General features: G+C 64.5%; 52 protein-coding genes and 1 pseudogene (1 of these 53 running past the window's edge). 29 read left to right on the top strand and 24 right to left on the bottom strand.

Annotated features, from left to right (window positions below):
* A protein-coding gene (locus ACFWB0_RS11615) for an SDR family NAD(P)-dependent oxidoreductase (RefSeq protein ID WP_378490588.1) crosses the window boundary here: on the top strand, positions 1–424 show its 3' portion. 347 nt of this gene lie to the left of the window's left edge; only the last 424 of its 771 coding nucleotides appear in the window; its start codon lies beyond the left edge, outside the window; it ends in the stop codon at positions 422–424.
* Between the two features lie 72 nt (positions 425–496).
* On the opposite strand, the gene ACFWB0_RS11610 is transcribed toward ACFWB0_RS11615, so the two are convergent.
* Entirely contained in the window at positions 497–2,179 is a 1,683-nt protein-coding gene (locus tag ACFWB0_RS11610) for an acyl-CoA synthetase (RefSeq protein ID WP_378490587.1), read from the bottom strand.
* Positions 2,180–2,298: 119 nt separating this feature from the next.
* Between ACFWB0_RS11610 and ACFWB0_RS11605 the strand changes: the two genes are divergently transcribed.
* Together ACFWB0_RS11605 and ACFWB0_RS11600 are read left to right on the top strand one after the other, a co-directional pair.
* Complete coding sequence (locus tag ACFWB0_RS11605; RefSeq protein WP_378490586.1) at positions 2,299–3,789, top strand: aldehyde dehydrogenase family protein; 1,491 nt, start codon at positions 2,299–2,301, stop codon at positions 3,787–3,789.
* A 98-nt stretch (positions 3,790–3,887) separates the two neighbouring features.
* The gene (locus tag ACFWB0_RS11600) at positions 3,888–5,114 is read left to right on the top strand and encodes an amidohydrolase family protein (RefSeq protein ID WP_378490585.1); all 1,227 of its coding nucleotides are present in this window, start codon (positions 3,888–3,890) and stop codon (positions 5,112–5,114) included.
* A gap of 66 nt (positions 5,115–5,180) precedes the next feature.
* On the opposite strand, the gene ACFWB0_RS11595 is transcribed toward ACFWB0_RS11600, so the two are convergent.
* The 7 genes and pseudogenes from ACFWB0_RS11595 to ACFWB0_RS11565 form a co-directional block, all read right to left on the bottom strand.
* Positions 5,181–5,942 carry a TetR/AcrR family transcriptional regulator gene (locus ACFWB0_RS11595; RefSeq protein ID WP_378490584.1) on the bottom strand — a complete coding sequence of 254 codons (762 nt, stop codon included), beginning with the start codon at positions 5,940–5,942 and terminating at the stop codon, positions 5,181–5,183.
* Positions 5,943–6,094: 152 nt separating this feature from the next.
* Positions 6,095–6,286, bottom strand: coding sequence for a ferredoxin (locus ACFWB0_RS11590; RefSeq protein WP_378490583.1), 192 nt, complete (start codon positions 6,284–6,286; stop codon positions 6,095–6,097).
* A 50-nt stretch (positions 6,287–6,336) separates the two neighbouring features.
* Positions 6,337–6,483: a DUF1059 domain-containing protein gene (locus ACFWB0_RS11585; protein ID WP_132474238.1), complete on the bottom strand. Its 147-nt coding sequence runs from the start codon at positions 6,481–6,483 to the stop codon at positions 6,337–6,339.
* A gap of 30 nt (positions 6,484–6,513) precedes the next feature.
* A complete protein-coding gene (locus ACFWB0_RS11580) occupies positions 6,514–8,058 on the bottom strand; it encodes a class I adenylate-forming enzyme family protein (protein ID WP_378490631.1) in 1,545 nt (514 codons plus the stop codon).
* Positions 8,059–8,100: 42 nt separating this feature from the next.
* Positions 8,101–9,582, bottom strand: a pseudogene (locus tag ACFWB0_RS11575) (class I adenylate-forming enzyme family protein); the annotation flags it as partial.
* On the bottom strand, positions 9,579–10,394 hold the full coding sequence (locus tag ACFWB0_RS11570) for an enoyl-CoA hydratase/isomerase family protein (protein WP_378490582.1): 816 nt from the start codon (positions 10,392–10,394) through the stop codon (positions 9,579–9,581). The gene ACFWB0_RS11570 and the pseudogene ACFWB0_RS11575, both read right to left, overlap by 4 nt.
* A gap of 36 nt (positions 10,395–10,430) precedes the next feature.
* Positions 10,431–11,252, bottom strand: a complete 822-nt coding sequence (locus ACFWB0_RS11565; protein ID WP_378490581.1) for an enoyl-CoA hydratase/isomerase family protein — start codon at positions 11,250–11,252, stop codon at positions 10,431–10,433.
* A gap of 119 nt (positions 11,253–11,371) precedes the next feature.
* Between ACFWB0_RS11565 and ACFWB0_RS11560 the strand changes: the two genes are divergently transcribed.
* The 3 genes from ACFWB0_RS11560 to ACFWB0_RS11550 are packed head-to-tail and all read left to right on the top strand — an operon-like array spanning position 11,372 to position 14,254.
* Positions 11,372–12,058 (top strand): hypothetical protein, encoded by a 687-nt coding sequence (locus tag ACFWB0_RS11560; RefSeq protein ID WP_378490580.1) that lies wholly within the window; start codon positions 11,372–11,374, stop codon positions 12,056–12,058.
* Between the two features lie 55 nt (positions 12,059–12,113).
* Positions 12,114–13,019, top strand: coding sequence for an enoyl-CoA hydratase/isomerase family protein (locus ACFWB0_RS11555; protein ID WP_378490579.1), 906 nt, complete (start codon positions 12,114–12,116; stop codon positions 13,017–13,019).
* 20 nt (positions 13,020–13,039) lie between these two features.
* Positions 13,040–14,254, top strand: coding sequence for a cytochrome P450 (locus tag ACFWB0_RS11550; RefSeq protein ID WP_378490578.1), 1,215 nt, complete (start codon positions 13,040–13,042; stop codon positions 14,252–14,254).
* Positions 14,255–14,343: 89 nt separating this feature from the next.
* Here the strand turns inward: ACFWB0_RS11550 and ACFWB0_RS11545 are convergent, their stop codons facing one another.
* Together ACFWB0_RS11545 and ACFWB0_RS11540 are read right to left on the bottom strand one after the other, a co-directional pair.
* The gene (locus tag ACFWB0_RS11545) at positions 14,344–15,486 is read right to left on the bottom strand and encodes a thiolase family protein (RefSeq protein WP_378490577.1); all 1,143 of its coding nucleotides are present in this window, start codon (positions 15,484–15,486) and stop codon (positions 14,344–14,346) included.
* A complete protein-coding gene (locus ACFWB0_RS11540; protein WP_378490576.1) occupies positions 15,479–15,919 on the bottom strand; it encodes a Zn-ribbon domain-containing OB-fold protein in 441 nt (146 codons plus the stop codon). Before ACFWB0_RS11540 ends, ACFWB0_RS11545 begins: the two co-directional genes overlap by 8 nt.
* A gap of 137 nt (positions 15,920–16,056) precedes the next feature.
* Here ACFWB0_RS11540 and ACFWB0_RS11535 point away from each other — a divergent pair, with 137 nt between their 5' ends.
* Genes ACFWB0_RS11535 through ACFWB0_RS11525 form a run of 3 tightly spaced genes read left to right on the top strand, consistent with a single transcriptional unit; the run spans position 16,057 to position 19,221 of the window.
* Positions 16,057–16,896, top strand: a complete 840-nt coding sequence (locus ACFWB0_RS11535; RefSeq protein ID WP_378490575.1) for an amidohydrolase family protein — start codon at positions 16,057–16,059, stop codon at positions 16,894–16,896.
* A gap of 28 nt (positions 16,897–16,924) precedes the next feature.
* The gene (locus ACFWB0_RS11530) at positions 16,925–18,022 is read left to right on the top strand and encodes an acyl-CoA dehydrogenase family protein (RefSeq protein ID WP_378490574.1); all 1,098 of its coding nucleotides are present in this window, start codon (positions 16,925–16,927) and stop codon (positions 18,020–18,022) included.
* Positions 18,023–18,033: 11 nt separating this feature from the next.
* A complete protein-coding gene (locus tag ACFWB0_RS11525; RefSeq protein WP_378490573.1) occupies positions 18,034–19,221 on the top strand; it encodes an acyl-CoA dehydrogenase family protein in 1,188 nt (395 codons plus the stop codon).
* A 61-nt stretch (positions 19,222–19,282) separates the two neighbouring features.
* Here the strand turns inward: ACFWB0_RS11525 and ACFWB0_RS11520 are convergent, their stop codons facing one another.
* Positions 19,283–20,503, bottom strand: coding sequence for a CaiB/BaiF CoA transferase family protein (locus ACFWB0_RS11520; RefSeq protein ID WP_378490572.1), 1,221 nt, complete (start codon positions 20,501–20,503; stop codon positions 19,283–19,285).
* Between the two features lie 97 nt (positions 20,504–20,600).
* On the opposite strand from ACFWB0_RS11520, the gene ACFWB0_RS11515 reads away from it, so the two are divergent.
* From ACFWB0_RS11515 to ACFWB0_RS11505, 3 genes are read left to right on the top strand one after another with little or no spacing between them, the layout of a single operon-like run.
* A complete protein-coding gene (locus tag ACFWB0_RS11515; protein ID WP_378490571.1) occupies positions 20,601–22,142 on the top strand; it encodes an aldehyde dehydrogenase family protein in 1,542 nt (513 codons plus the stop codon).
* 35 nt (positions 22,143–22,177) lie between these two features.
* Entirely contained in the window at positions 22,178–23,026 is an 849-nt protein-coding gene (locus tag ACFWB0_RS11510; RefSeq protein ID WP_378490570.1) for a mycofactocin-coupled SDR family oxidoreductase, read from the top strand.
* Between the two features lie 8 nt (positions 23,027–23,034).
* On the top strand, positions 23,035–23,859 hold the full coding sequence (locus tag ACFWB0_RS11505) for an NAD(P)-dependent oxidoreductase (protein ID WP_378490630.1): 825 nt from the start codon (positions 23,035–23,037) through the stop codon (positions 23,857–23,859).
* 35 nt (positions 23,860–23,894) lie between these two features.
* On the opposite strand, the gene ACFWB0_RS11500 is transcribed toward ACFWB0_RS11505, so the two are convergent.
* Genes ACFWB0_RS11500 through ACFWB0_RS11490 form a run of 3 tightly spaced genes read right to left on the bottom strand, consistent with a single transcriptional unit; the run spans position 23,895 to position 27,520 of the window.
* Entirely contained in the window at positions 23,895–24,908 is a 1,014-nt protein-coding gene (locus ACFWB0_RS11500) for a Rieske 2Fe-2S domain-containing protein (protein WP_378490569.1), read from the bottom strand.
* A gap of 30 nt (positions 24,909–24,938) precedes the next feature.
* The gene (locus ACFWB0_RS11495; protein ID WP_378490568.1) at positions 24,939–26,240 is read right to left on the bottom strand and encodes an amidohydrolase family protein; all 1,302 of its coding nucleotides are present in this window, start codon (positions 26,238–26,240) and stop codon (positions 24,939–24,941) included.
* A 47-nt stretch (positions 26,241–26,287) separates the two neighbouring features.
* Positions 26,288–27,520 (bottom strand): amidohydrolase family protein, encoded by a 1,233-nt coding sequence (locus ACFWB0_RS11490; RefSeq protein WP_378490567.1) that lies wholly within the window; start codon positions 27,518–27,520, stop codon positions 26,288–26,290.
* A gap of 92 nt (positions 27,521–27,612) precedes the next feature.
* On the opposite strand from ACFWB0_RS11490, the gene ACFWB0_RS11485 reads away from it, so the two are divergent.
* Positions 27,613–28,005, top strand: a complete 393-nt coding sequence (locus ACFWB0_RS11485) for a pyridoxamine 5'-phosphate oxidase family protein (protein WP_378490566.1) — start codon at positions 27,613–27,615, stop codon at positions 28,003–28,005.
* A 33-nt stretch (positions 28,006–28,038) separates the two neighbouring features.
* On the opposite strand, the gene ACFWB0_RS11480 is transcribed toward ACFWB0_RS11485, so the two are convergent.
* On the bottom strand, positions 28,039–28,755 hold the full coding sequence (locus tag ACFWB0_RS11480; RefSeq protein WP_378490565.1) for a TetR/AcrR family transcriptional regulator: 717 nt from the start codon (positions 28,753–28,755) through the stop codon (positions 28,039–28,041).
* 135 nt (positions 28,756–28,890) lie between these two features.
* On the opposite strand from ACFWB0_RS11480, the gene ACFWB0_RS11475 reads away from it, so the two are divergent.
* Positions 28,891–29,688 carry an SDR family NAD(P)-dependent oxidoreductase gene (locus tag ACFWB0_RS11475; RefSeq protein WP_378490564.1) on the top strand — a complete coding sequence of 266 codons (798 nt, stop codon included), beginning with the start codon at positions 28,891–28,893 and terminating at the stop codon, positions 29,686–29,688.
* A gap of 39 nt (positions 29,689–29,727) precedes the next feature.
* Here the strand turns inward: ACFWB0_RS11475 and ACFWB0_RS11470 are convergent, their stop codons facing one another.
* Genes ACFWB0_RS11470 through ACFWB0_RS11460 form a run of 3 tightly spaced genes read right to left on the bottom strand, consistent with a single transcriptional unit; the run spans position 29,728 to position 32,166 of the window.
* Positions 29,728–30,531 carry an enoyl-CoA hydratase/isomerase family protein gene (locus tag ACFWB0_RS11470; RefSeq protein ID WP_378490563.1) on the bottom strand — a complete coding sequence of 268 codons (804 nt, stop codon included), beginning with the start codon at positions 30,529–30,531 and terminating at the stop codon, positions 29,728–29,730.
* Between the two features lie 17 nt (positions 30,532–30,548).
* Positions 30,549–31,355 (bottom strand): enoyl-CoA hydratase/isomerase family protein, encoded by an 807-nt coding sequence (locus ACFWB0_RS11465; RefSeq protein WP_378490562.1) that lies wholly within the window; start codon positions 31,353–31,355, stop codon positions 30,549–30,551.
* A gap of 25 nt (positions 31,356–31,380) precedes the next feature.
* Positions 31,381–32,166 (bottom strand): coniferyl-alcohol dehydrogenase, encoded by a 786-nt coding sequence (locus ACFWB0_RS11460; protein ID WP_378490561.1) that lies wholly within the window; start codon positions 32,164–32,166, stop codon positions 31,381–31,383.
* Between the two features lie 160 nt (positions 32,167–32,326).
* On the opposite strand from ACFWB0_RS11460, the gene ACFWB0_RS11455 reads away from it, so the two are divergent.
* From ACFWB0_RS11455 to ACFWB0_RS11435, 5 genes are all read left to right on the top strand, one after another.
* Entirely contained in the window at positions 32,327–33,565 is a 1,239-nt protein-coding gene (locus ACFWB0_RS11455; RefSeq protein WP_378490560.1) for a cytochrome P450, read from the top strand.
* A gap of 20 nt (positions 33,566–33,585) precedes the next feature.
* Entirely contained in the window at positions 33,586–35,082 is a 1,497-nt protein-coding gene (locus ACFWB0_RS11450; RefSeq protein WP_378490559.1) for an acyl-CoA carboxylase subunit beta, read from the top strand.
* 70 nt (positions 35,083–35,152) lie between these two features.
* Positions 35,153–36,790, top strand: a complete 1,638-nt coding sequence (locus ACFWB0_RS11445; RefSeq protein ID WP_378490558.1) for an AMP-binding protein — start codon at positions 35,153–35,155, stop codon at positions 36,788–36,790.
* Positions 36,787–38,442 (top strand): OB-fold domain-containing protein, encoded by a 1,656-nt coding sequence (locus ACFWB0_RS11440; RefSeq protein WP_378490557.1) that lies wholly within the window; start codon positions 36,787–36,789, stop codon positions 38,440–38,442. Before ACFWB0_RS11445 ends, ACFWB0_RS11440 begins: the two co-directional genes overlap by 4 nt.
* Positions 38,439–39,317: an alpha/beta hydrolase gene (locus ACFWB0_RS11435; protein WP_378490556.1), complete on the top strand. Its 879-nt coding sequence runs from the start codon at positions 38,439–38,441 to the stop codon at positions 39,315–39,317. Before ACFWB0_RS11440 ends, ACFWB0_RS11435 begins: the two co-directional genes overlap by 4 nt.
* Before the next feature lie 6 nt (positions 39,318–39,323).
* Here ACFWB0_RS11435 and ACFWB0_RS11430 read toward each other — a convergent pair whose 3' ends face one another.
* From ACFWB0_RS11430 to ACFWB0_RS11415, 4 genes are read right to left on the bottom strand one after another with little or no spacing between them, the layout of a single operon-like run.
* Entirely contained in the window at positions 39,324–40,058 is a 735-nt protein-coding gene (locus tag ACFWB0_RS11430) for an ESX secretion-associated protein EspG (RefSeq protein ID WP_378490555.1), read from the bottom strand.
* Complete coding sequence (locus ACFWB0_RS11425) at positions 40,055–41,383, bottom strand: hypothetical protein (protein ID WP_378490554.1); 1,329 nt, start codon at positions 41,381–41,383, stop codon at positions 40,055–40,057. The genes ACFWB0_RS11430 and ACFWB0_RS11425 overlap by 4 nt, the downstream gene beginning before the upstream one ends.
* A 2-nt stretch (positions 41,384–41,385) precedes the next feature.
* Positions 41,386–41,715 (bottom strand): hypothetical protein, encoded by a 330-nt coding sequence (locus tag ACFWB0_RS11420; protein ID WP_378490553.1) that lies wholly within the window; start codon positions 41,713–41,715, stop codon positions 41,386–41,388.
* A complete protein-coding gene (locus tag ACFWB0_RS11415) occupies positions 41,712–42,350 on the bottom strand; it encodes a DUF3558 domain-containing protein (RefSeq protein WP_378490552.1) in 639 nt (212 codons plus the stop codon). Before ACFWB0_RS11415 ends, ACFWB0_RS11420 begins: the two co-directional genes overlap by 4 nt.
* 269 nt (positions 42,351–42,619) lie before the next feature.
* Here ACFWB0_RS11415 and ACFWB0_RS11410 point away from each other — a divergent pair, with 269 nt between their 5' ends.
* Positions 42,620–43,948 carry a 3-hydroxyacyl-CoA dehydrogenase NAD-binding domain-containing protein gene (locus tag ACFWB0_RS11410; protein WP_378490551.1) on the top strand — a complete coding sequence of 443 codons (1,329 nt, stop codon included), beginning with the start codon at positions 42,620–42,622 and terminating at the stop codon, positions 43,946–43,948.
* A gap of 135 nt (positions 43,949–44,083) precedes the next feature.
* On the top strand, positions 44,084–46,969 hold the full coding sequence (locus tag ACFWB0_RS11405) for a UPF0182 family protein (RefSeq protein ID WP_378490550.1): 2,886 nt from the start codon (positions 44,084–44,086) through the stop codon (positions 46,967–46,969).
* Here ACFWB0_RS11405 and ACFWB0_RS11400 read toward each other — a convergent pair.
* Positions 46,963–47,514, bottom strand: coding sequence for a TetR/AcrR family transcriptional regulator (locus ACFWB0_RS11400; protein ID WP_378490629.1), 552 nt, complete (start codon positions 47,512–47,514; stop codon positions 46,963–46,965). The genes ACFWB0_RS11405 and ACFWB0_RS11400 overlap by 7 nt on opposite strands.
* Before the next feature lie 150 nt (positions 47,515–47,664).
* Between ACFWB0_RS11400 and ACFWB0_RS11395 the strand changes: the two genes are divergently transcribed.
* The 6 genes from ACFWB0_RS11395 to ACFWB0_RS11370 all read left to right on the top strand — a co-directional run bounded on the left by ACFWB0_RS11395 (position 47,665) and on the right by ACFWB0_RS11370 (position 54,071).
* On the top strand, positions 47,665–48,810 hold the full coding sequence (locus ACFWB0_RS11395; protein WP_378490549.1) for an acyl-CoA dehydrogenase family protein: 1,146 nt from the start codon (positions 47,665–47,667) through the stop codon (positions 48,808–48,810).
* Positions 48,811–48,841: 31 nt separating this feature from the next.
* Positions 48,842–50,059, top strand: coding sequence for an acetyl-CoA C-acetyltransferase (locus ACFWB0_RS11390; protein WP_378490548.1), 1,218 nt, complete (start codon positions 48,842–48,844; stop codon positions 50,057–50,059).
* 148 nt (positions 50,060–50,207) lie between these two features.
* On the top strand, positions 50,208–50,969 hold the full coding sequence (locus tag ACFWB0_RS11385) for an SDR family NAD(P)-dependent oxidoreductase (protein ID WP_378490547.1): 762 nt from the start codon (positions 50,208–50,210) through the stop codon (positions 50,967–50,969).
* A gap of 25 nt (positions 50,970–50,994) precedes the next feature.
* A complete protein-coding gene (gene fabG, locus ACFWB0_RS11380; RefSeq protein WP_378490546.1) occupies positions 50,995–51,753 on the top strand; it encodes a 3-oxoacyl-ACP reductase FabG in 759 nt (252 codons plus the stop codon).
* Positions 51,754–51,924: 171 nt separating this feature from the next.
* Positions 51,925–53,304, top strand: a complete 1,380-nt coding sequence (locus tag ACFWB0_RS11375) for a tyrosinase family protein (protein ID WP_378490545.1) — start codon at positions 51,925–51,927, stop codon at positions 53,302–53,304.
* Positions 53,301–54,071 (top strand): DUF2182 domain-containing protein, encoded by a 771-nt coding sequence (locus ACFWB0_RS11370; RefSeq protein ID WP_378490544.1) that lies wholly within the window; start codon positions 53,301–53,303, stop codon positions 54,069–54,071. Before ACFWB0_RS11375 ends, ACFWB0_RS11370 begins: the two co-directional genes overlap by 4 nt.
* Positions 54,072–54,168: 97 nt before the next feature.
* On the opposite strand, the gene ACFWB0_RS11365 is transcribed toward ACFWB0_RS11370, so the two are convergent.
* Positions 54,169–54,849 (bottom strand): IclR family transcriptional regulator, encoded by a 681-nt coding sequence (locus tag ACFWB0_RS11365; protein WP_378490543.1) that lies wholly within the window; start codon positions 54,847–54,849, stop codon positions 54,169–54,171.
* Positions 54,850–54,969: 120 nt separating this feature from the next.
* Here ACFWB0_RS11365 and ACFWB0_RS11360 point away from each other — a divergent pair, with 120 nt between their 5' ends.
* Together ACFWB0_RS11360 and ACFWB0_RS11355 are read left to right on the top strand one after the other, a co-directional pair.
* Positions 54,970–55,785: an SDR family NAD(P)-dependent oxidoreductase gene (locus tag ACFWB0_RS11360; RefSeq protein WP_378490542.1), complete on the top strand. Its 816-nt coding sequence runs from the start codon at positions 54,970–54,972 to the stop codon at positions 55,783–55,785.
* A gap of 26 nt (positions 55,786–55,811) precedes the next feature.
* Entirely contained in the window at positions 55,812–56,735 is a 924-nt protein-coding gene (locus tag ACFWB0_RS11355; RefSeq protein ID WP_378490541.1) for an NAD-dependent epimerase/dehydratase family protein, read from the top strand.
* Positions 56,736–57,113 lie beyond the last annotated feature (378 nt).

Genomic DNA, 57,113 nt, shown 5'->3' with positions numbered 1-57,113 from the left:
CACGGGCACGTACAACGTGCTTCGCCTGGCGGCAGCCAAGATCGCGAAGCTGGAGCCCAAACCGAACGGTGAACGGGGCGCCATTGTCATGACCAGCTCCATCGCCGGGTTCGAAGGGCAGATGGGGCAGTCCGCGTACTCGGCGGCGAAGGCCGGTGTCATCGGTCTGACCTTGACCGGTGCCCGTGATCTGAGCTCGGTCGGTATCCGCCTCAACTCCATCGCACCGGGCACCATGCGCACGCCGCTGCTCGAGCTGATCGGCGAAGAAGGGCTCGAGAAGTTCGCCAAGAACATCCCGTTCCCGAAGCGTCTCGGCACACCCGACGAGTACGCGTTCCTTGCCCAGCACCTGCTGGAGAACTCGTACATCAACGGTGAGGTCGTGCGTCTCGACGGAGCGCAGCGGTTCCAGACTCGCTGAGCCGAGATCTGCGAAAGGGAGTTTCCACCCGCCGGGCGGGGGGAAACTCCCTTCGACGTTCTGGAGCTATCGCTATTCGGTCCCGAGGGACGCGGCCTGTGCTCGCGCCCACCGGTAGTCGGCCTTGCCGACGGGGCTTCGCTGAATCGCTTCGGTGAAGATCACCGACTTCGGAAGTTTGTACCGTGCAACCGACTTCGCTGCATGGTCCACCAGCTCGTCTGCGTCCACTTCATGGCCCGGGAGTAGTTGAACGATCGCGACGACTGCCTCACCCCACGTGTCGCTCGGGCGTCCGGCGACGAGAACGTCGGCAACGGCGGGGTGCGAGCTGATCGCCATCTCCACTTCTTCGACGAAGATCTTCTCGCCACCGGAGTTGATGGTCACCGAGTCGCGGCCGAGCAGATGGATCGATCCATCGTCGAGTCGTTGCGCTCGATCTCCGGGCAGGACGAATCGCTCGCCACCGACCACGGGAAATGTTGCGGCGGTCTTCTTTGCGTCACCCTTGTAGCCGAGCGGGACGTGTCCGCGTTGTGCGAGCCACCCCAGGTCGTCGTGCCCAGGCGCGGCGAGTCCGTCGAGATCCTCGGTGAGGACGCAGGTGTTCGACCCGGGAGTGAATCGTCCGGTCGACACAGAACCTGCGCTCGAGACGTGGGTCATCTGCGTTCCGGACTCCGAGGAACCGACACCGTCGATCACCACGGAGCCTGGTACGAGGTCGAGGAGGCGCTGCTTGACCGTGGGTGACAGGATCGCACCGCCGTTCGCCAGGATCGACAGCGACGACAGGTCGGCATCGGTCTTTTCGAACTCGGCGGCGAGCGGCCGGGCGATGGCGTCGCCGACCATCATCAACGCGGTGGGACGCTCTGCCTCGATCGTCTGTGCCACTGCCGCCGGATCCAATCGGTCGACCACCGGTGAGTACACCAGGGTCTGCCCGGTGAGGATGCCGGTCAGTGACGCCCACTGAGCGGCGCCGTGGATCAGGGGGGGAAGCACGAACATCGTGAATCCGGAATTGTCGGCTGCGGTGGACGCGACTTGGTCGGGTGAGGCGATGCACTCGCCGGTGTAGACGTTTCGACCGCCGCAGGACGCCATGTAGATATCGTGCTGGCGCCACAGCACGCCCTTGGGCATACCGGTGGTTCCGCCGGTGTAGAGGATGTAGAGATCGTCCGGTGACTGTGCGGCAGGCGCTGGGTCCGGGGACGTTTCGGCCAGCACGGTTTCGTAGTCCACCGCGCCGGGAAGCAGAGCGTTGCCCGAATCGTCGGCGATCTGGATCAGCACTTCGACGTGGGGAAGCGCCGGCAGAACCTGCGCCAGCTGCGGTGCGAATGCCGCGTTGTAGACGATGGCGCTCGCCTCCGCGTCGGCGAGCAGGTATTCGAGTTCCTTCTCCACGTAGCGATAGTTGACGTTGAACGGCGCAACGCGAGCGCGGAAAGCACCGAGCATCGACTCGAGGTACTCGTTGCCGTTGTAGGCGTAGATCCCGAGGGTGTCCTGACCGATCTCGTGTCCGTCGAGCCGGTCGCGTTCGGTGTGGGCGCCGAGCCCACGGGAAGTCAGGTAGGCGGCGAGCCGGCGTGATCGATCTGCCAGCATGGCCTGCGTGATCCGCCGATCGCGGAAGACGACGACTTCTCTGTCTGGGATGGACGACGCGACAGCGTCCACGAGTTCCGGGATGGTGAACTCCCGGGTGACTGTCGGGGGCTGGGCGGTGAGATCGGTCAAGGTGACTCCTGTGGGATCAGCTAACCCGTCACATGAACTATTCGACAAACTGTAATGTATACGGCAACCCCTGCGATAGGGTTCGGGCCTGGCAATGCACAGTCGAATGGGGGATGACGATGAGCACGGTCGAGAACCTCGGCGTCACAACACCGAACGGAACCGGTGAGGAATTGTCGCGGATCCTCGAACTGCAGCGACGAGCGTTCCTCGCCGACGGATTCCCCTCAGTAGAGACGAGGCGTCACCGCATCGACCGACTCGTCGCGCTCATGCTCGACAACGCCGATGCACTCGTCGACGCACTGGTCCGGGATTTCGGCAGCAAATCCAGGACCGGCACGATGTCGATGGAATTCGTCGGCATCATCGACGCGATCGAGCACACCCGTGCACACGTGGCGAAGTGGATGAGAACCACGCCGCTGATGCGTGCGGGCAGACTGGCAGGGCTGCGGGCCGAGGTGGTGCCGTCGCCACTCGGGGTGGTCGGGATCATCGGTCCCTGGAACTTCCCGCTGCATCTGGTGATCATGCCCGCGGCGGCGGCGTTCGCGGCGGGAAATCGGGTGATGATCAAGATGTCCGAGATCACCCCTGCAACATCCGACCTGTTCGCCTCCCTCGCTCCGAAGTACTTCGACGAGTCGGAACTGGCGGTCGTGACCGGGGGAGCCGACGTGGGTGCCGCCTTCTCGGCTCTCCCGCTCGACCATCTGTTCTTCACCGGTTCGCCAGGTGTCGGGAAGCGAATCCAGGCTGCGGCTGCGCAGAACCTGGTGCCCGTGACGCTCGAACTCGGCGGGAAGAATCCCGCTGTGGTGGGGCCACGCGCAAATATCGAGCGGGCTGCCGAACGAGTGGCTCTCGGGCGCATGGTCAACGGCGGTCAGGTCTGCGTCTGTCCCGACTACGTAATGGTGCAGGAGAGTGAGGTCGAAAAGTTCTCCGCCGCAGTGCTGTCCGCGTGGCGCAAGCGATTCCCCACCATGGTGGCCAACTCTGAATATCCCTCGAGTGTCAATGTCGCGAACTACGACCGAGTGGTGGGCTTGATCGACGATGCACGTTCCCTCGGTGCGCACGTGCAGTCGGTCGCACCCAGCGGTGAGCGGCTTCCCGATCCGGAGACGCGAAAGGTTCCCCCCACTCTCGTATCGAATGTCTCCGACGATATGCGCATCGCGCAGGAGGAGGTCTTCGGCCCGGTGCTCACGCTCGTCACTTATCGCGACCTCGCTGATGTTGTCGACTACGTGAACGCGCGCCCCTCGCCGCTGGTTGCCTACTGGTTCGGTCCGGACGACGACGACTTCCGCCGGTTCGTTCGCAGCACTCGCACCGGTGGGGTGGCGCGAAACGAGTTCGGAATTCACATGCTTCCGGCTGCCGCGCCGTTCGGTGGAGTGGGCAACAGCGGCATGGGCGCCTACCACGGCAAGGCGGGATTCGACACGTTCAGTCATCACCGATCTGTCGTGGGCACCGATCTTCCCTTCATGCTCGCGACATCGAGCGCTGTCCCGCCGTTCGGGCGGGTGCCTCGTTTGATCGTGGATCTGACGATGCGTCGCGCTCGCCGACGGACCGCCCGCCGACTGCGGGGCTAGATACTGTATGGACAACAGTAAGTATGTGGCCTAGTGTTCGACGTGAGGAAATCTGCGCGTCCGCCGTGTACTGAAACTTCGACCGGAGGTGAACGACGATGACCGTCGTGCCCGAGAACTCCACCCGCAGCGACGAAGTCGTGTACGATCGGCCCGTCGACTGCGACAATCACTACTACGAGAAGGTCGACGCCTTCACTCGGTACCTTGAGCCGGCGTTCAAGGACCGCGGTGTCGAAGTGATCACACGCGGCAAGCACACCGAATTGCTCGCCGGGGGAAAGCTTCTCGAATTCGTTCCGAATCCGACCTTCGATCCCGTGATCGTCCCCGGCGCTCTGGATCTGTTGTTCCGCGGGCAGATTCCGGAAGGAGTCGACCCACGAAGCCTGATGAAAGTCGAGCCGCTCAACCCCGCGTACCAGGATCACGACATCCGACTCGACATGATCGAGCAGCAGGAAATGTCGGGGGTAATCCTCCTTCCGACGCTCGCGTGCGGCGTCGAAGAGGCGCTCAAAGAGGACATTCCGGCAACGATGGCGAGTGTCACCGCATTCAACAGATGGCTGGACGAAGACTGGGGATACAACTACAAGGGCCGCATCTTCTCGGCGCCGATGCTGGCGCTGGCCGATCCCGATGAAGCAGTCGCAGAGATCGACCGACTCCTCGAACGCGACGTCAAGCTCGTCTACATCCGTCCCGCACCGGTGCCTGCCGGGCACGGCACCTCCAAGTCGCTCGGCGACATGATGTACGACAAGGTGTGGGCGAAGCTGGAAGAATCCGACATCCCCGTCGCGTTTCATCTCAGCGACAGCGGATACAACGGCTCGATCGCCCGTGCCTGGGGTGCGCCGGCACGGTTCGTGCCCTTCAAGACGTCCAACCCGCTCGCGAATATCGTCGTCTCCGATCGTGCAATCCACGACACGATGGCGAGCCTGATCCTCGGCGGCGTGTTCACGCGCCACCCGAAGCTGCGTGTCGCCAGCATCGAGAACGGATCGGACTGGGTGCAGCTGCTGGTCAAACGCCTGAAGAAGCAGGCGAACCAGACTCCGTGGGCGTTCGCCGAGTCGCCCGTCGACACGATCCGCAGGCACCTGTGGGTGGCGCCGTACTACGAGGACGACGTTCGGGCGCTGGCCGATCTCGTCGGATCCGATCGCGTCCTGTTCGGCTCCGATTGGCCGCACGGCGAAGGTCTCGAGAAGCCCACGGATTTCATCAAGGAACTGGGCGATTTCGACGAGGGTGAGAAAGACCGGATCATGCGTACCAACGTGCTGGACTACCTGGGCATCACGTCCGGACGCTGAATGCCGCGTGGGTGCACTCGGCCCACCAGGCGAGTGCACCCACGCGAATGTTCTGTCCGCAGACGCCTACTTCGCGCGAGACGAGCGCGCGGTGGCCTTCTTCGCCTTGCTCTTCGCTGCGGGCTCCTCCTGCTCGAGGAGCCTGCTGGTGTAGTCGAGGATGCAGTTGAGCCCGTACTCGAAGTTGTAGTCGTCCGGTACACCGCCCACACGCCCCCGACCTGCCGCTTCCGCAAGAAGCGGGGTCTTCTCCGGGGTGATGACCAGATTCTCGTAGTACGCCTGCGACGTCGGATCGTACTTCTTGCCGCGCTCCTGCAGTCGCGCGAGCACGACCGAACCTCGGACGTGCAACTGGACGGCGGAGTAGGCATCGAAGGCGTCGTCGAGCGATAGGCCGCCCTTGACGAGATCGTCGATGATGTGCTCGATCTCGCGTGCGCCGAGAGTGGCGCTCTTGGGGCTGAGCGATGATCTGATCAGGATCAGATCGCACAGGATCGGGTTTGCCAGGAACGCGCTCCGCGCCGCGTGGGCGTGGTTGTAGAGGCGTTCGCGCCAGTCCGAGCCGGAGTCGCCCATCACGGCTTCGACCTGTATTTGCGCGAGGGCGCGATCCGTCATCGCGTTGAGCAGTTCGTCCTTCTTGCGGAAATACCAGTAGATGCTCGTGACACCGACGCCGAGATGTTTGGCGAGTTGCGGCATGCTCAGGTTGTCGACCGGGACGTCCTCGGCGAGTTCGAACGCGCCGGCGATGATGTCCTCGGGGTTGATGGATCCGCGCTCGCGACGTTCGCGCTTCTGAGGCTCTTCTTTACGCGCCATTGCTCTCCGACTTTCCGTCCAGTTCGTCCGTCAGGACGGCAGCACAGGCGTGAAGCGGCCCGTGCGGTGGTACGCCACTGCCGGTGGCACTGAGTGCTGCCGACCATTTCGGCTCACTGTAGCGCATACCGGATCGCCGCCGGGATGTGCCGTCAGTCGATGATGCTGAGTGCAGCGGACGGGCAATTGCTCACCGCGGTACGCAGATCGGCTTCGCTGCATGCGGCCGCGGCGTCGTCGTCGATCAGGACGTACCCTCCGTCGCCCACCTCGAAAACGGCTGGTGCAGTCGCTTCGCACAGGCCGTGGCCTACACACCTGTCGCCATCGACAACAACGCGCATCGTCTCGCTCCTTGCTCGGGTACTCGGATTCCGCGACTGTGGTTCGGAGGTCAATATGCCATGAACAGGATCTCGTCCCGGCTGTAGTCGTGGTCGGGATGGCGTTCGCCGAGATGGTGCCGGACCTTCTCGACGAGGTCGTCCTCGTCGGTGCCGCGCAGGTACTCGCCGCACGGGCAGGTCAATCGCTTCTTCATAACTTTCCTTTCGTTGTGACCGAACAGATTTCACACGTTGCGAGCAAGCAGTTCGCGAAGTCGGGTCGCGTCGACCTTCCCTGTGCCACCGCGCGGAATCTTCTCGTCGGAATCGAGCAGGAGCCATACCGTCGGAACCTTGAACGAGCTCAGCAGTTCCTTTGCTGCCGAATGTAGTTCGGCAGAATCTATCGAGCTCGAGCAGATCACCGCGGCGCCCACCCGTGGTCCGACTTCGCCGTCGATCTGCGTGACGAAGGCGTCCTCGACTCCATCGATCGTCTTCAATGCCGCCTGGACCTCGCTCGGATACACGGTTGCTCCGTTGACCTTGAACATGTCGTCGATCCGGCCCCGGTGGAAGAGGAATCCCGCGTCGTCGAGGAGGCCGAGATCGCCCGTGGGGTAGAAGCCGTCGGGTGTGAACACGTTTTCCCGGCTGCGGCCGCAGATGCCCTGCATGACATGGGGTCCTCGAACTTCGATCCGGCCTTCCATGCCGCGGCAAAGAGGGCTTCCTGTGTCGATATCTGTGACGCGGACTTCCATACCGTCGAACGGGGTGCCACAGCTTCCCCAGGATTCCCGAGGCATCGCGGTGTCCAACCGGTAGCCCGAGTACGGCCCGAACGTCTCCGTCATGCCGAACAGGTTCGCGCGTGAGCCCGGTTCGCCGCGCTCCGCGGCAGGTAGCAGCGCGGGCAGGCTGCCCGGCTGCAGCGCGGACAGATCTGCGCCCGTCGCGGCAGCCCGTGGTGCCAGTGATCGGGCCTGGTCGGGCCACCCACGGAACAACGTCACCCGCTCGATTTCGAGAAGTTCCAGTGTCGTGTCGGCCGTCGGGATCTCTTCGGTGACCAGGGTGGCACCCGCGATCAGGACCGACAGGATTCCCGCCCCGAAACCCCCGACCCAGAAGAACGGCATCGGCAGGTAGAGCCGGCTGTCGGAGGTGATGCACCGCGCGGCCAGCCCGGAGGCGACGGCTGCCAACGCGCCGCCGTGCGAGTGCATGACGCCCTTCGGCGGTCCGCTGCTGCCCGATGTGAAGATGATGACCATCGTGTCGGACGGTGACACGGCGTCTTCCAACGCGGCGGCAACCGCTCGGGCTCGGGGAGTCGGCTCCGCACCGACTACTTCCTCGACGTCCCAGATCCTTCGCAGTGACGGCAGGCCGGGGTGGAGAATGTCGCCCGGTTCGAGTGTGGGTTCGCCGATCGTGGTGGCCAGGGCGTCGAGATAGCGGTGCCCCCGGAATTCGTCGACGCTGATGAGATGACAGATCGACGCAGCCTGGATCTGCGCACGGAGTTCGGCGCCGGAAAGCAGAGTGCTCAGCGGAACGAGTACCGCACCGATCCGGGTGATCGCCACGGCGATCTGCACCCACCCGGTGTTGTTCGGCATGATCAGCCCCACCCGGGTGCCTGCGGTGACTCCGCCGTCGACGAGCGCCGCGGCAATGCGTCGGCCGGATGTGTCGAGCTCGCGGTAGCCGACACGGGTGGCCGGATCGACGACCATGTCCTTCGTCGGCATCGAGCCCGCTCGCGCGCGGACCAATGCCGCCATCGTGGCCGGAGACGGAAGCCCGGAAGGCTGGTTCAGCCTGTTCCGGACGGCTATCAGATCCGCCTTGCCGGACGGCGTGGGAGGGATGGAGTCGACGACGGCGATCTCGGTCGGAATCTCGTAACGAGCGAGGCGCGTCGTCAGGTACTCGGCCAGTTCTCCGGACGTGATACATGCGCCGGCCCGACATTCGACCATCGCCACCGGCGTTTCCCCCAGTCGAACATCGGGGCGTCCGACCACTGCGGCGTTCTCTACCGCCGGATGGCTTTCGAGGGCGGTCCGGATGTCGTCGGGCATGATCTTGAATCCGCCCCGGATGATCGCCTGGTCGGCGCGACCATGAATCCAGACGAACCCGTCGGCATCGATCCGCGCGAGATCGGTGGTCCGCATCCAGCCCGCCGTCGGCCCACGCTGCGCGGGCTTGACCTCGAGAAGCCCGACCGCATCGGTGTCGACCTCGTGCCCGGACTCGTCGACGACGCGGAGCACTGAACCCGGCTCGGCGCGCCCCACGCTGCCCCGCTTGGTCGACCAGTACTTGCGGTGGTCGGCGAGATTCCACCCGGCGACACCGCCGCCGAACTCCGTTGCGGCATAGGACGTGAGGACCGGAATGCCGAACTTGTCGGTGAACGCGTCGGCGTCGTCGGCGGACAGTGGTGCAGTGCCGGAGGTAACGACACGCAGACTCGAGAGGTCGTCGCGGGTGAGATCGGAGTGCAGCACCATACGGAGCGCCGTCGGCACGAGGGAGGCGGCGCGGGGACGGTGGCGGCGGACCGCGTCGGCCCACGCATCGAGTTCGAATCGCGGCAACAGCGCGTAGGGTCGCGCGGCGACGATGCACTGCAGCGTCCGGTACACCCCGCCGATATGCACGAGGGGAGCGTTGACGATCGCGACACCGGAACTGAGGCGTTCGGGCGGCGCACTGTCTTCGGCAGGCCCCAGGACGCTGTGCGCGAGCATGTCGTAGGTGAGTTCGACGTGCTTGGGTGGCCCGGTGGTTCCACTGGTCAGCATCAGGACCGCGGTTCCTGGACGGTTGTCGGACAGCACCGGAGGACCGCTGCCAGTGGCCACCTGGGGCACGTCGGAGATACCCGCGACCGTGACTGTGGTCGTGCCGGACGGCCGTCCGACGAGAATGTCGAGGTCGGCGGATTCTCCGATGACGACGCGCAGATTCAGTGCCGCGATGTCGGCGCGAGTCCTCTCGTCGCCGCGCGACGGATTGATGACAACGAGGTATCGTCCGGAGAGCAGCACTCCGAGAAGGACGGCGACGTGCACGGGCCGGTTGTGGAGCAGCACACCGATTCCCGTTCCTTCGTCGGGGCCGTACTGCCTGCAGATCGCGTTGATGCGGTCGGCGCAGTGGGCGATCTGCGCCCACGAGGTCCAGACGCCTTCGTACTCGATCGCGTCTGCGTCGGGGTCGATGCCGAACACCGCTTCGATCCGGTGCGCGAGGCGGTTGTCGGTGACGGACTCGGTGAGCACGCGGTGGGTCGTCATCGGATCCTCGGCGGTGTCGTGTCATGGGAGGACCCGGTGAGTTCGTTCTTCGCGATCGGATTGCCGAGTCGTGTGTAGATCAGGCCCTGATCCATTGCGGCTCGGTAGGGTTTGTCGAGGGATTCCCAGATCGCCTTCACCGTCCCCTGGGTTGCGGTCGGAGGCTTCGCGGCAATCTGGGCGGCGATCTCGTGCGCGCGTGTCCAGAGTCGTTCGCGCGGGCTGATTTCGGTGACGAGCCCGATGCGGAGGGCGGTGTCTGCGCCGACGCGTTCGTCGTTACCCATCAGCGCGATCCGTAGACTCTCTCCGAGGCCTACCCGGCGCATCAGCCCGACGGGCTCGAGGGCGGAGACCAAACCGGCCGAGACATGCGAGTCGAAGAAGGTGGCATCCGTGGAGCAGATCACCACATCGGACTCGTTGACGAAGTACAGGGCGCCGGCCGTGCACATTCCGTGGACCGCGCACACCACGGGCTTCCACATTTTCTGCCACTTCGGGCTGAGGAGCTCGCCGGGATCGTCGTGGTTCCAGATGTTGTCCGGCTGACCGTAGACGGACTTGATGTCGAGGCCGGCACTGAAGGCGCGGTCGCCCGCGGCGCGAAGCACCACGGCGTGCACCCGCTCGTCGAATTTGACGATGCTCCAGGCATCTCGCATTTCGTTGCACATCGTCCGATCGAATGCGTTCAATCGTTCCGGCCGATTCAGGGTGATCGTGGCGACGTGGTCGTCGGCATCGACGTCGAGGCGGATCGTCTCGAACTCGGGAATCGCCGACTCGTCGACGGTCGTCGGTAGTGCCATTGCGGGTCTCCGATTCTCGATCAGGTCGGTTGTGGTTCAGCGTCCGCGGAACTCGGGCTCGGTCCGGTCCTTGAACGCGCGCAATCCCTCTTTGAAATCTTCGGTGCGACATGCTAATTCCAGGGCGTAGAGCTCCTGGTTCATGGCGTCGGTCAACGATGCCGTGTGACTGCGGTTGATGGCCTGCTTGGCGAGCCCGAGGGCGACGGTGGGGCCGGATGCGAGCCGATCCAGCAGTGCGTTCGCGGTGGCATCGAGATCGGATTCGGGTGTGGAGCGGTAGATCAGCCCCCAGTCGCACGCGTCGGATGCTACGACTTTCTCGCCGAGCATCAACATCTGCTTTGCCCTCGCCGTTCCTGCGAGCCGGGGGACGAGCCAGGTGGCTCCGGAGTCGGGGCTGAACCCGCGCGTGATGAACGGCTCCCAGAACACCGCGTCGTCGGCTGCGACCGTGAAGTCGGCTGCGAATGCGAGGTTGCAGCCCAGGCCCACGGCCCATCCGCGGACGGTGCAGACCACTGGAAGGTGGAGGTCGTGGACCAGTTCGACGATGCGATGCGCCTGATGGGGGACGCGGCGCACCAGATTTCCGGCACGCGGTCTTGGCGCACCTTTGCGGTTCGTCGCGACCCAGTCGGCACCACCGCAGAAGTTCTCTCCGGCGCCGGTGATGTGCACCGCGCGAAGTGAATCATCTTGTGCCGCATCGGTGAGTTCGCGGATGAGGGTCTGGACCATCGCGGAGCTCAGTGAATTGAGTGCCTCGGCGCGGTCGAGGGTGAGCCGCAGGATCGGTCCGTTGCGCTCGACACGCACCTCCCCGGACCGTCCTGGCGAACCGTCGTTGTTGCTCACCGTGGTAACCACCCCTCACAACCTATACTGTGACATCTACGGTATGTAGTACCGTTGCGCTCTACACAAGTTAGCAAGGAACCCGGGCCGACGGAACCGGGTCGGCCGAAAGAGGCGCGATGACCAGCTACGAGGTGGAACCGACGACGTCCCACCCGGACGGACGCTATGTTCCGGGGCGGTTCGGCGAGGCGCCACTGCCGCAGACGCACCGTGCTGCGACATCACTCCGCAGACTCACCGGACTGCTGCTGTCGCTCGAGCACGAACACGACGTGGTCGACGAGATGCTCACCCGCTTCGCGGAGTGGGAGCAGCTCTTGGCCGCAGCCGTACCACCCAGCTCACGGCTCCGGCGCGGAGACGACACGAGCGGCGACCGACGCGTCTACCTCGACCATGCCGTCGACATCGGCGCATTCAACCCGGCCTTTCCCGAGTACGAACTCCGTACGTTCGACGCCGATACTGCGTCTGGCACGGTGAACTTCCCCGTGGTGTACGAGGGTCCACCGGGGCTCGTGCACGGTGGCTTTCTCGCCGTGTTCTTCGATTGCGTCATACAGCAACATAATTGCGAGGTCGGGATCGCGGGGAAGACGCGTCTGCTCAGTATTCGCTATCGTCGGCCCACTCCGTTGCTCACCACGCTGGATTTCGATGTCGTCCGACGGGCGACGGAGCGTGGCCTCGTGTCAGAAGCACGCCTCATGCGGGACGGCGAAGTGTTGTGTATCGCTGAGCTCGACTGCGTCGCGAAGCAGATCGACCAGCTGGAGACCACGACATTCGGCCATCGGCGATGATGCCACTTTCGGCTGTATCCCGCCGCAGGAAAACACCATTGGGAAGGATCTACACATGACCGAGGCCAGTGCGTCCGACGGCAGGGTGTTGTTCGACATCGACCGCGATACCCGAATCGCGACCGTCACCCTGAACAATCCGTCGCAGCGGAACTCCTACGATCAAGCGATGCGCGACGAACTCGCGCGATACCTGGACATCGTGGTCGACGACGACGACATCACCGTCGTGCTGCTGCGGGGAGCGGAGGGCGTGTTCAGTACCGGCGCGAACATGAACAACGCCTACGGCTGGTACGGCGAAGGCCGGAACGGCAACGGTGATACCCCGGCGCCGGAGAAGCGCCGGCCGAGCCAGCGGCGCCGATTGACCGTGGATCGTAAGACCTTCGGCTTCTACCACGAATTCCTGGGATTTCCGAAGGTCACCGTCGGCGAGATCAGCGGATTCGCGTTGGGTGGTGGCTTCGAGATGGCCCTGATGACAGACATCTCGGTCATCGCACGCGACACACGAATAGGCATGCCCGCGACCCGTTTCCTCGGTCCGGCGCTCGGGAGCCTGCACATGTTCTTCCACCGACTGGGGCCCGTCCTGGCGAGGCAGTTGCTCCTCACCGGCGACATCGTCACCGCCGAGTCCGTCGAGCACCGCGGTGTGTTCACCGAAACCTGCGAACCCGCACACGTGACGGCGCGCGCCAGGTACTGGGCCGAGAAGGTCGCGAAGATGCCGGCCGACGGCGTCGTCATCGCCAAGGAAGCGTTCCGCCTGGTGGAGCAGAGTCAGGCGTATCAGGGCGAGGAAGTTGCGAGCTATCTGTTCCACGCGTTCGGTACCAATCTCCAATTCTCCTCCGGCGAGTTCAATTTCGTGAAGACACGTGCCCAGCACGGGACGAAAGACGCATTCCGTCTTCGCGACGAGCACTTCCATGTCCCCGAGCCGGACCTGACATGAGTTCCCCACAGGAGGATTCAGTGACCCATACGAAGCTCGTCTTCGACCCGTTCTCGCAGGAATTCTTCGACGGCCCGTACGACATCTACGCCAGGATGCGCGACGAGGCACCCGTCTATTACAGCGAGGAATACGACTTCTATGCATTGAGCCGGTACGAGGACGTCGCCCCTGCGTACCGAGATTTCGACACCTATTCCTCGGCACGAGGGCTCGACCTGGCCACCGTGCGCAAAGGGGAGATCTCTTCGTTCAAGTCGATCATCGTCCTCGACCCACCCGAGCACCGGCACATGCGACGACTCGTGAGCAAGGTGTTCACACCTCGTGCGATCAACGACCTGCGCGAGATGGTCGACGCGCAGATCGTCCGATTTCTCGACCGGGTGGATCCCGCGGGCTTCGATATGGTCCAGGATTTCTCGGCATACTTCCCGATGGAGATCATCTCGGAGATGCTCGGTGTTCCAGAGGAGTACCGGACTCGGCTGCGTCTGTGGACCGATGCGTCGCTGCACCGTGAGATCGGGCAGATCGAGATGGGTGAGGCCGGGACCGACGCTGTCGTCGAAGCGATGCGGTTCTATTACGGGCTCGTCAAAGAGCGTCGTGAGAATCCTCGGGACGACATGATCAGCAAGCTCATCGAGGCCGAGATCGAGCGCGACGACGATCAGCCGCCGACGCTGACCACGATGGAGATCGCGATGTTCGCGTCGCTGCTCGGAGGAGCCGGCGCCGAGACGGTCGCGAAGCTGATCGGCGGAGCGCCGGTGACTTTCGCGCGACACCCGGATCAGTGGGCCAAGCTGCGGGAGGATCGTTCGTTGATTCCGGATGCGGTCGAAGAGCTGCTGCGTTTCGAGTCCCCGAATCAGTACAACGTGCGGTACTCCATGCGCGACGTTCAACTGCACGGGGTCACCATTCCCGCAGGCAAGCCGGTATTCCTGATGTTGGGCTCGGCGAACCGGGACCCGGCTGCTTTCGAGGACGCCGACGTCTTCGATATCGAGCGGGATCGTTCGGGGCCGCCGAGTCTTGCTTTCGGCCTCGGAATCCACAGCTGCCTCGGGGCGGCACTCGCGCGGATGGAAAGCGCACTGGCCCTCGGTCATCTACTCGATTTCATGCCCGAGTTCGAGGTCGATTTCGACAACTGCCAGCGCGTGAGCATGCAGAACGTCGCGGGTTACGAGCGGGTGCCGGTGAGGGTTCGTGCCCGGCTGCAATGACGTCGGGGGGTGATCACATCGCACATAGACAGAAACAACCTTTCCGGACGGTTGTTTCTGTCTATTCGCGCTGCGGTGTTCGATCGCGTCTATGTGGACACGACAGTCGCCCCCGCGGTCCCCGGCGCACCATAGAGCAATGCAAATCCCGCATTCGGATTCCCCGGAACCTGACGCGGCCCCGCATCACCGCGCAATTGGAGTACGAGTTCGTGGAGTTGCCGTAATCCTGAGGCTCCGATCGGCTCGCCGTTCGCGATCAACCCGCCGTCGGTGTTGACGGGGAGGCTTCCCCAGATTTCGGTGGCGCCGTCCGCAATCAGCTTCTCCTGGTCGCCGTCGGCGCAGAATCCGGCTTCCGCCATGTGGATCACTTCGGCACCGGCATCTGTGTCCTGGAGTTGGATCACGTCGATGTCCTGGGGCGCGATGCCTGCGGCCTCGAAGGCGGCGCGCGAGGCGAACACCGACGGTGACGGGACTTCGTCGACCGGCGCGTAGGTGGTGTTGACCTCATAGGCGCCGTAGGTGCGTGTGCGGACCTCGACGGAGCGGACATAGACCGGCTTGGACGTGAAGCGGCGAGCGATGTCGGCTCGGCACATGATCACCGCGGCTGCACCTTCGTCCGGGGCGCAGAACATGTAGTGCGTCAGTGGATAGTTGAGCATCGGGGAGTCGAGAATCTGCTGTTCCGAAATGGGCTTGCGCCTGAACGCATTCGGGTTGTCCGCGCCGTTCCGGTAGTTCTTCGCGGCAACCTTGGCCAAGGTCCGGACGGAGATGTCGTGGTCGTGCAGGTATCGGTTCGCCTTCATTCCGAAGAACTGTGTGGTGAGGTACTGGCCGTTCTCGCCGTACCAGGAGGGCATACCGACCAGCGTGGGATCCACGGTGAATGCGCCGCGAGGGTGCTTGTCGAGACCGATGGCGATGCCGATGTCGTACTTGCCGAGCCTGATCGCATCCGCGCACGCCTCGGTCGTGCTTGCGGCCGTGGCGCAGGCGTTGAACACGTTGGTGAAGGGAATGCCGGTAAGCCCCATGAGGCCTACGATCGCGTCGGGATTCGCGATTTCCCAGCTGCCGCCGACGGCGAATTGGATGTCTTTCCATTCGAGGCCGGCATCGGTGAGCGCGGCACGGATGGCATCGGTGCCCATCTGCATCGCCGTCTTGTCGAATCGGCCGAAGGGATGCATACCCACGCCGATGATCGCTACCTCATTCACTTGGACGCCCTTTCGGATCGACAGGCCGGAATGCGAAAGTGAATACTTCGTCGCCCTTCTCGTCGTGACCGAGCGGGATCATCGTCAACTCGACGTCCATGCCGAACGTCAGGTTCGACGGACGGTTCTCCGTGAGGCGCCCCTCGACACGAACCACGTCGCCCAGCTGCACGAGCCCGACGCCGAACGGTACGAACGTCTCGGGGGTTTCGTCACCGAGATACGGCGCGCCCGGGAGAAAGCCCTGTGTGGTCCAGGCGACGAGTGTTCCGGTGCGGGGGAGTGCGACGTTCGTCATCTGGTCGCGACTGCACCGAGGGCACAGCGGCTGCACCGGGAAGACCGTCGCGCTGCAGTCGTCGCATGTACTTGCGAGAAGTTGTGGTTGTTCGTCGGGCCAGGTCGATAGTTCTGGGGCGATCGCTCTCTGCATGGTTGGTCCTCGGGTCGTCGGACTGGGAGGGGGCTCGTCGGTCACATCATCAACTCTTGCGGTAGAGCATACCGATAGGTATACAGTAGTAGCGGTTATCGCGCGAGAGACCACGCTGCTGTCCGAACGGAGTTCATATGCCGCGCAAAGCTATCGACTGCCTGGTCAACGTTCATTTCGGGGAGGCCGACTCGCAGCCGAAGTGGATGACGTCTGTTCGTGACAATTACTTCAAGGGCCCGAAGTCGATGTTCGATCCGGTCGACATGTCGGAACTGCTCGACGAGATGGACGAGATGGGTGTGCAGAAGGCGATCCTGATGGACTCCATCGCGACACCCCGGCTCACCGCGCGGAAATTCGTCGAAGCCCACCCGGAGCGGTTCTCCCTTGCCATGGGCGTCGGTCCTCTGTTCCGCCCGATGAAGGTGGTGCGGGAACTCGCCGCAATCACGCAGGACCTGCCGGTCCGTTACGCAGCGATCGGTCCCAGCTTCTGGGGCGACGGCGACTATCCGCCGAGTCACGCCTTGTACTACCCGCTGTATACGAAATGCGCAGAGATGGGCCTGCCGCTGTGCATGAACACCGGCATTCCCGGCCCTGCACTCCCCGGCGAAGTGCAGAATCCGATCCACCTCGACCAGGTGTGCGTGCGCTTCCCTGAGCTGAAACTCTGCATGATTCACGGAGCGGATCCGTGGTGGGACGTCGCGATCCGGATGCTGATCCGGTTCCCGAATCTGCGGCTCATGACGTCGGCGTGGTCGCCGAAACGACTGCCGGGAAACTTGTTGCACTTCATGCGGACTCGCGGGCAGGACAAGGTGATCTTCGCGTCCGACTGGCCGGTGCTCACGCAGCGCCGCCTCGTCCCCGAGGCGATGGAGCTCGACCTGCCCGAGGCTGCGCTCGACAATTTCCTCTTCGACAATGCAGAGGACTTCTTCTTCGGCGACCGGCAGCCCCTCAGCTGATCTCCGGACGACAACTCGAGGAGTAGAGATGGATCGGTACGAACTGCGGCGTGAAGACTACAGCCTGAGCGAAGACCAACTGGATTTGCAGAACGCGTATGCGAAGTTCTTCGAGACCCACTGCACGAACGAGGCCGTGCGCGCCGCCGAGCCCGAGGGGTTCGACCGCGCCCTGTGGGAGAGGCTCTGCGCGACCGGTGCAACGACGATGGCTCTGCCGGAACAGGCCGGCGGCGACGGAGCGACGCTCGTCGATCTCACGCTGGTTGCCGAGGAGTTGGGCAGGTACCTGGCTCCCGTCCCATGGATCGATCATGTCTGTGCCGCAAGACTGCTGGCATGCCTCGATGCTCCGGAGCTCGATGAGATCGTGTCAGGAAAGCGCATCATCGGTCTTGATCCGCACCTCGGAGACGTGACCGGAAGACGATTGATCCCCACTGCATCGATCGCCGACGACCTCATCGTGCGCGACGGCGACGACATCGTGCTCCTCACGTTCGATCCGATCCCGGAGCGCGTCGAGAATCTCGGGAAGTTGCCGATGGCGTGGGTCGACCCCGCAGATGCAACACATCGGAAGATACTCGCGAGCGGCCCCACCGCCAGTACGGCGTTCGGCCGGGCCCTCGATGAATGGCGCCTGCTGACCGCGTCTGCCCTGGTGGGTCTGGTGGAACAGTCAATGCGTATTGCCGCTGAGTTCGCGAAGACTCGCTACACGCTGGGCGTCCCAATCTCCTCGCTGCAAGGTATCTCGCATCCGCTCGCGAACATGGCCATCGCAGTGGAGGGAGGACGCGCATTGGCGCGGAAGGCTGCGTGGTTCCTCGATAACGAGCCGGAGGTCCGACCCGAACTGGCAGGTGCCGCCTTCGTTTTCATGACGGAAGAGGCGTCCCGCGCCGCGACGATGTCGGTGCATGTTCAGGGCGGTCTCGGCGTGTCCACCGAGGCTGCGGCGAGTGCGTATCTGGTGCGGGCGCGCGGCTGGTCGCTGGCCGGCGGGGATCCGGCCGACACCGCGCGACACGTCGCACAGGTCGTGGTGAAGAAACGTTCCGCACAGTCCCCCGTCGCTCCGCTCGCCCCGGCGGGTGCCGATGCGGCCCTGGCTGCGGTGTAGAGAAAGGGACCATGGATTTTTCACGAGTAGAAGTAACCGGCGACGAGCAGGCGTTTCTCGACGAGATTCGCACGTTTCTCGGCAAACATGTCACCGACGAAGTGCGCAGACGCGATCGGGAGACGGGCGACAACTTCGACGAGGGCGTCCATCTCGCGATGGGAGAGGCCGGCTACCTCGAACGCGAGTATCGCAAGCCGGAGGATGGTGGCTTCTCTCGCGTCGAGAGCCGTATCTGGGCACTCGAACGTCGGCGTGCGCATGCCCCGTGGGTGACGTGGGGAACCACGATCCTGGTCGCGCACTCCGTCGAGGCATACGGCTCGCCGGAACTGCGTGACGAGGTGATGCCCGGAGTGTTCAGCGGTCACGTGCGTATGTGCCTCGGATACACCGAGCCCGAGGGCGGTTCGGATATCGCGACGTGCAAGACCAGGGCCGTGCGGGACGGCGACGACTGGGTGATCAACGGCTCGAAGATGTTCACCACCGGCGCTCACAACTGCCGATACGCATTCCTGATCACCAACACCGACCCGAACGCGGAGCGGAAACACAAGAGCCTGACCATGTTCCTGGTTCCGCTCGATAGTCCCGGCATCGAGATCCAGGGACTGTGGACCGTGGACGGCGATCGCACGAACATCGTCTACTACAACGACGTGCGCATCTCCGACAAGTACCGTCTCGGGGATGTCAACGGAGGCTGGGCGGTGTTACGTGGGCCGCTCGATGCAGAGCACGGGGTCGTCGCGGCGGCCACCGATGGTCTCGACGACATCGCGATCCTCCAGCACCAGGGCATGTTCATGGGAACGGCTGTCGACACGGTCGCGGCCATCGTGAGCAGGCCCGGGAACGACGGCCGGCGACGCATCGACGACGGAGCTGTCGCCGACCGTCTCGGTAGAGCCGTCGCTCGGATCGAGATGGCGCTGAGTACGCCCAACATGTACGGCCGGGTCGCGATCGCTCAGGCGATGCGCGACGTCGCACCCGAACTGATGGATATCCTGGGCTCCGCGTCGGTGTTGCCGACGGACGCCGACGGGGCGATCGACGACGGAGCCAGCGAATACCTCTACCGGTGGGCACCACTGTGCGGAATCTACGGGGGCACCCTCGAAGTGTTCCGCAACATGATCGGGCAGTACATGCTCGGGCTGGGCAGGCCGGTGTACGCGCCGGTCAAGAGCTGAGTCCCACGACAATGCCTGCCGGACCACATACGGTTCGGCAGGCGTCGTCTGTGCCGTCGGTTTACAGCACGGCCCCGGAGACCTTTGCGGCGATGATGTCGTCCCAGCTCATGCCCAGCTCTTCGAGGATCTCGTCGGTGTGTTCGCCGTGTTCGGGCGAGCGTCCCGGAAGCGCGGGGGTCTCGTCGAACTGGATCGGGGCGGCGACCGTCTTGAACACCTCGCCGTCCTCGTCGGCGACGCTCATCAGGTAGCCGTTGGCGACGGCCTGCGGGTCGTCGAGAGCTTCGGCCGGGGTCGCGAGCGGTGCCCACACACCCGGTTCGTCGGCGAGAATCTTCTGCCACTCGGCGAGATCGCGGTCGGCGAAGACCTTCCGCAGGATGGTGGTCGCTTCGTCCTTGTTGGCAACGAGATTGGCGAGCGGGGTGAACCGTTCGTCGACTGCGAGTTCGGGGCGGCCGATCCGCTCGCAGAACCCGTGCCAGAATCGATCGGCCTGCAGGAACACGAGTTGGAGCCACCTGCCGTCGCGGGTCTTGTAGCGGTTCACCACAGGGTTGGGAGCCTCACCCTGGGAATAGGCCGGGATGCGGTCGATTCCGTAGTAGTCGGCCGCGCAGATATCCGGCGCCACGGCCCACATCCCCTGGGCCAGAAGTGATCCGTCGACCGTCCGTGCCACTCCGGTCCGCTCCCGGTGGAACAGGGCCGCGACGATGCCGCCGGCGAGAGTGCTGCCGCCCTGCAGATCGCCGAATGCGGGCCCCTGCGCGAACGGATGTTCTTGACCGTCGGGTGTGAGTGCGTAGGCAACGCCCGCGCGTGCCGTGTATCCGGAGGCGTCGAATCCGCCCTTGTCGCGGTCGGGCCCGAGTGGGCCCTGGCCACTTCCGCGCGCGATGATCACGTTCGGGTTGAACGAGCGGAGGGTCTCGACCGAGAGGTCGGCGCGTTCGAGCGCACCGGGAAGCCAGTTCGTCAGGAAGACATCGGCTTTCGCGATGAGTTTCACGAAGATCTCGCGTCCCTCCGGTGTCTTGACATCGAGTGCGATGCTGCGCTTTCCGTGGTTCCCGATCTCCATCATGAAGTTGGCCTTCACCCGGGATTCTGCGGGATCGAGGCCGCCGACCGTCAGATAGCGGCACGGGTCGCCTCCCCGGGTGTCTTCGATCTTGATGACGTCGGCGCCCCAGTCGCGGAGTACGACGCCGGCGCTCGGCACGTAGGTCCAGGAGGCGAGTTCCACGACAGTGACACCGTTGAGGAGATCGGACATCGACGTTCCCTTCTCGCAAAAGTCGGCTGTACAGCTTCCCCCGACATTACTGTATAGATTACAGTTAGTCATCCGGTTCTGTGGTCGAGGAGGATATATGGGTGAGGTCGTCGACAGTCCCGAGATCACGAGCGTGGAATTGGGGCGGCGCGTTGCACAGCGTGCGGAGACCCGATTGCTCATCGACGGAGTGCTGGCCGAGGCGACGAACGGTGCGACGTACCGAAACCTCAGTCCCGCCACCGGACTCGTACTCGGCGACGCCGCCGCAGCGAACGCACAGGACATGAACCGCGCGATCGGTGCGGCACGTCGCGCATTCGACGAGACCGAGTGGTCGACCGACCGCGTCCTGCGCCGACGTTGTCTCGAGCAACTCCAGGCGGCCATCGAGTCCGAGAAAGAAGATCTACGAGACGAACTCGTGGCAGAGGTCGGATGCCCGGTGATGGCCACGGCCGACGCCCAGCTCGATTGGCCGTTGTCGGAGGCTCTCCGCTATCCGACGTCGCTGATCGATGACTTCGAATGGGAACGGATCCTCGACGGCGGAGGACTGTTCGGGCAGCGAAACATCCGCACCGTGGTCAAGGAAGCGGTCGGGGTGGTTGCAGCCATCACGCCGTCGAACTACCCGATCGAGGTGATCCTCAACAAGATCGGCCCGGCCCTGGCAGCGGGCAATACCGTGGTCCTCAAACCGGACCCGAACACGCCGTGGAACGCAGCTCGTCTCGGTCGTCTCGTTGCGGAGAAGACCGACATCCCGCCCGGGGTGTTCAACGTGGTGACCACACCCGACAACGCCGTTGCCGGTCTGCTCGCCGACGACCCGCGCGTCGACCTCATCTCCTTCACCGGATCGACCGCGGTCGGCCGCACCTTGATGCGCCGGGCAGCCGACACGATGAAGCGGACGTTCCTGGAACTCGGCGGAAAATCGGCTCTCATCGTCACCGACGGCGCCGACCTGTCGAAGGCGATCATGGCGACGATCGGTGCGTGCTCCCACGCGGGGCAGGCCTGCGCGGTCAATACCCGAATCCTCGTGCACCGGTCGCTGTTCGACGACCTGTCCGCCGGTGCAGTCGAGGCGTACAAGCAGCTTCCCGTGGGAGATCCGGCGGCGCCGGGGACATTCGTCGGCCCACTGATCAGTGCCGCACAGAAACAGAAGGTCCTCGACATGCTCGAGCAGGCGCGCATCGACGGCGCACAGTTCCTCGTCGGCGGGGGCGAGGCGGAAGGCCTCGCCGAGCATCTGCGCGGCGGCCACTTCGTGGCACCGACCCTTCTGACGGGCGTCGACAACAGTGCCGCCATCGCGCAGGAGGAGGTCTTCGGGCCGGTTGCGATCCTGATCCCCTTCGACACCGACGACGAAGCGGTCCGGATCGCCAACGACAGTCCGTTCGGCCTCGCCGGTGCAATCATGTCCGACTCGTTCGAACGCGGTGAAGCCATCGCGCGTCGCGTGCGCACCGGAGCGATCGGCATCAACGGCGGCATGTTCTACGGCGCCGACGCACCCTTCGGTGGTTACAAGAACAGCGGTATCGGGAGGCAGTGCGGGATAGAAGGTTTCGAGCAGTACCTCGAAACCAAGACCCTCGCCGCGCGGGTCCCCCGGCAGGCGTGAGAACTGTTCGAGCATCGGATACGAAAGGCATACGGATGGGCAAACTGGACAACAAGGTTGCACTGGTCTCAGGAGCAGCACGCGGGCAGGGGAGATCGCATGCGCTCCACCTCGCGGCCGAGGGCGCGAGCATCATCGCCCTCGACATCTGCGCAGACCTCGACGGCAACACCTACCCGCTGGCGAAGCGGGAGGATCTGGAGGAGACGGCACGTCTCGTCGAGAAGGAAGGGGTTCGTGTCCACACCGTGGTCGCCGATGTCCGTGAACGCCGCGACGTGTGGAACGCGATCGCCGATGGAGTGAGCGAACTCGGCGGACTCGACATCGTCGTCGCCAATGCAGGGATCTGCCCGATGGGCGAAGGACAGACACTGCAGTCCTGGTCCGACACGATCGACACCGATCTGGCCGGGGTGTTCAACGTCGTGCAGGGCAGCATCCCGCACCTCGGTGCTGGGGCGTCGATCATCGCAACCGGTTCCTTGGCCGCTCAACTGGGCAGCGCGACCAACCAGGGACCGGGCGGTTCGGCATACAGTCTCGCGAAGCAGATGGTTGCGCGCTACGTCAACGATCTCGCAGTGCAGCTGGCGAAGAAGGACATTCGCATCAATGCTGTGCATCCGACGAACGTGAACACCGACATGCTTCACAACGAGGGCATGTACCGGGTATTCCGACCCGACCTCGAGCACCCGACGCGGGAAGAGGCCGAGATTGCATTCCCGGCCATGCAGGCGATGCGCGTGCCGTACATCGAACCGTCCGACGTCTCCGAGGCAGTTCTGTTCCTCGCGAGCGACGCGTCGCGCTTCATCACCGGCAGCCAGCTCCGGATCGACGCCGGAGGCTATGTGAAGTCCGTGCCCTGGAAGGGATGAGCACCACCATGACCGACATCATCGGATTTCTCGGCGCCGGGCAGATGGGCGAGCCCATGGTCCGGCGTCTCCTCGATGCGGGACACGACGTCCGCCTCTACGCCCGCAAGGAAGAGGTGCGTATGCGTCTGGGGGCTGCGGGTGCGTATCTCGCCGACTCGGTCGCGGATATGGCGCGGCAGGCCGATATCCTCGTTGTCTGCCCTTTCTCGGATGCGCAGTTGACGGAACTGGCCGCGGGGCCGGACGGTTTCATGGCGAACGCGAAGGACAGTGCGGTCGTCGTGTCGCACACCACGGGCACCGTCGGCACCCTCGCGAAGATCCGCGCCGATCATCCGGACGGACCGGAGCTCGTCGATGCGCCCGTAAGTGGATCTGCAGACGACATCGCCGCAGGGAAACTGACCGTACTCCTTGGCGGCGAGGAGCAGGTGCTCGCCCGTGTGGAAGCAGCGGTGGGCGCCTACGCGGATCCGATCATCAGGACCGGACCTTTCGGCAGTGCTCTGAACGTGAAATTGGTCAACAATCTGCTCTTCGCAGCGAACGCTCAACTTGCCGCAGCTGCAGTCGAACTCGGTGAGCACCTCGGCATCGGAAGTCGCGAGCTGCTCGATGCGATTGCGTTGTGCAGCGGACGGAGTCATGCGCTGGCATCGATCGGCAAGGTCGGCGGTGTCGAGACCTTCGACGAGTTCGCGTCCCCGTTCCTGCGGAAGGACGTAGCCGCATGTACCGCGGCAGCCGAAGACGCAGGTGTCGATCTGGGCTGGCTTGCTGCTGTGGTGGAAGCCGGTCCGATACCCGGCCTCGGGCGCAGGAAGGGATGAACAGGAGATCGTTGGCGTTCGAGTGCTGGCGAGAGTCACACGGGATCCTTGACGTCCGCGGCCGGTACTTCGTAGAACTGCGTCGCCCACCGGCGCATCGCCATGTACGGCTTGGCATCGATACGGCCCAGTGGGGGATTCTCGACGTAGACCTGGTAGCGCCAGATCCCGAGGTCTTCGAAGACGGTGTGGAGGAACCGGCGCTCGACTTTCTCCTGAACGTCCTGCGGCGGAACGTCGGAGTTGTCGCCGTCGGTGCGGGGCCACCAGATCGAATAGAAGAGATCGGAATGCCCGTCGTCGACGGGCGTGCAGGCGAAGATCAACCGGTAATTCTGGGTACCTTCGAATGCGCTCATCGCGTATCCCAGACCGGAGAAATGACTGTGGATGCGCAGCGCCATCTTGTCGGGATCGTCGCTGGTCTCATCGGGCCAGCCGGTGAGAAACCGCCACTCGTTGTCGACGGCTTCCCATCCGAGAGACACCGGAGTCACGCTTGCGCCGTGCACGTACCGGAAATGCGCACTGTCCGGGCCGTTCTCGGCCACGATCTGCGGGTGCACCGGCTCATACTCCGCGCGGCGTGAGAACTCCGGATAGATGCGGTAGTAACTGTCGGGGCCGGCGGTGATCTCGGGGAACTTGGTGAACGGGTCGGGAAGTTCCCACTGCGGTGGCTTTCCGTCGGGCTGGTGCCACATGTAGACGACGCCGTGCTGCTCCTGGACCGGATAGACCCGCAGCTTCAATGCCTTGTTGGGGCGGTCGGGGTCGTAGGGAATGTACCGGTTGCTCCCGTTCGGCCCCCACCGCCAACCGTGGAACGGGCATTCGATGCAGTCGCCCACCACTTTGCCGCCGTGTCCGAGATGGGCTCCGAGATGACGGCAGTGCCCGGTCATCACGTGCAGCTCACCGGCCTCGTCGCGATAGGCGACGAGTTCGTCGCCGAAGTAGTGCAGTGCGCGACTGTGTCCGGTCTCGAACTCTTCTGACCAGCCGATCACGAACCAGCCCGTGACCTTCCACGTGAACGGTACGTCCAACGGATTCTCCTGATTGTCGGCCGGATGAGTTCAGCTCGAGCGCTGCATCTGGGAGGCTGCGCTGATCTGCTGCTCCCAGGCCGCGAGCTTCTCTTCGGCGCTCGTCTGATGATGACTCAGTGCTCGGATACTCACATCGTGACCTGCGGCTGCCGCTCGCAGTGCTCCGACGGTGGCCTGCTCACGGGGTACGTGTGCGAACGGGTCGAACGAGTACCACCGCATTGCGTTGAGGTGCGTCATCTTGTCGACCTCCCCGTCGGGGACGTGTTCGTCGTCGAAGACACCGCTGAGCTCTTCGGGTGCACCCGGCCACATCGAATCACTGTGTGGGTAGTCCATTTCCCACGCGATGTTGTCGATTCCGATGTCGTGGCGGAGTTTGACGCCGAGTGGGTCGCTGATGAAACAGGTGAGGAAATGCTCTCGGAACACCTCACTGGGGAGCTTTCCCTCGAAGTCCTGCAGCGTCCACGTCGAGTGCATTTCGAAGGTGCGGTCGACGCGCTCGAGGAAGTACGGGATCCAACCTGTGCCGCCCTCGGAGAGTGCGATCTTGAGGTCTTTGTAGTCCTTGACCGGGCGCGACCACAGAAGATCTGCGGCCGCGTTGACGATGTTCATAGGCTGGAGCGTGATCATCACGTCGGGTGGTGAATCCGTCGACGGGATCGAGAGTTTGCCCGAGGACCCGATGTGGATCGACAGCACGGTATCGGTGTCGACGAGGGCCTTCCACAGCGGATTCCAGTATTCGTCGTGGAAGCTCGGGTATCCGAGCGCGGCCGGGTTCTCGGTGAAGGTGAGGGAGTGCACGCCCTTCTTCGCGAGGCGCCGGACCTCCTGAGCACACAGTTCGGCATCCCAGATCACGGGTAGGCCCATCGGGATGAATCGGCCGGGGTAGGCACCGCACCACTCTTCGAGGTGCCAGTCGTTGTAGGCCTGGACGAGCGCGAGCGAGAAGTCGGAATCCTCGGTCGCGAACAGGCGAGCGGCGAAGCCGGGGAACGACGGGAAGTTCATCTGCGCCAGAACACCACCGGCGTTCATGTCCTTGACGCGTTCGTGCACGTCGTAACAGCCCGGACGGATCTCATCGAGACCTTCGGGCTCGAGGCCGTACTCCTCCTTCGGGCGTCCGGCGACTGCGTTGAGGGCGACGTTGGGAATGATCCGGTCGCGGAACTTCCACATGTCGGCGCCGTTGTCCATATGCACCAGGCGCGGTGCGTCGTCCACGTACTTCTTGGGGAGGTGGTTGGCGAACATATCGGGTGGTTCGATGATGTGGTCGTCGACGCTGACCAGGATCATGTCGTTCTTGTCCATGCTCGTTCCCTTCCGAGGGCGGTACGCGGGCTCGTGCGTTCGGGTGGTTACCGTGCAGTGGCGAGCTTCGGTGGGCTCGCGGCCTCCGGATCCGGATTGGCGATCGGTAGGCCCATGAAACGGCGAGCGTTGTCGCCCATGAAATCCCACGTACGCCGGCGATCCATCCCTTCGGCGTACTTCCAGTAGCCCTTGGGCTCGGGAAGGCCTTCGGGATGTGGATAGTCGGAGCCGAACATGACCTTGTCCCAGCCGACCATGTCGACGACATCGGCCACCGACCCTTCCCAGAAGGGGCTGACCCAGACATTGCGGCGGAATACTTCGAGCGGATCTTCCGGGAAGTTCTGCGGCATCTTCTTCGTCAGATCCTCGAGGTCGTGGAACAGCGGCCGGATCCACGAACTGCCGTTCTCCACGCTTGCGATTCGCAGTTTCGGGAAGCGCGTGAGGGTTCCGTGGCAGATCAGGCTTCCGAGCATGTCGGAGATCTCGCGGTGCCCGAGCGCGAGCCACCGGAACGCGCTCATCGCCATGAAACTCTGAGTGTTCGGCGGTTCCCATTTGTTGACGTACTCGTCGAGTGGCGGCTGGCTCGCGTGGAGCGCAATCGGGAGGCCGGCTGCTTCCACTTCGCGCCAGAAGGGGTCGAACTCCGGGAGTGCGGGAGAGCGCCACCCGTGCAGGCCTTTGACCGGAGCGGGTTTGATCAGCGCGGCCTTCGCCCCGTTCTCGACGAGGTAGGCCAATTCGCGGCGGGCGCCGTCGACTTCGGCGCAGTTGATCACGGGTGTGGTGAACACTCGGCCTTTGTGGTCGAATCCCCAGTGCTCGAGCATCCAGCGGTTCAAGGCGTGGACGATTGCGAGTGTCAGTTCCGGATCATCGGCGGACGAGTGCTCGACGAGGCTGGCGAGAGTGGGGAAGACCAGTGATTCCCGCACTCCCTGGCGGTCCATCTCGACGAGGCGTTCCTCGGGGCCGCGGGTGGCGGGTGGGCAGTCGATGGCGGAACCCTGCATTTCGCGGAGCGTGAGGCCGTCGACGTTCTCGCCGGCGAAGAACTTCTCGTGTGCTCCCGGCGCTGCGACCCTGTCGAAGGTGGGATTCGGGATGAAGTCGGTGATCTTGCCGTTGATGGCGAGGCGCGTGCGGCGCCCGATCTGTACGTATTGCACGGCGTTCGCGTACTTGTCGGGGAGGTACCTCGTCAGTGCCTCGGACGTCTCGTACATGTGTGTGTCGGCATCGAAGATCGGTGCATCGTCGGACGCTGCCATGTGGGGACTCCTTGTTCGTGCCCGCTCGTGGATTCGAGCCTTGCAGCGCACAACGGTTATGTCAACAGTCGGCCTTACGGTAACTTGGGATCATGATGTCGAAAGTGCCTCCTGGCTACGAGGATCTTCTCGAACGGCCGATCGTCGGTGTGCTCGGCACGGTCAGTCCTGATGGGTCGCCGAGCCTGACTCCGATGCGATTCACCTGGGATGGTGCACATCTGAGGGTGAGCCACACCATCCCCCGCAAGAAGTTCGTGAGCCTGCAGGCGAACCCCAATTATTCGTTTCTGATCACCGACCCTGACGAGCCTGCGCGGTGCCTCGAGGTACGCGGCTGGTTGGTAACAGTGCGGGGGGATCACGACGGGTCGTTCTACTCGTCGTTGGGCAAGCGCTACGGGGAATCCCGCCTGCAGCTGCCCGACGACGTCGACGACCGCGTGGTGATGATCCTCGACGCGACACGTTTCACCGTGAAGTGAATCTCGCGCGGATGTCCTGGTGATTCGCGATCGTCATGTCGAGCTCGCGGGGACAGCACCTCGATCCCTTTGCGAAACAAGGACGTCCGCGGCGTGGTCGAGGATGCATTCCAGTCCGTATTCGAAGTTCCGGTCGTTGGGTTCGCCGCTCTGCAGGCCACTTTCGCTCGCCTCTGCGAGTAGGGGAGTGGTCTCAGGGGAAATCGACAGGATCTCGTAGTACGCACCCGAGGGTTCCTCGGACTGCCGGTTCTTCTCCTGGAGCCGTTGGAGTACGACCATGCCGTGCACATGCAATTGCACGGCAGAGTAGATGTTCACCGCGTCGGCCAGCGTGAAACCCGACTCGACGAGGCTCGCTATCACGTTCTCGTTGTGCATGGCGCCGAGGCGAGCTGCATTGGAGCTCAAGGACGGGCGGATCAGGACGAGGTCGCACAGGATCGGTCGGTCGAGGATCGTGCGGCGAACAGTTCGGGCATGGGTGCGCAGGGTGTCGCGCCAGTTGGGCGCCTCGACGAGGGGCATGGACCGCATGGATTCGCGCAGTACGTGGTCGGCCATCGCGGTGAGAAGGTCGTCCTTCTTGCGGAAGTACCAGTAGATGCTGGTCACGCCGATGTCGAGGTGTCGTGCCAGCATCGGCATGCTCAGATTGTCGACGGTGACTTCCTCGGAGAGCTCGAATGCGCCCCTGAGGATGTCATCCGGGTTGAGGGACCCTCGCTCGAGCCGGGTTCGCTTCGCCATATCGGGTACCGCCTTACGAGTTACGTCCGGGATGCACGGGCGAGCCGCCGCCCTATGTCCTCTACTGTAGACATGCTTACCGTATAAGCTACGGTATCGGCATAAGTTATGGCGTACCGGTAGATGAGGGGCACGATGGATCTCGGACTCGGCAGTGCCGCAGCGGTTGTGGTGGGTGGTACTCGTGGGATGGGATTCGCGTCTGCCCGATGCCTGGCACAAGAGGGTGCGCGCGTTGCGGTCGTGGGCCGGTCGCGTGCCGGCGCAGAGTCGGCCGCGGCGAGCTTGTCCGAATGCGGAAGTCCCGATGCCGTCGGACTGGTGGCCGATGTACGTGACGGGCAGGCTGTGACCGACCTCTTCGAAGAACTCGGAAAGCGCTGGGGCGGTGAACTCAATGTGCTCGTCAACACGGTGGGACCGAACGCGCAGGGAACATTCGACATCCTGACCGACGACCAATGGCACGACGCCGTCGAGGACGGCGTGATGTCGATGGTGCGCTGCGTGAGATCGGCCCTTCCGCTCCTGCGTTCCGCGCAGTGGGCGCGCGTCGTCAACTTCTCTGCGCAATCCACTCAGCGCCAAGGTGTTCCGCTCGTGGCGTACACCGCGGCGAAGTCGATGTTGACGAGTGCGTCGAAGAATCTGTCGCTACTCCTGGCGCCCGACGAGATTCTGGTGAACGTTGTTTCGCCTGGGACTATCGTCACGCCGTCCCTGATCGAGTGGGCGAGGTCGGTGGGCGTCGAATCGAGCGATCCCTACGCTCTGATGGACGCTATCGGAACACATTTCGGACACCCGTCGCAGATGCCTCGTGCGGGTCTGCCGGAGGAAGTGGGGCCGTTGGTGGCGTTCCTTGCTTCGCAGCGCAACTCGTACATCACCGGAGCAAACATCAATATCGACGGTGGCTCCGACTTCACCTGACCGCTGATCTGCCCTGACTCTTCATCGACCCCTGAGCCTTCATCGACACTGCCACATAGGTGCACGCTTTTCGACGAACGCGCGGGGGCCTTCGAGGGCGTCCTCCGTGCGAGTCACCCGCTCACGGAACGATTCGGCCAGCATCTCGGCCTCGTGCAGCGGTAGGTCCAGTCCCTTGAGGATGGCGAGTCGGGTCCCCCGAACTGCGAGTGGCGCATTGGAGTTGACGATGTCGGCGATCTCGTGTGCCCGTTCGAGCAGCAGGTTGTGCTCGACGATCTCGGTGATCATCCCCAGTTCGTATGCGCGCTGGGCGCTTATCCGTTCGTGCTTGCCCATCAGTGCCATGCGCAGTGCCACGTTGCGCGGGAGCACCCGCGCGGCGCGCACCGCCTCACGTCCTGCGACTAGACCGATGCTGACATGGGGGTCGAAGAAGGTGGCCTTCTCGGAGGCGATGACGATGTCTCCTGTAGTAACCCAGTCCATGCCTGCACCGCAGCAGATCCCGTTGACCGCAACGATGATCGGCTTCGTCATCGAACGAAACGGGGGTGTGCCTTCTTGCGGTGCCTCCCACTGGTCGTAGGTCGACAGGTACGGCCGTTCGTTGACAACCTTGCCGTCGCCCGGAATCTCTTTGACATCGGCGCCCGTGCAGAATGCCCGACCGTTGGCGGTGACGACGAGGGTCCAGATCTCGTCGTCGTTCTCGGCCTCGGCGTACGCGGCACGCAACTCTGTGATCATGTGTGGGCTCAGGGCATTGAGCGCTTCGGGCCTGTCGAGGGTGAGGGTTGCGGTGTGGCCGTCGACTGCGTATTCGATGGTCTCGAACGTCACTGTTCTTCCTTCTTCAATCAGGCCGGGGCGCGGGTGTAGTCGGGGTCGCGCTTCTCGGAGAAGGCAGCGAATGCTTCGATCACGGCGGGGCCTTGGAGGTTCGCGGCCTGTGCCTGTGATTCGGACTCGAGCGCTTCGGTCAGCGTCCGGTCGAGTCCGCGGTTGAGTAGGTCCTTGGTCTGTGCGAGTGCGAGCGGGGGCCCGGAGGCGAGCCGCTCCGCGATGCTGTGGGTGAATTCGGCGAGCGATTCCGGTGCCGCTACCCACGTGACGAGACCGAGCGACTGTGCCTCGTCCGCTCCGATCATGTCGGCCAGGAGTGCCAGCCGCTTTGCCTGCTGCAGCCCGACGAGACGCGGGAGCAGCCACGACCCGCCCGTGTCCAGCGACAACGCGCGTCGCGCGAAGATCTGGCAGAACCGCCCATCCGACGCTGCCACAACCAGGTCGCAGGCAAGGGCGAGATTCCAGCCCGCCCCGGCCGCGACCCCGCTCACCTTCGCGACGGTCGGCACCGGAAGCTCCTGGAGCAGCCGGATGGTGTCGTTGATGGTGCTGATCAGGTCGGATGGGTCGGGGAACTCGTTCATTCCCGAGGTGTCGGCGATGTCGGCGCCGCTGCAGAACGTGCCGCCCGCGCCGGTGAGCACCACCGCGCGAACTCCGTTGTCGACGGTCGCGTCGAAAAGTCGTTCTCGGAGGCGCGCCCACATCTCGGGTGTGATCGCATTCTTCCGTTCGGGGCGGTTGAGGGTGAGTGTCAGGATGCCGGCGTGCAGATCGGAGAGCAGTGGCCCGTCGGGGCTCACGGCGTGGTCGGGCATGGTCACCTCGGGTGTCGAAGGGTGGTCAGAGCTGGATTGGTGCACCGACGGTGAGCGGGGCGACGAAACCGCCGTCGACGTGGATGTCCTGGCCGTTCACCCATCCCGCAGCCGGCGACCCCAGGAACGCGATGACCGGAACGATGTCGGCAACGGTGGCATGCCGGCCGATAAGTGCCTTCACCCCGTCGAGGACGTCCTTGCCCATCGACTCCTCGAAGTCGCCGAGGATCGGGGTCTCGGTGGGTCCGGGGCTCACGGTGTTCACTCGGACGCCGTATTTCTGCCACGCGGTGGGCGCGAGACGCTTCGCGTAGATGATCGCGGCCTGTTTCGACGTGCTGTACACGGGATAGTTCGGATCCTGTTCGGCCTGCCAGCGTTCGACAGCGTCGCCGTCGGTTGCCTCGAGAAGGCCGGCGAGGTCGTTCTGGCGCTCCTGCCACCCGATGGCTGCAACCGACGCGACGGTGACGACGGATCCGCCGTTGCGTAACAGGGGAAGCATGCCTTCGACGAACAGCCGCATGCCGAGATAGTTCACCTTCAGGACGTCGGCGGCGGGTGCGGTTCCCGGCACCCCGGCGACGTAGGCGAGCAGATCCCAGTCTCCTCCGATCGAGCCGAGCAGGGTATCGATCTGCGCAGCATCACGCAGGTCGCACTCTGCGTGCGCCGATGCTGCGGCACCCTCCGGACGGAGGTCGACGGCGAGTACGTGGTCGCCTTGTCCGTGGAAGTGGGCGGCGGTCGCGGCACCGATTCCCGACCCCGCTCCGACGACGACGATCTTGCGCTGATCAGTTGTCATGTGGCCTCGCGCCTTTCCGGGGTCACCCCGACGAAAGCTATATAGAATGCTTGACAGTAAGGCACACTATAAATCACTCTGGGGCGAGAAGACCAGGGTTCCGGGTCTGCGACGCCGGACCGAAGGTGTCGTCGGAATGCGCGGGAACGGAGTGTTGTTCGTGAACCAGCGAATCGTAGGTGAGGGCGCCGAGGTCTTGGCGACCCCGACTGCATACAAGGACGACGGTCACCTGCATTCGGTCCTGACGGAGGCGCGCGCAACGGAACCGGTGGTTCGGGTGGAGGCGCCGTCCTACCGGCCGTTCTGGGCGCTCCTCAAGCACGCCGACGTCATGGCCGTAGAACGCGATAACACGCTCTTCACCAACTGGCCACGTCCGGTGCTCATGACGGCGGAGTCGGACGAGATGCAGGCGGCGGTCGGTGTTCGCACCCTCATTCACCTCGACGGTGCACAGCATCGTGTGTTGCGCTCCGTCGCAACCGACTGGTTTCGACCGAAAGCCATGAAAGCCATGGAAGTCCGCATCGAGGAACTCGCGAAGCATCACGTCGACCGGATGATGGCTGCCGGAGGTGAGTGCGACTTCGTGTCGGAGGTCGCGGTGAACTTCCCGCTCTACGTCATCATGTCGCTGCTCGGCGTACCGGAATCCGACTTCCCCCGAATGCTCCGTCTCACGCAGGAACTCGTGGGTAGCGACGACGACGAACTGAAACGAAGCGAGCCTGCGGACGAAACCAGGAATGCGCTCCTCGAGATGTTCGAGTACTTCAGCGCACTCACGGCATCACGTCGCGAGAACCCCACCGATGACATGGCGTCCGCGATCGCCAATGCGCGCATCGACGGCGAACCTCTCTCCGACATCGACACCATGTCGTACTACACCATCATCGCCACCGCCGGCCACGACACGACCAGCAGTTCCATTGCCGGCGGGCTTCGCGCGTTGATCGAGCACCCCGACCAACGCCGTGCGTTGAGTGCCGATCTCGACCTGCTGCCGCACGCGGTGGAGGAGATGATCCGATGGGTCACTCCCGTCAAGGCATTCATGCGCACCGCCGCCGAAGACACCGAGATCCGCGGCGTGCCCATCGCAGCCGGTGATTCCCTCCTGCTGTCCTATGCGTCGGCCAACCGCGACGAAGACGTCTTCGATGATCCCTTCCGGTTCGACATCCGACGCGACCCCAACAACCATGTCGCGTTCGGATTCGGCGTGCACTTCTGCCTGGGCGCCGGGCTGGCCCGGATGGAGATGAAGAAGTTCTTCGCCGAACTCCTGCCGCGTCTGGGTTCGATCGAACTCACAGGCAAACCCGAACTGACAGCAACGACCTTCGTCGGTGGGCTCAAGCACCTGCCGATCAGTTATTCGACGGCCACATGACGACCTCCGAAGGATCTCACATGAAACAGGCGCGGATCTGGGACGACACCCTCGAGGATCTCTCCCGTCGTCGTACGCACGCACACGGAATGGGCGGCCCGGAACGCGTGGCCAAGCACCGCGGCAAAGGCAAACTCGACGCGCGAGCGCGAATCGATCACCTGCTCGACAAAGGTAGTTTCCACGAGTTCGGCACGCTCGTCGGAGGGGAGGTCGCCGCCGACGCGATCATCGCCGGTTCGGGGCTCATTCACGGCATGCCGGTGATGGTGGGAGCCGAAGACTTCACCACGCTCGCGGGCACGATCTCACCGGGCAGCAACTCCAAGCGATACCGGCTCGCGGAACTCGCTGTCCGCAACAAGATTCCGCTCATCATGCTCCTCGAAGGCGCGGGGTTCCGCGCCACCGGCGACCACTACGGCAGAACCCCGACCGACCTGCTCGCACAGGCACAGTGCTCGGGGAAGGTACCGGTGGTCACCGCGGTCCTCGGCGCCTCCGCCGGACACGGTGCGCTGATCGCACCGGTCTCGGACTTCGCCATCATGAGTCGGCAGGGTGCCATCTTCACGGCCGGTCCGCCGGTCGTGAAGATGTCCACGGGAGAGGACGTCTCGAAGGAAGACCTCGGCGGCCCCGACGTCGCGATCGCCAGCGGACTGATCCACAACGTCGCCGACACCGACGAAGAAGTTCTCGACGAGATCCGCCGCTACCTGTCGTATTTCCCGCCGAGCGCGTGGTCGTACCCCATCGCGACCGAGCCCGACGAGTTCTCCGAGCCCCGCGACACCCCCGAGCTTCTCGACATCATCTCCCGCGACAACCGCAGCACCTACGACATGAGATCCGTGATCGACGCGGTGGTCGACACGAAGGACTGGTTCGAGGTGCAACCGGACTTCGGGCGGGCCATCATCTGCGGGTTGGCGCACCTGGGCGGGCATCCCATCGCGGTCGTCGCGAATCAGCCGCAGGTGATCGCCGGCTCGATCGACTCCGATGCGGCCGACAAAGCGGCCCACTTCATCTCGGTCGCAGATGCTTTCCACCTGCCGCTCGTGTTCCTCGCCGACAACCCCGGGATGCTGCCGGGCAGCGAATCCGAACGCGGCGGCATCCTTCGCAGTGGTGCCCGCATGTTCGTCGCACAGACCACCGCCACGACGATGAAAATGCATGTGACGCTGAGAAAAGCGTATGGATTCGGATCGATGGTGATGTCGCTGATCGGGTTCGACGGGCAGGTCGCCGCGTACGCCTACCCCGGTGCGACGATGGGCGCCATGAGCGCGGACGCACTCAGCGGCGCATCGAACGCCGACGACGGCCTCTCGGCGTCGCTTCGAGAAATGGAACTCGAGGCGTCCTATCGTTCGGCCGAGCACATGGGTTTCGACGAACTCATCAGTCCCGAGGAAACCCGCAACGCCTTGCTCACGTCGTTGCAACGGGGAATCTACGCACGACAAGCAGTGGCGGAACCCGTCGGCCGCTGCGTGATCGTCCCCTGAATGCACGCCGACCGACAGACTTTCGCTGAACGACAGACTTTCGCTGAACGACCTGCCCAAGGAGAATGCGTTGACCGAATGGACTCTCGGCGAGGTCTTCGACGCCGTCGCAGAAGCAGTACCCGAACGAACCATGACCGTCTGCGGGGATCGCAGGAACACCTTCGGTGAATCGGCTTTGCGCACCCGACGGTTCGCGAATTTCCTTGCCGAACGCGGATTCGGAGCTCACACCGCGAGAGAGGGGCTCGAGCGGTGGGAGTGCGGCCAAGACCGTGTCGCCATGCTCATGTACAACGATCTGTATCCCGATGTGCTGATCGGCTGCCTCAAGGCGCGGGTCGTGCCGGTCAACATCAACCCTCGCTACACGGCGCAGGAGATCCGCAGTCTTCTCGAATACATTGCGCCACGAGGAATCGTCTATCACCGGTCGTTCGGTCCGGTGATAGACGAGGTCGTCAGTGGCAGTGCAGAGCTGAAGGACGGTGTGGAGCTGCTGGTGTCTGTCGACGACGGCACCGGTGTTTCCGAATTGGACGGGGCGGTGTCGTTCGACGAGGCCGTTGCGCAAGGTGATCCGGAGAAGGTGATCAAGGGATCACCCGACGACTTGATGATGATGTGCACTGGCGGCACTACGGGACGCCCGAAGGCCGTGCTGTGGCGACAGGGGGATGCGTACGTCTCCTCGATGAACGGTTCCGACCACGAGTCCGACGAACCGATTCGGGCACTGACCACGCTGACAGGGCAGAGCTGGTTCGCGGTGTCACCACTGTCGCACGCGGCAGGGACGTGGACTGCGTTCTCGGGCCTGCTGGCCGGCCAGACCGTGGTGCTCTACGACGATCGGAGCACATTCGATCCGCGTACGGCGTTGGAGATCGTCGAGAAGGAGAATGTGCTGCTCATGACCATCGTCGGCGATGCGTACGCCGGCCCTCTCGTCGACGAGATGCGCAAGCGCAGGAACAACTTCGAGTCGTTGGTGGTCATCGCAAGTGGTGGAGCCGCAACGAATGCCATCCACCGGAAGGCCTTTCTCGAACTGCTCCCGAACGTGACAATCGTGGAAGGGTACGGCTCGACCGAGACCGGCGGGATGGGATTCGGACGGAGCAGCCGCGGCGCCGAGGTAGACACGTTCGCCCCGATGCCGGGGGGATCTGCTGTGTCGCACGATCGCACCCGGCTGCTGAAACCTGGTGATGACGAGATCGGATGGGCCGCCCGTTCCGGCCGAGTCCCCCTCGGCTACTTCCGCGACCGGCCGTCCACCGAAAACACCTTCCCCGTGGTCGACGGCGAGCGAATGGCTATACCGGGGGACCGCGTGAGGATGGCGGACGACGGGTCGCTGCGCCTGCTCGGCCGCGATTCGCTCGTCATCAACACAGGAGGCGAGAAGGTCTTCGTCGAAGAGGTCGAGGAAGTCCTACGCGCATATCCCGGTGTCGTCGACGCCCTGGTGGTCGGTCGTGCGAGTGAACGCTGGGGGCAGGAGGTCGTCGCGCTGGTGCACGTCGTGGACGAGATAAACGGCCCTGCAGACGAATTGAAGGATGCATGCGGAGCGTCGCTCGCGAGGTACAAGATCCCGAAGCACTTCGTGTTCGTCCCTGCGATACGGCGCCTGGGTAACGGCAAACCCGACTACCGGTGGGCCGCACGACAGGTGCAGGACGAGGGGACGGCGGTGTCATGAGCGCACCGGCCACACGCCTGACACCGTCGACCTCACTGGAGACGGAGTTCTTCTGGACCTCCGGCGCCGACGGCCACCTGCGGATACAGGAATGTCGCTCGTGCTCGGCGCTGATCCATCCACCGCGGCCGGCGTGCCGTTACTGCCACGGCAGCGAGATGGGCATTCGCGTCGTCTCGGGTCGCGCGACACTCATCGGCTTCACGGTCAACCACAGGTTTGCGCCACCGGGAATGCCACCGCCGTACATCGTCGCCCAGGTCGCGCTCGAGGACGACCCGCGCGTGCGCTTGACAACGAACGCGGTCGAATGTGCGGAAGACGATCTCACGCTCGGTATGCGGATGGACGTGGTCTTCGAAGAAGCCGACGGAGTGTGGCTCCCACTGTTCCGTCCGGCCGAAGCCGGAACGGTGACAGAACTACCGGCCGATGAACCGGACGCCGAATCGATTCGCCGAAGTGTGCGCCCGATGGTGAGTACGAACAAGTTCGAGGACGAGGTCGCGCTCACCGGAATCGGTATGTCGCGCATCGGTCGTCGTCTCATGGTCGATCCGTTGTCGTTGACCATCGACGCCTGCCGGGCCGCGATCGACGACGCCGGCCTCACCGTCGGCGACATCGACGGGCTGTCCACCTATCCGGGGGCCGGATCTCTCGGCCCGTTCACCGAAGGCGGGGTCGCCGCGGTCGAGTCGACACTCGGGCTGAAGCCGTCCTGGCACAACGGCGCCGCCGAGACGTTCGGTCCCGGAGGCTCGGTGATCTCGGCGATGCTTGCCGTGGCGTCCGGTCTCGCGCGACACGTGCTGTGTTTCCGGACGGTGTGGGAATCGACGTACAGCGAACTCGTGCGCACCGGCCGGACCGCGCCGGCAGGCGGACTGCCGGATGAATGGTTCGCGCCGTACGGTGCCGTCTCGGCAGCGCACCTGCTGGCACAGACCGCCCAACGACACTTTCATCGCTACGGAACGAACCGCGAGACGCTCGGGTGGATCGCACTCAACCAACGCGCGAACGCTGCTCGGACGTCCGAGGCGATCTACCGCGACCCGCTCACGATGGACGACTACCTGGGCGCCCGCCCGATCACCACACCGTTCGGACTCTACGACTGCGATGTGCCGTGCGACGGTGCAGTGGCGGTCATCGTGTCGGCCCGCGACACCGCCCACGACCTCGCGCAACCGCCGGTGTTCGTCGAAGCGGTCGGTACCCAGATACTCGAGCGGCTCGACTGGGACCAGAGCACCCTCACTCACGAACCACAGGTCCTCGGGCAGGCCGCGCACATGTGGAGCCGCACCACGATGCGCCCCGACGATGTCGATGTCGCGGAACTCTACGACGGCTTCACCTTCAACTGCCTGTCGTGGATCGAGGCATTGGGCTTCTGCGACATCGGGGAATCGAAGGACTTCCTGGACAAAGGAACGAACATCGCCCTCGACGGAAGCTTGCCGTTGAACACCCACGGAGGTCAGCTCTCACACGGACGCACCCACGGTATGGGGCTCGTGCACGAGGCAGTCACGCAGATGCGCGGCCACGGAGGAGACCGTCAGGTTCGAGACGCTCGTGTCGCGGTGGTGAGCAGCGGAGGGCTCACACCGAGCGGCGTCATGTTGCTGAAAGCCGACCGATGAACGCCGCGGACGCCGGAGCGCTCGCCGACACCGTGACCGCCCGAACCGTCGAGGTAGACGGAGCACAGATCTCGGCCTTGTGTTCGTACGTGGAGCAGCCGCGCGCGGTGATCGTCGCCTTGCATGGCGGAGCCACGACCTCCCGGTACTTCGATCTGGAAGGCCATCCGGAACTGTCGCTGCTCCGCACCGCTGCGGCACTCGGCTACACCGTCCTCGCGATCGACCGCCCGGGCTACGCAGACTCGTTCGAATATCAGGAACGGTTCGACGATCCCGCCAACCGTGTCGACGCCGTCTACGGCGCTGTAAATGCACTGCTCGAAGGACATTCGCGCGGCGCCGGTGTCTTCCTTCTCGCGCACTCGGCAGGCTGCGACCTCGGTCTCCGGATGGCAGCAGACCCGCGAGGCGCGTCGCTACTCGGTGTCGAACTCGCGGGCACCGGCACACGTAAGCAACGCGAAGCGCTCGAGATCATCAAGCAGATGCGTACGACGCGGAACCGGGGCGCCATCCGGGATCTGCTGTGGCATCCCGAGGACACCTACCCGCCGGAGGTGCGTGGAGGTCGCAGCCTCACCTGCATCACCCCTCGCTACGAGGCGGTGGTCGCAGCCGAGTGGCCGAAGGACTTCATGCATCTCGCTCCCGATGTCTGCATCCCGGTTCGGTTCACCTATGCCGAGCACGAAAAGGTCTGGGAGACAGACGATGCTCTACGGTCGGAAATCGAGGAAATGTTCGTCGAATCCCCTCGCTTCGTCGAGCATCGGCAGGCAGGCAGCGGACACAACATGAGTGTGGGGTTCGCGGCGGCCGAGTATCACCGCGGTGTGGTGGCGTTCGTCGAGGAATGCGCAGCAGGCGAGTAGCGACGGTCACCAGGGTGTCGGTGCGTCCTGTCGTCGACGGGCGCGTGCCCTGTCGATTCGACGGTCGAGTTCCTCGCGCAGAATGTCGTTGGTAGCGGGCACTACTCGCGTATCGGTGCCCGGGGAGAACATGTAGCGACCGTCGTCGACGACATCGAACCAGCCGATATCCGATTCCGTCGTGAGGCGACCGTGAGCGTTCGGAGCGAGCAGTCGGATGCTGCCCGCACCGGAGCGGTCGCGGAGAAGGAGACGACGCAACGCGCGCGGTTCACTCTCACCGATCTGCTGCCTCACCGATGTGGTGGCGGTCGGTTCGGTGAGTTCGCGGATGGAGGCGGCTCGGGCCTGCTCGTGTCCTCGGGGTGCAGCAGGTATCTGCGCGACGACGGCGCGGGCGAGGATGCTCGACTGGATTGGGACGATCTGGATGTCGCCGGAGGCATACTGGCGTGCGAGAACAGCGAATGCGCCTTCTTTCCCGCCCCTGACTCGAATGTCTGCGGTCCCCGCATTTCCGTACATCTCGACGGCGAGCTCTCCGGCCTGCAGGATCCGGATCGCGTGGTCGAGACGCGGATCGGCCAGTTGTCTGCGCCACTCGTCGGCGGCGTGCCGGTCGGCGTCGTATTCGTCCTCCCACATCGACGCCGACCGGTAGCGCAGGGGGAATGGAAACTCGTCGTTTCCCGCCGCAGTCCACAGCGACAGGAAACGGTCGGGGGTCACATGCCAGGTCACAGCGGGTCGACTCCTAGGACGGGCGGGGCGGTGTCGGGGATCGACCCGATGAGTTCGTTTCCGTGATCGTTCGTGACGAGATAACTCGCGACCTGTCGTGCTTCGTCGTTGCCGCGCTGCTGGCCGCCCATCATGCCGGGCATCATTCCCATCGGGCGCATCGAGCCGGCGCGAGCGGCGGCAGTTCCCTGTTGAGATGCGGCGGGTGCTGAGGTGCCGGTCGCGCCGACGCCTCCGGCAACGCCGGGGCCGAGTGCAGAGCCGCTCCCGGCTCCGCCCACGCCGCCTCCGCTCGAGCCTGAGCCGCCACCGCCATAACCTCCGGTTCCGTACGTCCCGCTCCCGGGCATACCGGAGCTGGCAGTCGAAGAACCATACGGTTGACCTGTGGTGCTTCCGGGGAGGGTCGAAGTCGGGGCCGTCGAGGTCGGTGACGTGCGGACCGATTCCGAGTCCGGCGAACCTGCCGCCCCGGTTTCAGGAGACTGCGAGGCTCCGCTACGGGAAGAATCCGTCTCGGAACTGTCAGGTGTATTGCCGTCGGCTGCAGCCCCCGCAGATTCGGACGGTTGACCGCCCGCTACGCCGCTCCCGTTCGAGGCTGCCGCTGCGCTGTGGCCGCCACCGGATGCCGATGGGTTTCCGAAACTCGAGGGAACCGCGCTCGCGGCGCCGGCCCTGGTGGAGTCCTGGGGTGGAGGTAATACCGGAACTGCGGATCCGGAATCGCGGTAGTACGGCTTGTAGAGCGACTCCATGACGCGAATCGCCTGCTGACGCGCGGCCTCCTCCTGGCGCTCCCGGTCGGCGGCGGCGATGGGACTCACCAGGTCCATCGGCATCGGGACAGAGATCGACGGGGGAGTGACCGACGTCTTCACTCGCGCGCCCACATCCGCTGCGATCTGGAGTTTCTGCGACACCGCGAGCGACGCATCGCTCAACCGCTGGGCGGAGGTACCGAACAGTTCCGTCGACGACGACGCCGCGTTCGCAGCGTCGCCTTCCCAATGCTGGGCGATCTTGTCGCGGATCATGGCGGTGGCCACGGAGACCGTGAAGCTGAATACCGTTCCGAGCTTTTGCCATTCATTCGCCAGCGTGGTCATCGCGAGAGGACTGATCGTCTGGCTGAGCTGATAGATCGCGGCGTGATCCATGCCGTGGAAGTTCTCGAACTGCGCGATGTAATCGGGGTCGACACCGCTGTCCACTCGCCCCGCCAATTCATCGTGGCGGGCCTGTCGACGCGCGACCGACTCCGGCGGCACGGGCCCCAACAGTGGGTAGAGGAGTTCCTGGATCGGGTTGTCGGTGTCGGACATCGTCACAACTCCTGTTCGATGGTGGCGAGTTGGCGGGCCCAGTCGAATTCTGCGTCGAGGAAGGCTTCGCCGCCGGAAGCGAAGGCGTCGCGAAGATTGGTGAAGGCGACGATGAACTGGTCGACGCGCTCCCTCGCCGATTCGGGAGTGCCTGCGCCCTTGCGGGCGAAGCCTGCGGCGAGTTGTCTGGCGGACTCGAACTCGCCGAATCCCTCAGCTCGGCCGAGGTTCTTCGTAACCTCGGCTGCCTTGTCGAGTTCGGCGAGCACGGTGTCGCAGATCGCGAGGATCTCCTCGATGACATGGGGTTCGAGGCGGACGAATTCACTCACTGCGGCTTCTTCCCAGGATTGTCGTCGACGAAAGGTTCGAACAGTGCGACCGTGTCGGCCAGACCGCCGCAGCGTTCGTCGAATGTGAGCGTGCGGGTGTGATCGGCGTGGTAGAGACGGTCGAAGATGATGATGCCGAAGTCGGTCTGCAGCGTGATCGCGCATGAGTTGTCCGGTTTGGGGTCGTACTCCAGTAGCGCGCGGCGTCCGTTGACAGTTGTTTCGCTCGCGACGTCGCCTACTTTGGCGAGTTCTTCGTCGATGCTGACGTTTCCGGAGAGGATGTTGAGTCCGTAGGAACGGATTACTCCCGGAACCTTGACTGGTGCTCGGTAGGTGCAGACCATGAAGGTGTACTGCTCCATCAGATAGTCGGCTATGTCTTTTGTGCGCGGGTCGTAACCGGCGTCGACGAGGACGTCGTCGGGGATGTCGAGGCAGGGGTCGAAGGTGATGTCGGGTCGGCCGGACTCATCGGTGAGTCGTGGCGGGCGGGTGGTCGGCGTCGTCGGTGCCGGTTCCTCGGCCGCGACCGGTGTCGTATCGCTCGTGGTGGTGCAGCCGCTGAAAAGAACACCCGCGATGATGAGCGCCGCCCCCACCCTTGCGGTGTTCAGAAGACGTGGATATGTCATTGCCAAGGATCCCCCCGATCCGTTCGGTCGCGCAGATATTAACGCAGATCCGGGCACGCGTCCGAGCCAGTGCCTCCGCTGCGGAGCTTTCCTCCGCTCACATGGGTTTCCGTTGCCTCATGACCCACGGAAACCCGGACAACGCGAGGAAAGTTTCGCGCGCGGCACTGGGACTTGTATCACAATTGGCTGTTAGGTCATCCGGCAGACAATTGGGTAACCACTGATCACGGCACCGTGTGCCCCGACCCATAGAGGAAGTGCGGCTCGTGAGTACTCCCACCTCGACCGACAGCCCGGAATCCGCCGCCGAGCGGCACCTGTCTGCAGCAGTGAAGGCCGCGGCTCAGGTCGCCGACATTCCCGCGTCGGTGACGCCGCGCCCGATCAAACGTGTCGCGGTGATCGGCGCAGGCACCATGGGCTCCGGCATCGCCATGGCATTCGCCAATGGAGGTCTGTCTGTCGCGTTGATCGAGCAGAGCCCGGAGGCGCTGGACCGGGGGATCGGCACGGTTCGGAAGAACTACGAGTCGTCGGCAGCCAAAGGCAAGATCACCGCTGAACAGGCGCAGGAGCGCGCGGCGTTGATCGAACCGCACCTCGACTTCTCGGCAGCCTCCGACGCAGATCTCGTCATCGAAGCCGTGTTCGAGGACATGGGCGTCAAGAAGGACGTGTTCGGCAAGCTCGACGCACTGTGCAAGACGGGGGCGATCCTCGCGTCAAACACCTCGCGCCTCGACCTCGATGAGATCGCGCGCAGCACCTCACGCCCGCACGACGTGATCGGGTTGCATTTCTTCAGCCCGGCGCATGTCATGAAGCTCGTCGAGGTGGTGCGCGGCGAGGCGACCGCCGACGATGTCGTCGTCACGTCCATGGCGCTGGCACAGTCGATCGGCAAGGTTCCGGTGCTGGCCAAGGTCTGCGAAGGTTTCATCGGCAACCGCATGCTCACCCCGTACCGTCGTGAGGCCGACTTCCTCCTGGAAGAGGGGGCGACGCCGCAGCAGGTCGACGCTGCACTGAAGGAATTCGGGCTTGCGATGGGGCCGTTCGCCATGGCGGATCTGGCGGGCAACGATATCTCGTGGGCGGCGCGTAAGCGGCTGGCGCCGACCCGTCCGAAGGATCTTCGCTACTCGCGGGTGGCCGATACTCTCTGCGAGGCAGGACGGTTCGGCCAGAAGACCGGATCCGGTTACTACACGTACGACGAGGGAAGCCGCACCCCGGTTCCGGATCCGGCGGTGGACGAGATCATCCGCACGTGCGCGGCAGAGGACGGTATCGAACGTCGCACCATCACCGACGAGGAGATCGTCGACCGTTGCATGCTCGCACTGGTGAACGAGGGGGCGGCCCTGCTCGGTGAGGGTATCGCCCAGCGGGCGTCGGATATCGACGTCGTCTACACCAACGGGTACGGATTCCCGAAGCGCCGTGGTGGTCCGATGCACTACGCGGAAACGGTCGGACTCGACGTGGTGTTGCGGAAGATCCGGGAGTTCGAGTCCGCTCACGGTCGAGTGTGGGCCCCGGCGCCGCTGCTCGTCGAGCGCGTCGAGGGCGGGCACACCACCTTCTCCGGTTAGGCACACAACATGACTGTCGGTGTATCGAAATTTCGGTACACCGACAGTCCCGTCCGGGTAGGGCGCGGTCCGTAGACTGACAGCACGCGGGCGCCGAACGAGATTCCGGCGTCCGACTCCCGATGGGGAGGGGCAATGCGGACACGCACACGGTCGGCGATCGTCGTCGCGGTGGCACTGGTGGTGCTGCTTGCTTTCGTGCCGCCGATGGTGCGGGCCTATACGGATTGGCTGTGGTTCGGCGAGGTCGGCTACCGCGGGGTCTGGACCAGGGTGTTCATCACCCGGTGGGTGTTGTTCTTCGTCATCGGAGCGCTGGTCGGTGGTGCGGTGTTCCTCGGGATGAGGGTGGCATTCCGGGCCAGACCACTTTTCCCGTCCGCGCGCAGCGGAGACCCCCTCGAGCCGTATCGACGGGTGGTGCTGCAGCGGGGCCGTCTGTTCGGCGTAGGCATTCCGGTGATGTTCGGATTGCTTGCCGGGCTGATCGCGCAAGGGAATTGGGCGACCGTTCAGTTGTTCCTCCATGGTGGAGCATTCGATTCCGTCGATCCTGAGTTCGGGCTCGACGTCGGCTTCTTCGTATTCGACCTGCCGTTCTACCGGTGGGTGCTCAGCTGGTTGTTCGTGGCGGTGTTCTTCGCGGGAATCGCGAATGTCGCCACCAACTACCTGTTCGGCGGGATCACCGTCGGCGGCAAGATGCGAAACGTCTTCTCGTCCTCGGCGTTGATTCAGATCGCCGTCCTGGCCGGAATGTTCGTGTTGCTCAAGGCGCTCGCATACTGGCTCGACCGCTACGCGCTCGTGTCGTCGGGACATCGGGAGCCCGCTTTCACCGGCGCCGGATACACCGACATCAACGCGGTGCTTCCTGCGAAGTTCATCCTCTGCGCCATCGCGTTGCTGTGCGCGGTGGCATGTTTCGCTGTGATCCGACTCCGCGATCTGCGGATCCCGCTGCTGTCCTTGGGATTGCTGTTCCTGTCGTCGATCCTGGTCGGCGGGATCTGGCCGTTGGTGGTCGAACAACTCTCGGTTCGGCCGAACGCGGCCGTGCGCGAAGCCCCCTACATCGAACGGGGCATCGAGGCGACGCGGCAGGCATACCGGGTAGGTGACGAGACCGTCGAGTACGTCCCGTACGGGGGTATCGGCACCACGCCGCCCGAGGACACCCCCGCCGACGTCACGACCATCGCGAATATTCGCCTCCTCGACCCCGACGTCCTGTCGCGCACGTTCACGCAGCAACAGCAGCTGAAGAACTTCTACGAGTTCCCCGAGAACCTCGATCTCGACCGCTACCGGATCGACGGGGAGCTACGCGACTTCGTCGTCGGAGTACGTGAACTCTCGCCCGAGCGGCTCACCGGCAACCAGACCCACTGGGTCAACCAGCACACCGTCTACACCCACGGCAACGGGTTCGTGGCGGCACCGGCCAATCGCGTCAACGCGGCGGTGCGGGATGCGACCGATGGCGCGTCGAGCAGCGACAGCGGGTACCCGCTCTATACGGTCAGCGACATAGCGACGCACGGCACCGAGCAGTTGATCCCGGTCGAGCAACCGCGCGTGTACTTCGGCGAGGTGCTCGGACAGTCCGGGCAGGAGTATGTGATCGTGGGCGCCGCACCGGGTGAGGCGCCGCGTGAATACGACACCGACACCTCGTCGTTCACCTACGACGGTGAGGGCGGCGTCTCGATCGGGAACTGGTTCGACCGCCTTGCGTTCTCGGCTCGGTACGGAGAACGCAACATCATCTTCTCCAGTGAGATCGGTTCGGCATCGAAGATTCTCTTCCACCGCGACCCGGCGGAGCGGGTGAATATGGTGGCACCCTGGCTCGAGACGGACACGAACCCGTACCCGGCGGTGGTGAACGGCCGGATCGTGTGGATCGTCGACGGATACACCACGGTCGACGGCTATCCGTATTCGCAGCGCAGCACGCTTCCCGAGCCGGACGCGTTGCGCTCTCAGGAGATCAACTACATGCGGAATTCAGTGAAGGCCACCGTCGATGCCTACGACGGCACCGTCACGCTCTACCAGGTGGACTCCACCGATCCTGTTCTGCAGACGTGGATGCGCGTGTTCCCCGGTACCGTCCGGCCCGAGAGCGACGTGCCCGACGGACTGCGTGCCCACTTCCGGTACCCCGAAGATCTGTTCCGGGTGCAGCGGGAGATTCTGGCGCGCTATCACGTCGACGATCCTCTGGAGTTCTTCACCACCAACGCATTCTGGTCTGTGCCGAGCGACCCCACCGTCGACACGAATCCGAATCAGCCGCCGTACTACGTGCTCGTCGGTGACGAGGAGACCGCGCAGCCGTCGTTCCGGTTGGCGGGGGCGATGGTCGGATTCCATCGAGAGTTCCTGTCCGCCTACATTTCCGCGCGCTCCGACCCGGAGGGATACGGGAAGATCACGGTGCTCGAACTACCGACCGACAGTCTCACCCAGGGCCCGCAGCAAACGCAGAACTCGATGATCTCCGATACCCGCGTCGCGTCGGAGCGCACACTGCTCGAGCGGTCGAACCGCATCCACTACGGCAATCTGCTGACGCTGCCGATCGCCGACGGCGGGTTGCTCTACGTCGAACCGCTGTACACCGAGCGGATGTCCGCGGCGACCGACGGATCGACCTTCCCGCAGTTGGCCCGCGTGCTGGTGAGTTATCGCGACCCGCAGACGGGCGGGGTGCTCGTCGGTTATGCCCCGACACTGGCGGAAGCGCTCGACCAGGTGCTCGGTGGCGGTGCAGGCAGCGCAGCGACGCCGCCGGGTGGCGATGCAGCGACGCCGGCCGAGGAAGCGCCGCCGCCGGCCGAGGGGCCCGCACCCGCCGTGAATCCGGACGCCGCGGCTGCCGCACAGGACCTTCAGGTGGCACTCGAGGAGCTGAGGGCTGCGCAACGCGAGGGCGATTTCCGCACATTGGGCGCCGCACTCGACCGGCTACAGGGGGCGGTCGACGCCTACGTCGCCGCGACTGGAGGTCAGTGAACCGCCCCGACCAGACGCAACGCGAGATCGGCGTAGAGGGCGCTGATCGTCTCCGGATCGCTGTATCGACCGGACGGGTACCAGCGGCAGATGTCGACGCACAGCGACATGAGTGCGAGGGTGACGCCTTCGGCGTCGGGCACCGTGAATTCGCCCGACGCGATACCGAGGTCGACGACGTCGCGAACCACCTTGGTGGTCTCTCGGCGTAGTCCCTTGATGACGCGGTAGTGGTCGGGTTCGAGCGCGGTCAGCTCGTACTGGATGACGCGCGCGCGGCGATGGTTCTGGGCCTGCCACTGCGCGAAGAGCCGGATGATCGAGGTGAGGCGCGTAGTTGCGTCGGCATCGAGTGGATCGGCGTCGCGCACGACCCGCAGTGCGAAGTCGTGGCCCTCGTACGCGATGGCGTAGAGGAGCTCTTCCTTGGATTTGTAGTGCGGGTACATCGCGGCCGGACTCAGGTCGAGGCGCGCGGCGATCTGCCGGGTGGTGGTGCTGCCGTAGCCGTTCTCCGCGAACGCTTCGATCGCGGCCTCCCGCATGCGCGCGGCGGCCTTGGAGCTGCTGATCACGGTGTTCTCGGGTGCGCTCACGGAGTCCTTCCTCGGTCTGGTTGACAAGCAAACCACAGAGCCGTTTAATAAGCGAACGCTTAGAATCTAAGCGATTGCTTATCTAAGAGGAGCAGTTGAATGCGACGCACCCTGTACGGCCCCGACCACGAAGCGTTCCGCGAGTCCGTCCGCGAGTTCGTGAATCGGTTCGTACTTTCCCGTGCCGAAGAGCTCATCGAGCGACACGAGATCCCGCGCGACATCTGGATCGAGGCAGGTAAGGCCGGAATCCTCGGGCTCGAGATCCCCGAGCGTTTCGGCGGCAGCGAGGCAGGCGACTACCGCTTCAACGCGGTCGTCGCCGAAGAGATGGCCCGCGCGAACATGGCGCTGTCGTCGTCGATCGGCATCCACTCCGACATCACCGTCCCGTACATCGTGCATCTCGGTAACGACGAGCAGCGCGAACGCTGGCTCCCCAAGTGTGCGACGGGTGAGCTCATCTGCGCCATCGCGATGACCGAACCGTCCGGCGGATCCGACCTCGCGAACCTCAAGACCACCGCGGTGCGCGACGGCGACGACTGGATCCTCAACGGTGCCAAGACGTTCATCACCAACGGCTACAACTGCGACCTCGTGGTCGTGGCGGCCCGAACCGACCCGAGCAAGGGCGCGAAGGGCATCTCGCTGTTCGTCGTCGAGCGCGGCATGAAGGGCTTCGAGAACGGCCGCAAGCTCGACAAGGTGGGCCAGCCCGAAGCCGACACCGCCGAGCTGTTCTTCGAGAACGTGCGCGTCCCGCACGCCAACCTCCTCGGCGATGAGGGAATGGGCTTCATCTCGATGATGAAGCTGCTGCCGCAGGAACGCCTCGGCTCGGCGGTCAACAACGTGCACCACGCCAAGCAGATCCTGCTCGAGACCATCGAGTACGCGAAGGAGCGTAAGGCGTTCGGCAAGGCCATCGGCACCATGCAGTACAACAAGTTCCTGCTCGCCGAACTCGTCACGAAGATCGAGGTCGCGGAGGCGTACGTCGATCAGGCCGTGGAGGCCCACGCAGACGGCGAGCTGACCGCGGTGGATGCCGCGAAGGCGAAGTGGTGGAGCGCACAATCCCAGTCAGAGGTATTGGACGCGTGCGTGCAGATCCACGGCGGCTACGGTTTCATGAACGAATATCGTGTGGCCCGCGCCTGGAAGGACGCTCGCGTGACGAAGATCTGGGCGGGAACCAACGAGATCATGAAGGAACTGATCGGCCGCGACCTGGGCCTCTAGCCCGGTATCGACAACCAACGAGGAGCATGTCATGCCCGAAGCTGTGATCGTGTCCGCCGTCCGCTCGCCCATCGGGCGCGCCATGAAGGGCTCGCTCAAGACCGTCCGCCCCGACGATCTGGCGACGCAGATGGTGGCCGCCGCGCTGGCGAAGGTCCCCGAGCTCGACCCCACCGAGATCGACGACCTCATGCTCGGCTGCGGTCAGCCTGCCGGCCAGTCGGGCTTCAACATCGCCCGCGTCGTCGCCGTGCAGCTGGGCTACGACTACCTGCCCGGCGTGACCGTCAACCGGTACTGCTCCTCGTCGCTGCAGACCACTCGCATGGCGCTGCACGCGATCAAGGCCGGCGAGGGTGACGTGTTCATCTCCGCGGGCGTCGAGTCCGTATCGAGCTTCGTCACCGGCAACGCCGACGGCCTGCCCGACACGAAGAACCCGCTCTTCGACGACGCACAGGCGCGCAGCGCCAAGCTCGCCGAGGGCGGCACCGCCTGGACCGACCCCCGCGCCGAGGGTCTGCTTCCCGACGTGTACCTCGGGATGGGCCAGACCGCCGAGAACGTCGCCTCGTTCACCGGCATCTCCCGTGAAGACCAGGACCGCTGGGGTGTCCGCTCGCACAACCGCGCCGAGGAAGCCATCAAGTCGGGCTTCTTCGAGCGGGAGATCACCCCGGTCACGCTCGCCGACGGCACCGTCGTGTCCACCGATGACGGCCCGCGTCCCGGCACCACGTACGAGGCCGTCAGCCAGCTCAAGCCGGTGTTCCGTCCCGACGGCACTATCACCGCAGGCAACGCGTGCCCCCTCAACGACGGAGCCGCCGCGCTGGTGATCATGTCCGACACCAAGGCCAAGGCACTCGGTCTGACGCCGCTCGCGCGCATCGTGTCGACCGGCGTGTCGGGTCTGTCGCCCGAGATCATGGGCCTCGGCCCGATCGAGGCGACCAAGAAGGCGCTGGGCAAGGCGGGGATGGGTATCTCCGATATCGACCTGTTCGAGATCAACGAGGCGTTCGCCGTGCAGGTGATCGGCTCCGCTCGCGAACTGGGCATCGACGAGGACAAGCTCAACGTCTCCGGCGGCGCGATCGCACTCGGCCACCCGTTCGGCATGACGGGAGCGCGGATCACGAATACGCTTCTGAACAACCTCCGGACCCATGACAAGCAGTTCGGTGTCGAGACGATGTGTGTCGGCGGCGGCCAGGGCATGGCAATGGTGCTCGAGCGCCTGAACTGATCCGAGCCATAGGTTCGGGCTAAGTCACCGTTAGGCCGCATGTCTGAAAAGGCATGCGGCCTAACGTGTTTCATGGGCATTTTGCTTTGTAATTGAACCGTACATGAGCTATACAGTGTGTAGCCCCGCCATAAGAGGAGATCGCTGCATGTCCGTACTCGACAGGTTCCGCCTCGACGACCGCGTCGCGATCGTCACGGGCGCCTCGTCCGGGCTCGGTGTCGCGTTTGCGCAGGCCCTCGCGGAAGCGGGCGCCGACGTGGTGCTCGCGGCCCGCCGCGTCGACCGACTCGAACAGACCGCAGAACTCGTCCGCGCGGCGGGACGACGGGCCGTCACCGTCGAAACCGACATCGCGGATCCCGATCAAGCGCAGCACATGGTCGATGTGGCAGTCGAACAACTCGGCAAGGTCGACATCCTCATCAACAATGCCGGGATCGGCACCGCGGTGCCTGCCACCAAGGAGACCCCCGATGAGTTCCGGCGGGTCATCGACATCAACCTGAACGGGTCATACTGGGCGGCGCAGGCCGCCGGTCGGGTGATGCAGCCCGGTAGCTCGATCCTCAACATCTCGTCGGTCCTCGGCCTGACCACCGCGCGTCTGCCGCAGGCCGCGTACGCGGCGAGCAAGGCCGCGATCATCGGGCTCACCCGCGACCTCGCTCAGCAGTGGGGCGCACGCAAGGGTATTCGCGTCAATGCGATCGCGCCGGGGTTCTTCGAGACCGAGATGACCGATGACTACCTGCCCGGTTATCTCGACAGCATGAAACCGCGCATCGTCCTGGGTCGCACCGGCGACCCGGCAGAAATTGCCGCCACCGCAGTGTGGTTGGTATCCGAGGCGGCCGGGTATGTCACCGGCCAGACCATCGCGGTCGACGGTGGCCTCACCATCAACTGACCGCACCACTTCACGGAGGTTCGTAGTGAGCTCAACAGTCCGCACCGCCATCGTCACCGGAGCCGCACGCGGTATCGGTGCCGCCGTCGCCCAGCGTCTGGCCGCAGACGGCATGCAGGTCGCCGTCCTCGACCTCGACGCCGCAGCGTGCGCCGACACCGTCTCCGCCATCGAGGCAGCGGGCGGCAAGGCACTTGCCGTCGGCGCGAACGTCGCCGACGAGGCCTCCGTGGCCGCCGCTGTGGAGAAGGTCGCCGAGGAACTGGGCGACCCCACGGTGCTGATCAACAACGCGGGCATCACGCGCGACAACCTGCTGTTCAAGATGACCGTCGAAGACTGGGACGCCGTGATGAGCGTGCACCTGCGCGGCGCATTCCTCATGGCGCGGGCGACTCAGAAGTACATGGTGGACAACAAGTTCGGCCGCATCGTCAACCTGTCGAGCACCTCGGCGCAGGGTAACCGCGGCCAGGTCAACTACTCCGCGGCCAAGGCGGGCATGCAGGGCTTCACCAAGACCCTCGCCGTCGAACTGGGCAAGTTCGGTGTCACCGCCAACGCGATCGCTCCGGGCTTCATCGCGACCGAGATGACTGCCGCGACCGCGGAGCGCGTCGGCGCGTCGTTCGAGGATTACAAGGCCGCTGCCGCCTCGCAGATCCCCGTCGCGCGGGTCGGCGAGCCCGACGACATCGCCCACACCGCATCGTTCCTCGCCTCCGAGGGCGCGGGCTTCGTCTCCGGCCAGGTCATCTACGTTGCCGGTGGTCCGAAGGACTGAGCTGGTTCGACCCGCAGCGCCGCGGTTCCCGAATGGGGACCGCGGCGCTGTCGTATTGGGTGCCCCGGTGAGCATTCGATGACGAATGGTGGAAAGCAAGGACGGTCCTGTCCGGCCGATCTACTATTCGACACGACCCGATGGGGGTCATTCACGAGGGGGGTTCCGACGATGAGTGCTCCAACGATCCATGTTCGCAAGGACGTCTGGAAGCTGGATGCTTCCGATCGGACTCTGCAGTGGTACGCGAAGGCCGTCGAGGTGATGCAGGCGCGTCCGGCGACCGACCCGACCAGCTGGGCGTATCAAGCAGCGATCCACGGCACCGATGCCGACCGCCCGCCGTCGCTGTCCAACAGCTGTATGCACGGCACCTGGTACTTCCTGAGTTGGCACCGCATGTACGTGTATCGGTTCGAGCAGATTGCGCGTGCCGCCGTCGTCGAAGCGGGTGGACCGCAGGAGTGGGCACTGCCGTACTGGAACTACGGGATCGAAGGCGAATCAGCCACACTTCATCCCGCGTTCCGACAGCCGACGGTCGATGGTCGGCCGAATCCGCTGTATGTGGCGCGGCGAAACCCACCCGTCAACGACGGGGTCGAGCTGCCGTCACAGATCACTTCGGCCGAGCAGGCGCTCGCGCGCCAGTTCTTTACCGGAAGTACCGAGTTCGGCGGCGGGATAACGGATGCCGACGGACGATTCTTCGCCGAGACGGGGCAGCTGGAAGCGACGCCGCACAACGTCATCCACGTCGCGGTCGGCGGGCGATCCGGTTGGATGTCCAACCCGGAGACCGCAGCGCTCGATCCCATCTTCTGGCTCCACCACGCGAACATCGACCGACTGTGGGCCCTGTGGGATTCGAACGGTCACAAGGCGCCGGAAGACCTGAGATGGATCGACCAGCAATTCGAGTTGTTCGACGTTGACGGCAACACTGTGACACAGCGGTGCGGCGATGTGACCGACACCGTCGAGCAGCTCGGCTACGGATACGATGGCCTCCCCAGCAGGCAACCGGAGCGACGAGCGGAGGCGCAGGTGTCCGAAGGGGGCGAACCCGAATTCGTCGGGGCCAGCGAGAGCGCGGTCGTTCTGACCGGCCGGGCAACCGAACCTGTCGTCGTGGACGTCGATCAGCGTGCGCAACAATCCTTCCGGCGCGCCACCGGTGAGACGTCTCCCCGGATTCAGTTGAGTGTGGAAAATATCGAGGGAGAGCAGAATCCCGGCACGATCTACGCGATCTACGTACACCTCCCGGAGGATCCGAGCGACGAGCACTACGTCGGCAACCTGTCGTTCTTCGGGATCGAACGCGCTATGCATCCTCGGGGCGACGAACCCGGACACGGCATGCGGGTGGCTGTGGACATCACCGATGTGGCACGCCGAATGGGAGTGGGGTCGTCGGAAGAAGCTGCTCGATTCGCCGTGACCTTCCGGCCGATCGAAGTCGGTTCTGCAGGCGATACCGGCTCGGCGAGAAGGGAAGCGCTCCCGGAAGTCACAATCGGCCGGATCAGCATCTCCTACACGGCATGAGCTTCGCGGCGGTCGCGTGGCCTGTCCCTCGGGCGTGGGCGAGTCGTCAGAAGAATCCGATCACGCTGCCGGCGGCGGTGGTCGTGGGCGCAGCATGGATCGGCCTCGCGCTGTTCGGACACGAGCTGCACCAGGGCTTGTCGGACGAGCATCACGGGCCGGCTTCGTTCGTGAGTCCCGTTGTGAGAGCGGCGGCGTGGGCGCTCATGATCGTAGCGATGATGGGGCCTGTCGTGCTGTCCGCGGTCACGTTCCTCCGCGCCAATACCCTGTCCTGGAGACGGGGTCGCGCAACTGTCCAGTTTCTTCTCGTCTACGTGTTGATGTGGATGACCGTTGCTGTGCCTGCGTGGATGCTCGAGGCAGAGGTGAACCGGGTCGATTCCCCGTATCGCCCCGTCGTCGCTGCCGGGGCGCTGCTGGTGGCAGCAGGGTGGCAGACGACCGGCCTCAAACACCTCGCGCTCGACGACTGCCACCGGCCGCACACGCTGCCACCGCGAGGGTGGCGTGCGATGAAGGGCGTCGGCAGTTTTGCTGTCCGCCATGCCTGGGCCTGTATCCGGACGTGCGCGCCGCTCATGCTGGCGGTGGCGGTGGCCGCCGCGAGCATCCCCGCCGCGCACCTCCCCATCATGGCAGCTGCGGCGGGCGGCATGGTCTTCGAACGTCGTTCGCGTCATCCTCGGAAAGCTGCGCGGATGGTCGCGATCGCCCTCGTCATCACCGCAACCGCATGCCTTCTGTTGGCAGGTGGTTCGGACTGACATCGGGCGCGAGGACATCGCTCATATCGTCCTCGCGCCATTCGGAGATCAGACGGTGGAAGGCGACCGGGCCCGGCGCGAATCAGCATTTCGAAATTCAATTCTCATGCGAGCAGATTTTCCGCCAGATCTCGGCGGCTGCGGTCTGCGCGGACGACATCATTCGTCTGTCGCGTACGCGGTCGGCCGGACCGAATACCGACAGAGCTGCGGCATCGGTCCCGCCGATCTGCCCGATGGGAACGGCGACGCAACTGAAGCCCTTCAAGCACCGCTCCGGGTCGTAGGCCAGTCGCAATTCCCGGACGCGTGCGATCTCGGGCGACTCCGCGTCGGGAGGGTCGCCGATGGCCAGGAGCGCCTTGCCGATCGTCGACGACATGACGGGAAGCCGGTCGCCGACCCGCGACCGCACCAGCGGGGCCGACTCGCCGCCGATCTTCGCGAGATAGACGGCCTCGGATCCGTCGCGAACGCCGAGATGGACGACGCATCCGGTCAGCTTATGCAGTCGTCGCAAGCTGGGCAGGGCAGCGCGGCGCAGGGCATTCTGCTGCGCAGCCGCCGCGCCCAGCTCGATCATCCGCATGCCCAGTTGGTAGTCCATGCCCTCGCGATACACCCAACGGAGCGCGACGAGCTGCTCCAGCGCGCGGTGCACCGAGGTGCGGGGGAGCCCGGTGGCGGTGACGATCTGCGACAGGTTCAGCCGGTCGGCGCCCTCGAATACGTCGAGAATCACCGCCGCACGCTGCAACGTTCCGGTCGGTCCCTCCATCCGGTCTCCTTCCTTCGCCGCTGCACATGGGTAACACGTGACTGTGTGCGTCGAGGCAATTCTTCCGCTTACCGGAATCGGTGCTGTCGTCCTGGACGTGAAGTGCTGTGTACTGCGTCCATGCCGAATCCCTCCTGTATGACTCCCGGCGCGATGTTGGCAGGTCGTCGCGCTGTGGTGACCGGCGGCGCCGCGGGGATCGGCGCTGCGATTGCGAAGTCGTTCGCAGCCCACGGTGCCGATGTGCTCGTCGCGGATATCGATCCGATCGGCGCGCTCGAGTTCGACCCGGCTGCCGGTGGGGCGGTCAGTTCTGTCGAATGGGATGTGCGTGCAGAGTCGGTCCCGGCAGCGCTCGTCGAACACCGGCCGGACGTACTGGTCAACAACGTCGGCCACTATCTGCAGCCGCCGCACGCCTTTGCCACCAATTCGCCGAATCTGTGGGGAGACCTACATGAGATCAACTTCGCGCACGTCCTGCGTCTGACGCAGGCGTTGCTGCCGGGCATGACCGAACGTGGTCGCGGCTCGATCATCAACCTGACCACCGTCGAATCTCATCGGGCGATCCCCGGTCACACCGTGTACTCCGCATACAAGGCGGCCTTGACGCAGTTCACCCGATCGCTGGCCGCGGAGGTCGGGCCTGCCGGTATTCGGGTCAACGCGGTCGCTCCCGACCTCATCGAGACGGTGCAGGTGCCCTACGCGGCGCTCGTGCCCGACGAGGATCTGCCGCTGTGGCCGCACTGGTCGCCGCTCGGCGGTCCCGGGCAACCCGAGGACGTCGCGGGGGTTGCGTTGTTCCTCGCCTCCGACCTGTCCAGGTTCGTCACCGGAGGCACCATCCACGTCGACGGTGGCACGCATTCGTCCGGCGGATGGGTACCCCGTCATTCCGGTGGTTGGACGAACCGACCGCGCAATCCCTGATCCGCACAATTGGAAGAGGTATCTCCATGAAGATTCTGGTTATCGGCGGCACCGGCATGATCGGTGCGCACGCTGCCCTCCACCTGCGCGACCACGGCGACGACGTGACCGTGGCGGGTCGCGGCCCGATCGCCGACGATTCGCTCGTGGCCGGTTTCCCGCTCCTTACCGGTGATTACACGGTGCCGACCTTCACCCGCGAACAACTGTCGGGATTCGACGCCGTGGTGTTCGCTGCCGGTCAGGACCCGCGACACAAGCCGCGCGAGGACGACGACGAGCTGAAGTTCTGGGAGACCACACAAAGTGTGGGTGTGCCACGCTTCGCCCAACTCGCCAAGGACGCGGGCGTCGGGCGGTTCGTGCAGGTCGGAAGCTACTACCACCAGGTCCGCCCGGACATCGCCGAGACCAACCCGTACGTCGCGGCCCGCAAGGCGGCCGACGAGGGTGCCCGCGCGCTCGCCGACGAGTCGTTCAACGTCTGCACGCTCAATCCGCCGTCGATCCTCGGTGTCGTGCCGGGGACCTCCACCCGCCGCTACCGGAAGATGGTCTCGTGGGCCGCGGGCAACGAGCCGCAGATCCCCGATTTCGCTCCTCCCGGCGGCACCAACTACCTGTCGGCGCGTTCGCTCGCGCAGGCCATCCGAGGCGCGGTGCACCACGGCGAGTCGGGGAAGGCCTACCTGATCGGCGACGAGAACCTCACGTACCAGCGGTTCTTTCAGATCATGGTCGACGCCGCCGGCGGGAACCGCGAGATCGCGGTGAAAGACGAGTCGCACCCGCTACTTTCGGATGCCGCGATCGTCCAGGGACGCGGCAACACACTGGCATACGAGCCGGATGCCGACGAGGCGCGGCTGCTGGGTTACGACCGCAACGACTGCACGCGAGCGGTCGAAGCGATGGTCGAGGCTGTCGTCGCGGCGACTTCGCGCAGCTGACCACGATCCGATAGCCGGTTTACATGCCCGGGTAGGTCAGCTTTCCTACGGACCTACCCGGACGCAATCGGGAAGGCCCTGTCAGCGCGGCGCGGTGCGGTGTGCGGTCCGTGCGGCATCGACCAATGCTTCCGCTGCTCGAGCTGCGCGTTTGGCATCGTCACTGCTGGCAGGTGAGTGGGTATAGCCGGCCTTCGTTTTCAATGAGAGCAGTAGGCGTAAATGCTTCTCCAAAGACTTGTCAGCGGACCCGAGAAGCGCTGCGGCTTCGGTGTGATTGTCGGACCTGACTTGGCTCACTTCAGACCGCAAATCTTGATCGCAGTGCTGTGACCAGGCCCTTCTTGTTCATGAACGACCGATTTCACGCACTAACCG

Source organism: Rhodococcus sp. NPDC060086 (genome assembly GCF_042730275.1).
Taxonomy (GTDB): Bacteria; Actinomycetota; Actinomycetes; order Mycobacteriales; family Mycobacteriaceae; genus Rhodococcus.
This window is presented reverse-complemented; position numbering and strand designations above follow the sequence as displayed.

Coding starts and splice junctions, on each gene's coding strand:
- ACFWB0_RS11605 (WP_378490586.1), top strand. CDS start 2,299: ATGAGCACGGTCGAGAACCTCGGCGTCACAACACCGAACGGAACCGGT.
- ACFWB0_RS11600 (WP_378490585.1), top strand. CDS start 3,888: ATGACCGTCGTGCCCGAGAACTCCACCCGCAGCGACGAAGTCGTGTAC.
- ACFWB0_RS11595 (WP_378490584.1), bottom strand. CDS start 5,942: ATGGCGCGTAAAGAAGAGCCTCAGAAGCGCGAACGTCGCGAGCGCGGA.
- ACFWB0_RS11590 (WP_378490583.1), bottom strand. CDS start 6,286: ATGCGCGTTGTTGTCGATGGCGACAGGTGTGTAGGCCACGGCCTGTGC.
- ACFWB0_RS11585 (WP_132474238.1), bottom strand. CDS start 6,483: ATGAAGAAGCGATTGACCTGCCCGTGCGGCGAGTACCTGCGCGGCACC.
- ACFWB0_RS11580 (WP_378490631.1), bottom strand. CDS start 8,058: ATGGCGGCATTGGTCCGCGCGCGAGCGGGCTCGATGCCGACGAAGGAC.
- ACFWB0_RS11570 (WP_378490582.1), bottom strand. CDS start 10,394: ATGGCACTACCGACGACCGTCGACGAGTCGGCGATTCCCGAGTTCGAG.
- ACFWB0_RS11560 (WP_378490580.1), top strand. CDS start 11,372: ATGACCAGCTACGAGGTGGAACCGACGACGTCCCACCCGGACGGACGC.
- ACFWB0_RS11555 (WP_378490579.1), top strand. CDS start 12,114: ATGACCGAGGCCAGTGCGTCCGACGGCAGGGTGTTGTTCGACATCGAC.
- ACFWB0_RS11540 (WP_378490576.1), bottom strand. CDS start 15,919: ATGCAGAGAGCGATCGCCCCAGAACTATCGACCTGGCCCGACGAACAA.
- ACFWB0_RS11535 (WP_378490575.1), top strand. CDS start 16,057: ATGCCGCGCAAAGCTATCGACTGCCTGGTCAACGTTCATTTCGGGGAG.
- ACFWB0_RS11530 (WP_378490574.1), top strand. CDS start 16,925: ATGGATCGGTACGAACTGCGGCGTGAAGACTACAGCCTGAGCGAAGAC.
- ACFWB0_RS11525 (WP_378490573.1), top strand. CDS start 18,034: ATGGATTTTTCACGAGTAGAAGTAACCGGCGACGAGCAGGCGTTTCTC.
- ACFWB0_RS11520 (WP_378490572.1), bottom strand. CDS start 20,503: ATGTCCGATCTCCTCAACGGTGTCACTGTCGTGGAACTCGCCTCCTGG.
- ACFWB0_RS11515 (WP_378490571.1), top strand. CDS start 20,601: ATGGGTGAGGTCGTCGACAGTCCCGAGATCACGAGCGTGGAATTGGGG.
- ACFWB0_RS11510 (WP_378490570.1), top strand. CDS start 22,178: ATGGGCAAACTGGACAACAAGGTTGCACTGGTCTCAGGAGCAGCACGC.
- ACFWB0_RS11505 (WP_378490630.1), top strand. CDS start 23,035: ATGACCGACATCATCGGATTTCTCGGCGCCGGGCAGATGGGCGAGCCC.
- ACFWB0_RS11495 (WP_378490568.1), bottom strand. CDS start 26,240: ATGGACAAGAACGACATGATCCTGGTCAGCGTCGACGACCACATCATC.
- ACFWB0_RS11490 (WP_378490567.1), bottom strand. CDS start 27,520: ATGGCAGCGTCCGACGATGCACCGATCTTCGATGCCGACACACACATG.
- ACFWB0_RS11485 (WP_378490566.1), top strand. CDS start 27,613: ATGATGTCGAAAGTGCCTCCTGGCTACGAGGATCTTCTCGAACGGCCG.
- ACFWB0_RS11480 (WP_378490565.1), bottom strand. CDS start 28,755: ATGGCGAAGCGAACCCGGCTCGAGCGAGGGTCCCTCAACCCGGATGAC.
- ACFWB0_RS11475 (WP_378490564.1), top strand. CDS start 28,891: ATGGATCTCGGACTCGGCAGTGCCGCAGCGGTTGTGGTGGGTGGTACT.
- ACFWB0_RS11465 (WP_378490562.1), bottom strand. CDS start 31,355: ATGCCCGACCACGCCGTGAGCCCCGACGGGCCACTGCTCTCCGATCTG.
- ACFWB0_RS11460 (WP_378490561.1), bottom strand. CDS start 32,166: ATGACAACTGATCAGCGCAAGATCGTCGTCGTCGGAGCGGGGTCGGGA.
- ACFWB0_RS11450 (WP_378490559.1), top strand. CDS start 33,586: ATGAAACAGGCGCGGATCTGGGACGACACCCTCGAGGATCTCTCCCGT.
- ACFWB0_RS11440 (WP_378490557.1), top strand. CDS start 36,787: ATGAGCGCACCGGCCACACGCCTGACACCGTCGACCTCACTGGAGACG.
- ACFWB0_RS11435 (WP_378490556.1), top strand. CDS start 38,439: ATGAACGCCGCGGACGCCGGAGCGCTCGCCGACACCGTGACCGCCCGA.
- ACFWB0_RS11425 (WP_378490554.1), bottom strand. CDS start 41,383: ATGTCCGACACCGACAACCCGATCCAGGAACTCCTCTACCCACTGTTG.
- ACFWB0_RS11415 (WP_378490552.1), bottom strand. CDS start 42,350: ATGACATATCCACGTCTTCTGAACACCGCAAGGGTGGGGGCGGCGCTC.
- ACFWB0_RS11405 (WP_378490550.1), top strand. CDS start 44,084: ATGCGGACACGCACACGGTCGGCGATCGTCGTCGCGGTGGCACTGGTG.
- ACFWB0_RS11400 (WP_378490629.1), bottom strand. CDS start 47,514: ATGCGGGAGGCCGCGATCGAAGCGTTCGCGGAGAACGGCTACGGCAGC.
- ACFWB0_RS11395 (WP_378490549.1), top strand. CDS start 47,665: ATGCGACGCACCCTGTACGGCCCCGACCACGAAGCGTTCCGCGAGTCC.
- ACFWB0_RS11390 (WP_378490548.1), top strand. CDS start 48,842: ATGCCCGAAGCTGTGATCGTGTCCGCCGTCCGCTCGCCCATCGGGCGC.
- ACFWB0_RS11385 (WP_378490547.1), top strand. CDS start 50,208: ATGTCCGTACTCGACAGGTTCCGCCTCGACGACCGCGTCGCGATCGTC.
- ACFWB0_RS11375 (WP_378490545.1), top strand. CDS start 51,925: ATGAGTGCTCCAACGATCCATGTTCGCAAGGACGTCTGGAAGCTGGAT.
- ACFWB0_RS11370 (WP_378490544.1), top strand. CDS start 53,301: ATGAGCTTCGCGGCGGTCGCGTGGCCTGTCCCTCGGGCGTGGGCGAGT.
- ACFWB0_RS11365 (WP_378490543.1), bottom strand. CDS start 54,849: ATGGAGGGACCGACCGGAACGTTGCAGCGTGCGGCGGTGATTCTCGAC.
- ACFWB0_RS11360 (WP_378490542.1), top strand. CDS start 54,970: ATGCCGAATCCCTCCTGTATGACTCCCGGCGCGATGTTGGCAGGTCGT.
- ACFWB0_RS11355 (WP_378490541.1), top strand. CDS start 55,812: ATGAAGATTCTGGTTATCGGCGGCACCGGCATGATCGGTGCGCACGCT.